Source organism: Methylobacillus glycogenes JCM 2850, assembly GCF_000617925.1.
Lineage (GTDB): Bacteria > Pseudomonadota > Gammaproteobacteria > Burkholderiales > Methylophilaceae > Methylobacillus > Methylobacillus glycogenes.
In genome coordinates this window covers 1-56,785 of sequence record NZ_BAMT01000014.1, presented here as the reverse complement: position 1 = coordinate 56,785, position 56,785 = coordinate 1, and the positions used below count along the sequence as shown (strand labels likewise).

Genomic DNA, 56,785 nt, shown 5'->3' with positions numbered 1-56,785 from the left:
GCCTGGCTGGAACGCGGCTTTGTGACTTATAGCAATGCCGCCAAGCAGGAAATGCTGGGCGTGGGTGCCGATACCCTGCAGGCCTTTGGTGCAGTGAGCGAGGCCACCGCCAAGGAAATGGCGCTGGGTGCCCTGGCCTACAGCCATGCTGACCTCAGTGCTGCCATCACTGGCATTGCCGGGCCAGAGGGTGGCTCGGCAGAAAAACCCGTGGGTACGGTGTGCTTTGGCTGGGCGCATAGGGATGGCCGACTATGGACACGCAGGCTGCAGTTTGCCGGAGACCGGGAGGCCGTACGCAGGCAGGCGGTAAAAACCGCATTGCAAGGTCTGCTGCACCTTACCCTAGGCACTGAATTTATGAAATAATTGCAGGCTTTAGCAGGCAACTCAAAAAGGTACTCACAGATGGATGAAAATAGAAGCAAAGCGCTGGCCGCAGCCCTCTCGCAAATCGAGAAACAGTTTGGCAAAGGCTCCATCATGCGCATGGGTGACACCGATGTTGCCTCTGACATCCAGGCTGTTTCCACAGGCTCGCTGGGGCTGGATATCGCGCTGGGCATAGGCGGTTTGCCACGCGGCCGTATTGTTGAGATTTATGGCCCGGAATCTTCCGGTAAAACCACGCTGACGCTATCTGTCATCGCGCAAATGCAAAAGCTGGGTGGCACGGCAGCCTTTATCGATGCTGAGCACGCGCTGGACCCACAATACGCCCAGAAGCTGGGTGTGAATGTTTCCGAATTGCTGATTTCCCAGCCTGACACTGGCGAACAGGCGCTGGAAATTGCCGATATGCTGGTACGTTCTGGCTCGGTGGATATTGTGGTGGTTGACTCGGTAGCCGCGCTGACCCCCAAGGCTGAAATTGAAGGCGAAATGGGTGACTCGCACATGGGTCTGCAAGCCCGCTTGATGTCACAAGCACTGCGCAAGCTCACCGCCAACATCAAGCGCACCAACACCCTAGTGATTTTCATCAACCAGATTCGTATGAAGATAGGCGTGATGTTCGGCAACCCTGAAACCACCACTGGTGGTAATGCGCTGAAGTTCTACGCTTCTGTGCGTCTGGATATCCGCCGCACTGGCGCGATCAAGAAGGGTGATGAAATCACTGGCTCCGAAACCCGCGTCAAGGTAGTCAAGAACAAGGTTTCGCCGCCGTTCAAGCAAGCCGAGTTCGATATTCTTTACGGCGAAGGTATTTCGCGTGAAGGCGAAATTGTCGAAATGGGTGTCAACCTCAAGTTTGTTGAGAAGGCGGGTGCCTGGTATAGCTACAACGGCGAGAAGATAGGCCAGGGCAAGGATAACGCCCGCGAGTTTCTCAAGGCCAACCCTGCGATTGCCAATGAAATCGACGCCAAGATACGCGCCAACTCTAACCTGGCCAACGCCGCGATGACCACGGCGCCGGATGAAGAAGACGACGAATAAACCTGCCATCAGCCTGCGCGAGCGGGCTTTGGCTTTTCTGACACGGCGTGAATACGCCTATCAGGAATTGCAGCAAAAACTGCGCGCCTATGCCACTGAAGAGGATGACATCCCTGCGCTGCTGGAAGATTTCAAGCAGCGCGGCTGGTTATCTGATGCCAGGTTTGCCGAGCAGATAGTGCATGCACGCCGCAGCCGCTACGGCAGCCTGCGCGTGGCACATGAGCTACGCGAACATGGCGTGGCCGATGAATTAATCGGCAAGGCCGTGGCTGAAGTTGAGGCCAATGAGCTTGAAACCGCGCGCCAGGTGCATGGCAAGAAATTTGCAGGCGCGCCGCAAACCCGTGAGGAATGGGCCAAACAGGCCAGGTTTTTGCAGGGGCGTGGCTTTGGCTTTGATATTATCCGCCAGGTGCTGCGTGACAGCCCGGATGAGCATGATTAGGCAAGAGATATATTCGACTGCAGCCCAGGCTGCAGTGATTTAACAACATTATGAGCAAGAAAACAGCTAAATGAAGAGCAATCAGATTCGCCAGGCTTTCCTGGATTACTTCGCTTCCAAGGGGCACCAGATCGTTAGCTCCAGCTCGCTGGTGCCAGCGGGCGACCCCACCCTGCTCTTCACCAATGCCGGGATGAACCAGTTCAAGGACGTGTTTCTGGGCTTTGACAAGCGCCCTTACAACCGCGCCACCTCCTCGCAAAAGTGTGTACGCGCAGGCGGCAAGCACAACGATCTGGAAAACGTAGCTACACCGCGCGCCACCATACCTTCTTTGAAATGCTGGGTAATTTCAGCTTTGGCGATTACTTCAAGCGCGATGCCATTAACTTCGCCTGGGAGTTACTCACTGGCGTATTCAAGCTACCCAAGGACAAGCTCACCGTCACCGTCTATGCCGAGGATGACGAGGCCTATGACATCTGGACCAAGGAAATCGGCGTGCCCGCCGAGCGTGTAATCCGCATTGGTGACAACAAGGGTGCGCGCTATGCCTCGGATAACTTCTGGATGATGGGCGACACTGGCCCCTGCGGCCCTTGCACCGAGATTTTCTACGATCACGGCGAGCACATCTGGGGCGGGCCTCCAGGCAGCGCAGAAGAAGATGGCGACCGTTACATCGAAATCTGGAACAACGTCTTTATGCAGTTCAACCGCGATGAAGCCGGGGTAATGCATCCGCTACCCAAGCCCAGCGTGGATACTGGCATGGGTCTGGAGCGTATTGCCGCCGTGCTGCAAGGCGTGCACAGCAATTACGAGATTGATCTATTCCAAAGCCTGATCAAGGCGGCTGCGCGCGTGACCAGCACTACTGATCTCGACAGCCCATCTCTGAAAGTACTGGCTGACCATATCCGCGCCTGTTCCTTCCTGATTGCCGATGGTGTCATCCCCGGCAATGAAGGCCGTGGCTATGTGCTGCGCCGCATTATCCGCCGCGCTATCCGTCATGGTTACAAGCTGGGCGCTCGGGCGGCTTTCTTCCACAAAATGGTGGCGGATTTGGTGGCGGAAATGGGCGATGCCTACCCCGAACTCAAGCAGGGTGAGCAGCGCATCACCGACATTTTGCGTCTGGAAGAAGAACGCTTCTTTGAGACCATAGAAAACGGCATGACCATCCTTGAAACCGAGCTGGCGGAAATGGCCAAGCACGGCAACAAGGTGTTCAATGGCGAAACCGCCTTCAAGCTGCATGACACCTTTGGCTTCCCGCTGGATTTGACCGCTGACGTCTGTAGAGAGCGTGAAGTCAGCGTGGACGCGGCGGCTTTTGATGCCGCCATGGCACGCCAGAAGGAACAAGCGCGTGCGGCTGGCAAGTTCAAGATGTCTATCAATCTGGAATACGATGGCGCTGCCACCAGCTTCCAGGGTTATGAAACGCTGGAAACCAGCGCCAAGGTACTGGCCTTGTACAAGGATGGTGCCGCAGTTGAGAAACTGAATGAAGGCGAACTGGGCGTAGTGGTGCTGGACAACACCCCCTTCTATGCCGAATCTGGCGGCCAGGTGGGCGATCAAGGTTTGCTCAAGGGGCTGGACGGCATCTTCCAGGTGGAAGATACCCTGAAGATACAGGCTAGCGTCTTTGGCCATCACGGGGTGTTGAGTACAGGCAGCCTGAACGTGGGTGAAGCTGTGCAAGCCCGCGTTGATCTGGTGGCGCGTCACCGCACCATGCGCCACCACTCGGCCACCCATTTGATGCACAAGGCCCTGCGTGAAGTGCTGGGCAGCCATGTGCAGCAAAAAGGCTCACTGGTAGACCCAGATAAAACCCGTTTCGACTTCTCACATAATGCGCCAGTCAGCGCCGATGAAATCCGCCGCATTGAACAGATTGTGAATGCTGAAATTCTGGAAAACCACCCTACCCAGGCACGTGTGATGGATATTGAATCCGCGCAGAAGACGGGTGCCATGATGCTGTTTGGCGAGAAGTATGGTGATGAAGTGCGCGTGCTGGATATAGGCAGCAGCCGTGAACTGTGTGGCGGCACCCATGTGAGCCGCACTGGCGATATTGGCCTGTTCAAAGTGGTGGCAGAATCCGGCGTTGCCGCTGGTGTGCGCCGCATAGAGGCGGCCACTGGCGATGTGGCGCTGCAACTGGTACAACAGCAACAAGCCCTGCTGGCAGATGCAGCTTCTGCCTTCAAGGCACCCGCCAGCGAGCTGGCAGGCAAAATCACTCAGACGCTGGATCAGGTCAAAACCCTGGAAAAAGAACTGGCCAGGCTTAAATCCAAGCTGGCTTCCTCACAAGGTGATGAACTGGCTGAGCAGGCCGTGGAAATCAAGGGCGTCAAGGTGCTGGCTACCGTGCTGGAAAGCGCAGACGCCAACACCCTGCGCGAGACCATGGACAAGCTCAAGGACAAGCTCAAAACCGCCGCCATCGTGCTGGCCAGCGTCAATGCTGGCAAGGTCAGCGTGGCAGCAGGCGTTACCGCAGATACCCTGGGCAAGGTCAAGGCAGGCGAGCTGGTGAACTTTGTTGCAGGCCAGGTGGGCGGCAAGGGCGGCGGCAAGCCAGATATGGCCATGGCAGGTGGCACCGATGCCAGCAAGCTGCCAGAAGCACTGGCCAGCGTGGCAGGCTGGGTGCAGGACAAACTGCAATAGCCGGGCAAAATCAGGTTAACCACATTGAATTAAGTCGCTGGCGTCTACACACAAACGCCAGTGTTTTATTGATGCAGCACATTTGATTAGATAGAAATATGGCACTCATCGTACAGAAATACGGCGGCACCTCGGTCGCCAACCCCGAACGCATAGGCAATGTGGCGCGCCGTGTTGCCCGCCACAAGGCACTGGGGCAACAGGTCGTCGTCGTGGTCTCCGCCATGTCGGGCGAAACCAACCGCCTGATAGGCCTGGCCAAGGAAGTCATGCCCAACCCCAGCCCGCGTGAACTTGACGTGCTGGTTTCCACAGGCGAGCAAGTTACCATTGCCCTCTTGGCCATGGCCCTGCAAGAACTTGGCGTTAAAGCCAAGAGCTACACCGGCAGCCAGGTACGCATACTCACCGACAACGCCCACACCAAGGCGCGCATCCTCAAGATAGATGAGGAGCGCATGCGTGCTGACCTGGATCAAGGCTACGTTGTAGTAGTGGCTGGCTTCCAGGGCGTGGACGAGGCAGGCAACATCACCACCCTGGGCCGTGGCGGCTCAGATACCACAGGCGTGGCGCTGGCAGCAGCCCTCAAGGCCGATGAATGCCAGATTTACACCGATGTTGATGGTGTATACACCACAGACCCACGCGTCGTGCCCGAGGCACGCCGCCTGAAATCCGTCACCTTTGAAGAAATGCTGGAAATGGCCAGCCTGGGCTCCAAGGTGCTGCAAATCCGCTCGGTCGAGTTTGCAGGCAAATACAAGGTCAAACTGCGCGTGCTTTCCAGCTTTGAAGAAGAAGGCGAAGGCACGCTGATTACTTTTGAGGACGACAAGCAAATGGAACAACCCATCATCTCCGGCATCGCATTCAACCGCGACGAAGCCAAAATCACCGTACTGGGCGTGCCTGACCGTCCTGGTATCGCCTACCAGATTCTGGGCCCGGTGGCCGATGCCAATATCGATGTGGACATCATCATCCAAAACGTAGGCGCAGACGGCACCACCGACTTCACCTTCACCGTGCACAAGAACGATCTCAGCCGTGCGCTGGACATCCTGCGTGACAAGGTACAAGGCCATATCGGCGCACGTGAAATCATAGGCGACGACAAAACTGCCAAGGTTTCCGTGTAGGCGTAGGCATGCGCTCGCATGTAGGCATCGCCAGCCAGATGTTCCGCACCCTGGTTGAAGAAGGCATCAACATCCAGATGATCTCCACTTCCGAGATCAAAATCTCCGTGGTCATAGACGAAAAGTACATGGAACTCGCGGTAAGGGTTCTGCACAAGGCTTTCGGCCTGGAAGAAGTTTAAATATAAGCTGAGTCAGCGTTGATTTTTGCGGCGTATTCAAGTATTGTTACGCCCTCGTGCGGAGAGCTGGCCGAGTGGTCGAAGGCACTTCCCTGCTAAGGAAGCATACGGGCTTAAACCTGTATCGAGGGTTCGAATCCCTCGCTCTCCGCCAAAAATGATGAAAGCCCCGATATATTGAATATATCGGGGCTTTTTCATTTTCTGGGGTATGAATGCTAGTGCGCAGCACAATATTCCCGCTTCTTACAGCAATTGCATCTAATCTATGCGCGCCAAGTGAGTCATATTCACCTTGGAAGCTGTACGCACCAAAGCCTGACCACATGCACTTCAATATGCCCGAGTATTTTTGTCTACCCCCGTAAGATGCTAGCCTTAAGGCATACTGTGCTACGTAAAATCGTTATACAACTCGCGAAATTGGCAGGTTACATTGATGTATATAAACGATAGCTCTCCTCACATCATATTGATAGGCGGCGGCAACGGAAGTGGCAAAACCACTATTGCCATGCAGTTGCAGGAAGACACTGGAGTGAATTACTTGGGGGCTGATGCTATTGCAGCGCAACAAGACCCTGCTGAATATGACAATATAGAGACTGAGGCTGCCAGAGTTTTCAGTACTGAGTTCAAGGCTATCATCCAGACTCAAGCCTCTGTCATCGTTGAATCCACCTTGTCCGGGCTGACTCTAAAGAATCACCTGATTTATGCTAAAAAGCATGGTTATAGAATCACTATCATCTATGTCTTCATATCATCGGTAGAACTATCCCTGCTCCGTATTGCCACTAGAGTCCACGCTGGAGGCCATGATGTTCCTGAAGCATACGTACGCCGCAGATTTCCACGGTCAAGAAAGAATTTTTGGGAAATCTACCGACCGTTAGCAGATCATTGGGAGTTAATCTACAATTCTCCCAATGAAGATAGGTTTATGGCTGGAGTACAGAACGTGGCCATTGCAGAGCTAGTGGTAAACAAAGATGGCCCTGCTGAGCATATGTCTATCGTTGATCCAGCATTATTAGAGAGCTTCCTTGAATCATTTGGAGGTGAATTATGAGAAAAGTTATTAAAGTAGCCCCTGATCAAGTGGCATCCCGTTTTGAAACTGCTGCAAATTTGGCGGTAGCTAAAGCCATCCATGAACACAATAAAGCTGGCCGTGAGACCTATACAATGCGTGACGGTAAGATTGTGACTCGGCAACCAACTCGGAATACTCTCACTGATCAAACCGTAGTCGTAGATCGCAAAAACCAAGATAAGGGTTAGAAAAGGCGTATCTTTACCTTCAAACCTCGGTCAAAAATAGCTCACCATCTTTCCGCAATTCCCTCTATTCCACCCGCGTCATTCAAATAGTCTATTTAGACTATTTTTCTTAAATATCAGCAAGCACATAATGCTCAAGATGGCTGTGATTGCGTCGCGCCATCAGGTGTAAATAATACAAAACCTCATCCAAAGGACACCCCATGAAATCCCCCGTCATTGTTGCTCAGTTGTTGCTGAGCGCAGCACTGGCAATGTCTGCTGCGACAAGCCAGGCAGAAACCTATGGCTTTACCCAAGACGATTTTGTCCTGCCCGACTGGAAGTTTTATACAGAACAATCCGGCCCGGAATATGTCATCAACTTTCAGCGTAGCGCTTTCAACTCTGAGGGGGATTTTGACCCTTGGTATCGCATTATCTATAACCATAGTGCCAGCAGTGCCCCCTATACAGACAATGCCGTCAAATCTGCGGTGTTAATCACGCACTTTTATGACCCTGCGTTTTATGGTGCGGTAGACAAGCTGAGCATCAGTTTTTCTGCCAGGGGCGTGAGCAGCACAATTCCTGATTCGGTCACCGCTTTCATGCGTCCGGTCATTGTGCAAGATGGCATTATTTATTCGGTAGCGGACAGCCAATTTGCAACTGTCACTCTGGGCGACTGGACACACTACTCATTCGACTTCAGCGCCTCTGACAACTGGATCAGCACCATCTCGGCTGACAAGCCCGACTTCAGCATTGCGGGCTCCAAGATCACATTTGGTGTGCGCGTTGGCCTCAGGTTGAATTGCCCCACCGCATGTAGAGCGGCTACCCTGGTCTCGGGTCTGGATAACTTCGGCTTTAGTGTCACGGCTGTGCCTGAGCCTTCAAGCTATGCGCTGCTTGGGATTGGTTTGGGTGTATTGGGAGCTGCAGCCAGACGCAAGGCTGTTGCATCACTTTAAGTGGAGCGTGTAAAAGCAATTGTTGTGTATCGAATCAGCGATTGCAACGTAAGTGATTGTTCTAAACCTAACACGATTCAAATCCCACATAAATGAACAAGCCCTGACCTGTCAGGGCTTGTTCATTTATACCTACCTTTGATTGAGCATTCCCCCGATAAATTAATCACTTAGCCAACCTTTTCAATTTATCGCAAAATGCTATAAATTGAATCATGAGGGTAATTTCTAAGAAAGCACTGGAAAGCTTTTGGCAAAAGCATCCTACTGCAAAAGCGCCGTTATAGACCTGGCATCATGTCATCAGCAAAACCTCTTATGCCACCTTCAGTGAGATCAAAAAAAGCTTCAACTCTGCTGATTATGTAGCGCCATTTACGATATTTGATGTTGGTGGAAATAATGTAAGAGTCAAAACAGCGATTCATTACAACACGCAAATTATTTACATCAGGGCAGTCATGACTCACCCTGAATATGATCAGTGGACTGAGGAACATAGAAAGCAGAGGAAAAAATAATGAGCGCGCTAGCCTTTAACATTGAGCAAATTGCACCAGCTTGGAATTCTTTTCATCAGGCCATGCCAGCCTTGGGCCGCATCCGCAATGAAGAACACTACGACAAGCTTGTTGAGCAATTAAATGCCCTGATTGATATTGTGGGAGACAACGAAACTCATCCATTGGCATCCCTGCTTGAAGTCGCTGGGAAGTTAATCGAAGACTACGATGCTGAACATCACAATATTCCAGAAGGAGAGCCTAAGGATGTTTTACAGTTTCTGATGGAATCAAACGCGCTCACACAATCGGACTTATCCAAAGAGTTGGGTGGCCAGTCTGTTGTGAGCGATATATTGCATGGTCGTCGCCAACTCAACATTCGCCAAGCCAAGGCCCTCGCCAGCAGATTCAATGTTGCAGTTAATGTATTTATTTAGCCTGCTTATGCGCTTGGTTATTCGCAGCTAAACACGCTACACAGAGTGGAAAACTGGCCCATTCCACCCATTTTTTGTTACCATACGGCCCACGCTAGGGGTCCTGAAGAGCCAATCTTCCGGTGAGATATACCCTTGAACCTGACCTGGATAATGCCAGCGTAGGAAAGCGCAAAGCCCATCAAGGTTAGATTCCTTCTTACCGAAATTCGTCCTTTGTCCGTTCCTCGCATGCATGTCCTTAACGCGAGTGAACACCACAATGCCTGCTTTTTCCTTTAGCCCCAAACTTACTGCACTGGCCATCAGTTGCGCATTTGCACCTATGGCCCTGGCAGACACTGCCGCACCTGCCGATAACGCCTTGCCAGAAATCACGGTTTCATCGTCCTCTCAATCCAAAGCTGCGCGCACTGCCGCCGTGGGTGGTTTTAGTGAAACCTCGCTGCAGCAAACCCCGGCCTCTATCACCGTGATCACGCAAGAGCAAATGCAGGATCGCAGTGTGCGTTCTGCCACGGATGCAGTGAAGTGGGATGCCAGTGTGCAGAACTCCTATAACGCAGTGGGTCTGGCAGACTGGTTTGCCATCCGTGGCTTTGTGCTGGATCAAGGGGCCAACTACCGCAAGGATGGCCTGGTGATTCTGGCTCAGGCCATGGTGCCCATGGAGAACAAGGAGCGCCTCGAAATCCTCAAGGGTCTGGCGGGCTTGCAGTCCGGCATTGCCGCTTCTGGTGGTGTGCTCAACTATGTAACCAAGCGCCCTACCGATACTCCGCTGCGCACTGCCACGTTTGAAGTGCGTGAGCGCGGCACCAAGTATGCTGCGGTGGATCTGGGTGGACGTTCAGATGATGGCGTGTTTGGTTACCGCATCAACGTGGCGGCAGAAGATATCAAGTCCTATATCGATGGCTCGACTGGCAACCGCAATTTTATTTCTGGTGCGTTTGATTTCCATTTCAGCCCACGTGCGCTGTTGCAGTTTGATCTCGACTATCAGCACAAATCGCAATTGACAGTGCCTGGCTTCCAGTTGCTGGGGCCTGAGCAGCGCATTCCCACTGGCATACGCGCCAAGCAGATGCTGAATGATCAACCTGGAGCCGCCCAGTGGTGGATGACAGCTACAACCTGGGCGTGAAGTTCAACTACACCCTGAATGATCAATGGCGCACCGTGTTGCAGGCCAACCAGTCCACCTTAACCGGGATGATGCCGTGGCCTTGCCTTCTGGCTGTCAGGGCCAGGGGCTGATCACGGGTTATTGCAGCAATGGTGATTACTCGCTGTACGATCTGCGCCGCAAAAACGACAAGCGCAGCATCACCACCAAACAGGCCTTGCTGCAAGGCAGCTTTGCCACTGGCAATGTGCAGCATGAGCTGAGCACTGGCGTTTCTACCCTGAATCGCCAGGACAAATTTGCCGATTACGTCTTCAATTATGTAGGCGAGGGCAATATCTACAACCCGGTGTATTACGATTTTGCGCTGCCCGGCGTTAACCCGGTGAGCCTGCGCCGCAAGGATGAAGAACGCGCGGTGTTTGTGCAGGACATCATGGCCTTGACCGAGCAGCTGAAACTTCACGCAGGTGTACGCTACGTGCAGCTCAAGCGTGATCAGTACAATTCCTCTGGTGCGCTCACGCGCCAAACCGATGACAATTTTGTGCTGCCAAATGTGGCGCTGGTATATAGCCCGCAGCCCACGCTTTCTGTGTATGGCTCTTACGCGCAAGGCCTGGAGCCAGGCGGCGAAGCCCCCACTGGCACCACCAATGCAGAAGTCATCATGGACCTAACAAGTCCAGACAGCTGGAGCTGGGCGTCAAAACCGATGTCACCCCGGATCTCAGCCTGTCGGCGGCGATTTTCCAGATCAAGCGTCAGAATGAATATGTGGATGCCAGTTCAACTTATGTCATGGCAGGCAAGCAGATCAACCGTGGTATTGAGTTTGCAGCACAGGGCCGTGTGACACGTGACTGGATGCTGGGCGGCAGTTTCACCGCGCTGCAAGCCAAGGCACAAGACACGGACGATGCGCGCATTGAAGGCAAGCAGGTGGGCAACGTGCCCAGGTATAAATCTGCTGTTTACAGTGAATACAGCTGGCCTGGCCTGCCCGCACTCAAGCTCAATGCCACCTGGCTTTATTCCAGCAGCAAGGCTTTTGCGCCCAATAATGAAATTGCTGGTTTAAACAGAAAAGTGGATGGCTACCACGTGCTGAATCTGGGCGGACGTTATATCGCCAAGATTGGCGACACTGCAACGACTTTCCGTTTTGGCGTGGATAATGTGTTCAACAAGTTCTATTGGGGCGATGCTTCCAGTGCCTTTGGTGGCTATTTGATTCCAGGTGCGCCGCGCGTATTCAGGGTATCGGCGCAGATCGATTTTTGATAGATTTTAGTTAGCAACACGCACATCCCAGGGGGCTAGTCCTAATTAGAGGCTAGTCCTAATTAGAGGCTAGTCCTAATGAAGGACAAGTCCTCATGAGGGGCAAGACTTAACCGCATTTTTTTGTGGTGGAGTCTTGCCCCTCACTATTTGTACTAGTCGGTTTGAGCCAGCAATGCGCCGAGATATTCCACACTTTGCAGCACACGCTGTTGCAGGCTGCCATCTACCAATTGATATTGAATACCCGCCTGTTGCAGCTTATGCAGCAGGGTTTGGTGCACTTTCTGCCGCACCGCGTCAGAGTCGCGCTGCATGCCATCGGCCACCCAGGGCATGCTGGGGGCGGTAACTATGGTGGCGGCATAGTCATGTTCTGCTGCCAACCTCGCCAGCGCAGAATCTGCCTCAACAAAATAATGCTCGCTGTAAATCGCCGTCATCAGCGGCGTGGTGTCGCAGAACAATAAGCTACTGGTTTGTACCATTCCTTGCTCCATTCCTTGCTCCATTCCTTGCGCCGCGTTCTCCAGCACGCGCTTTGCGCTTTCGGCCTCACGCTGAAGCTGGGTCGTTGCAATCAGCAGTTGTTCTGCAGCCACGGGCGGACGCTGGGTGATCTCTACAAATTCACGCAGATATTCCGGCACCCATAGCGTGTGGTAATGCGCGGCCAACGCGGCGGCCAGGGTGGATTTGCCTGTGGCCTCCGCACCCAAGATGGCTATGCGCAGAATGCTTGCAGTGCTGACCGGCTTGCTCATGCCTTTGCCGCTCATGCCATTGCCGTATTTTTAGCCAGGGAGTTTTTCCAGACGCGTAAACCCAGCACGGCCAACACGGTAAACAAGGCATACAGCCCGGCCGTCAGGTACAAGTGCTTATAGAGATACAAGCCCACATACAGACTATCGATCAGTATCCACAAATGCCAGCTTTCCAGCGTCTTGCGTGTCAGCAGAAACTGCGCCACCAGGCTGCCAGCAGTCAAAAACGCATCAATATGCACCACATCACTATCGGTAAAAGCATGCAGCAGCAGGGCAATGCTGGCGTAGGCTGCTAGCCAGGTCACTGCCACTAGGCCCCACCCTCGGCGTGATAAGCGTGACACCGCCACCCCTTGATGATCCGGCCCGCCAAACAGCCACTGATACAGCCCCCACACAGACACCGCAATAAAGACAAACTGCAAAGCCATATCACCATAAATGCGCGCATCGTAAAACACCATGGCATACAGCGCGGATGAGGCAATGGCAAACAGCCAGGCCCAGGCAGACTGGCGGATATTGAGCAGCACCATGGCATGGCCAGCAGGAAGGAAATGATTTCCAGCCAGGTGGTTTGCAGCAACCGAATAACAACAGGGTCTCGTTCATGCAGGGTTAGTCTGGATTGAAGGTATGGTTTAAATGAGTGAATTAGAAGTTGTATTAGCGAGTTAATTTGCAGCACATGCTAACAGCCATGTGCGCGCTAGTTTATCAGCATGACTAGCTTGGCAGCTGGTTCAATCCAGCATTCTGCAAGCTAGCAACGCTGCTTCTGCTCAGCTGGGTGGTGCATTCAGCCAGTGAATGATATCATTTTGCATTTACGTGCAACCGTGTTGCATATCCATCTGGAGTAATCCTTGCTTACTCCTTCAGCCTGAATACAGATTTGGATTTTCGAGCTTCAACATCATGGTCAACAATCAAGCGCTTTCACCCGCGGCCACCAGCGTCGAATATGTACTGGATGCCGTCAATGCCGTTGCCGCTTATGGCAGCAAAACCATCTTGCACCAACTTAATCTGCATATACGCCCCGGCGAGATTTATGCCTTGCTCGGTGCCAATGGTGCAGGCAAAACCACCACTTTAAGCCTGTTTCTCGGCTTTCTTGCACCGCAATCAGGCAGCATACGTGTCAATGGCATAGACCCTGGCACCCACCCGGCAGAGGCACGCAAGCAGTTTGCCTATATTCCCGAGAATGTTGCCTTGTATGAGCACCTGACTGCGCGTGAAAATGTGGAATATCTGCTAGACCTTGCAGGCCAGCGTGAAACTGCCGACACCATCGCCAATTCACTCGCCGCAGCGGGCCTGGCCCCTGCCGCGTTTGATCGCCGTGTCAGCGGTTTTTCCAAGGGCATGCGGCAAAAAGTGGCCATAGGCTTGGCCCTGGCGCGTAAAGTCCCGGCTCTGTTGTTGGATGAGCCTACCTCTGGCCTGGACCCGCAGGCCACTACAGAATTCAACCGCCTGTTAAGCCTGCTCAGGCAGCAAAATGTTGCCATTCTCATGGTGACGCATGATCTACTCAGCGCGGCGGACGTGGCTGACCGCATAGGCTTCCTCGAGGCTGGCCGCCTGGTGGAAGAAGTGGCAGCAGAAGGTCAGGATAGGTTTGACGTGCGCTTGCTGCATCGTCGCTATGCAGGGCAGGCATGATGAAGATTGTGTTAAGAATTGCACGGGAAGAATGCCGCTCCCTGCTGAGAAACCATGTGGCTGTGCTAGGCACCCTTTTGCTCACGGTGCTGATGCTGATTGCTTCACTCAATGCCTGGGAACACCAGCGCAACAGCGCCGCAGAAATAGCGCGTTACCAAACGCAATCCAACCATGAGTTTGAATCCCAGCCAGATCGCCACCCGCATAGAATGGCGCATTATGGCCATTTTCTGTTTCGGCCCCTGAACGCACTGGCGGCCTTTGACCCCGGCATCAGTGCTTATACCGGCAACACCCTGTTTCTGGAGGCGCACCGCCAGAACAGCGCCAATTTTGGCGATGTCAGGCAATCCTCACTCTTGCTGCGCTTTGGGCAATTAACCCCGGCTTTTGTGTTGCAGGTGCTGGCACCGCTGCTGCTGGTTTTTGTCGGCTTTTCCGGCATTGCGCGTGAGCGCGAATCAGGCACGCTGCGCCTGCTGCTGACCCAGGGCGTGAGTAGCCAGCAACTGGTATTGGGCAAGCTGGCAGCACTTTCAGCGTTTACTGGCCTGATATTGCTGCCTGCCGTGCTCATGCTGGGGGTGTTAGCCCTCACACGTGAATCTGCCTGGGGCATGAGCTTGGTATTAATCGCGGGTTATGCGGTCTGGCTGTTGCTGTGGTCATTGATGGTGGTGTTTATTTCCAGCCTGTGCCAGCGTAGCCGTGATGCCTTGCTGGGCTTGCTGGCAATATGGGTGGTGGCGATTATTCTGCTGCCGCGCTGGGTGCCGGATTTGGCCAATGCGGCCATCAGCCTGCCCACGCGTTTTGAAAACGAAATCACCATCCAAAAAGAATATCTGGCACTAGGTGATTCGCATAACCCCAACGACCCCAAGTTTGCTGAATTCCGCGATCAAGTGCTCAAGCAATATGGCGTGAGCCGGATTGAAGATTTGCCCGTCAACTTCAAAGGCCTGGTGGGCATGGAAGGTGAGCGCAAGGCCAGCGCCCTGTTCAACCGCTATGCCAAAAAAGCCTTTGATCTGCAGACCGCCCAAAATGGCTTTGTGGATGACTTTGCCTGGCTCAGCCCTTTGTTTGCACTCAAGCGGCTTTCTATGAGCGCCGCGGGTACTGATTTGCAGAATTTCAGAAGTTTTCTGGAGCAGGGTGAGCAATATCGCTACAACCTGGTGCAAGGCCTGAACAAGCTACAAACCGAGAAATTGAGCTATGTGGACGACACCACCAAAGGCAAGGAAAACCGCATAGATCGTTCCAACTGGCAGACCTTCCCAGAGTTCAGCTTCAAACCCAGCTCAAGCTGGAGCACCCTGAAAACCGCCCTGCCCGCCTTGGGCACACTGGTGCTTTGGGTCATGCTGCTAGGTGCGTTAACGCTATTACAGAGTCTACGCCTAGCAAGGGCCATTAAATGAGCACGGGCAATCAAATGAGCAAAAGCCATCATATGAGCTGGATCACGCATGAATTAAAACTGCTGCAACGCGCTTACCTTTCCATCCTGGCCTTGCTGCTGCTGTTGGCCTTGAGTGGCCTGGCCGTATGGTCAGGCTTGCAGGAAATCCGCCACCAGCAAACCACCATAGCAAGGCTGGCTCCGCTGCAAGCTGAGGATTTAGCCGCAGTGGCCCACACCTATGCCGACGCGCCTGACGCGGGTTACCCCGCCTACTACACCTTTTACAGCACCTGGGATGCCCCTTCGGACGCGGCATTTCTGGCCATAGGCACCCGTGACTCAGCGCCTTATGTGCTGCGCGTGCGTGCGCTGGGCTTGCAGGCGCAACTGTATGAAGGTGAAATTTTCAACCCCGAGCTGGCGCTGCCTGGCCGCTTTGATTTTGCCTTTGTCTTAATTTATCTAACGCCGCTATTCATCATTGCCCTGATGCACGATTTGATTTCAGGCGAGCAACAAACAGGCAGATTGCGCCTGCTGGCTTCCTTGCCGCAGGGTAGGCAGGTCTGGTTCAGAAGAACCAGCTTGCGCTTCATGCTGGTGTTGTTAAGTTTGATTATTCCGGTGTTGCTGGGAGCAGTCTATGCGGACACCTCACCAGGCGCATTGGCCGTCATTCTGGCGGTAATCGCCAGCTATGTGGCGTTCTGGTTTGGTTTATCCCTGCTGCTTATCGTGCGCGGCTGGCGCTCAGTCACCAATGCCACGGCCTTGATGAGCGTATGGGTGTTGCTCACCTTGGTGCTGCCCACGCTGGCCAATGTGGCCATACTGCGCGCCGTGCCTGTGCATCAGGGGGTAGACCTGATGCTGGCGCAAAGGCAGGCTGTGCATGGTGCCTGGGAAGTGCCGAGGGAAGACACCATGCAGCGTTTTTATGCGCACTACCCTGAGTGGAGCAACTCCGCCCCGCTACCCCAGGTGTTCCACTGGAAATGGTATTTTGCCTTCCATCAACTGGGTGATGAAAGCGTGGCCCCTCAAGCTCAGGCCTATAGAGCAGGCTTGCTGCAAAGGCAGGAGTGGAGCAACCGCCTGGGCTGGCTGCTGCCTGGGGTGGCGGCGCAAGCCATATTGCACCGTATTGCGGATACCGACCTGCTGGCGCAACTGGCCTATCAGGATCAAATAGCGACTTCCACCGCCAGATAAGGGAGTTTTACTACCCTTACCTGTTCCAGGATCAGGCGTTTGGCACGGCAGATTTCGCCAAACAGCCCACATTCACCGCGCGTGAACATAGCGCATCAGCGCCCGCGCATGCCTGGGCCATGTTGGCCATCGCCTGGATAGTATTGTTGCTCGGGCTGTGGCGTTTAAGAACGTTCCGCATCCAACACTGACTCTAGTGAATTTAGAGCGCAGACAACAAAGCCCCATGCATGGGGCTTTGTTTTGTTGGTCAGACCTTAAAATCCCCGCTCTTGAATAATGACTGGGCAAACTGGCTATAAACAGCCAATGGTGGCTGATATCAACCACCAGCCTGCACAGCCATTCCGTGAAATGACTATCAATTCATGCACTTAAGTGCCATACCACGCCGTGGCACTATTTTTGCAGCTTTGAGCCACAACTTGATGATATGGCTGCGAATAATGACCAAGCTTGATGCTGCAGTGCTTGACTCTGTAATGCCGGATTACGCAAAGCTTCACGCGCAAAAGCCTGATTCAGGAAAGCTGCATTCTCAGACGCTACATTCTCAAAGATTAGTGCAGACTATGTACGAGGCCCATCATGGCTGGCTGCAATCCTGGCTCAACAAGCGCCTGTCTTCCAGAGATACCGCCGCTGATCTGGCGCAGGATACTTTTGTCTCCGTGCTTAAGCACCCCACGGATACCATCAGCGCCATCCATGAGCCGCGCGCCTATCTCACCACCATCGCCAAGCGCATTCTCTGCAATTATTATCAGCGCCAATCACTGGAAAGTGCCTATCTGCAAGCGCTGGGCGACTTGGGCACTGCCCATGCCCTTTCCGCAGAAGACCAAGTGATATTGCTGCAAACCCTGCATGACATAGACCAGATGCTGGGCAGCCTGCCGCATAAAACCCGCCTGGCTTTTTTGCTGCTGCATCTTGAGCATATGAAATATGCCGAGATTGCCAGTGAGCTTCAAGTCTCTGAGCGCACGGTCAAACGCTATATCGCCAGCGCCTACGAACACTGCCTGCACTTCATGCTATGAGCCAGCCACTGCACGCAACAGCCCAGGCAACTGAAAACGAGCGCAAAGCCATCATCAGCCAGGCCGCCGCCTGGCTGGCCAAACTGCACCAGGGCACGCTGAGCGCCAGTGACCAAGCAGCCTTGCAACATTGGCAGGCGCAAAGCCCGCAGCACGCGCATATCTGGTCACAAGCCGCCAGCCTGGCGGGCAAGTTTGAGCACATCCCCGCCCCGCTGGCAGGCAGGTGCTGGACAGGCCCGCCCTGTTTGACCGCCGCGCCTTTATCAAGCCCCTGCTTGGGCTGGCCGTGGTGTTGCCCGCTGGTGGCCTGGCTTACCGCCTGCTGCCCTGGCAGGCCTGGGTGGCGGATTACAGCACCGCCGTGGGGGGGCGTGAGCGCTATGTGCTGGCAGATGGCACCAGCCTGCTGCTTAACTCTCGCAGCGCGGTAGATGTGGCCTACTCACCCAGCAGCCGCACCCTGCATTTGCGTCAGGGCGATATTTATATAGAAACCGCGCACGATGCCCAGCAACGGCCCTTGATTGTACAAACCCCGCACGGCAGATTACGTGCGCTGGGCACCAAGTTTGTTGCCAGCCTGGCTGATAACAGCAGTTACCTGGCCGTGCTTGAAGGCGCGGTGGAGATCACCCCGGCCGATATCACTCAATCCGATATCACACACATACCCACTGTGGTACAGCATAACCAGCAGTCCTTCTTCACTGCGAGCGGCATTAGCTCGCTAGGCGTGCTGGATAACAACGAAATTGCCTGGGTGGATGGCGTGCTGTATGCCGAGAACATGCCGCTGGAAGACTTTATCAAACTATTGAGCCGTTACCGCTCCGGCATTTTGCGCTGTGATGCAGCCGCGCGGGATATTCGCATTTCCGGTGCCTTTCAGCTGAAAGACCCAGAGCAAATACTCGCCACCCTGCAGCGCACCCGCCCGCTAAGCATAGAGTGGAAAACGCGTTACTGGGGCACTTTCTACAAAATTTAATTATTTCTGTCCCTTTTTGACTCCTCGCCTGACATAGAGCGCAAACAGTCAGATTGTGTAATAAGGGGAGAATAATGAGATTAAACAATAGGCGAGCCATCGCCAATATCGGCCTGCTGTGCCTGATCACCAGCCTGGCCTTGCCCGCCGCGCTCAGCCTGCCTGCACTGGCAGATGAAAGCAGCTTCACAGGCAAACCTTACACCATTCCGGCTGGCCCTTTAGGCCCGGCCCTTTCCAGCTTTGCAGGCAAATCCGGGGTTTCGGTTTCTTTTGACCCCAGCCTGACCCAGGGCAAAACCTCCCCCGGCCTGCAAGGCCATTTCAACCTGAATGAAGCTTCAAAGCCATACTCAAAGGCAGCGGCCTGACTGCGGTCAGCGATGGTCAGGGCGGCTATACGCTAGAGAAACTCATACTCAAGGATGACCACTCGGCGCTGCCGCTGGATTTGAAAGTGGATGCGATTGAAGTGCGCTCTAAACGGTTTTATGAGATTGGGCCGCTACCTGGGCTGGGCCTGACCAAGGAACAGATACCCGGTAATGTACAAAGCCTGAGCGCCAAGGACATCAAGGAAGCGCACTCCTTAAGCATCACCGACCTCATGAACTCCAAGCTGCAATCGGTCAATGTCAACGATTACCAGGGCAACCCTTTCCAGATGGATGTGCAGTACCGTGGCTTTACCGCTGGGCCTCAGATAGGCACGCCACAAGGCTTGTCCGTGTTTTTTGACGGTATACGTGTTAATGAACCGTTTGGTGATGTGGTGAACTGGGACATGTTGCCACTTAATGCGCTGGCCAGTTTTGATGTGTTCCCAGGCTCCAATCCTATTTTTGGTTTGGGTACCTTGGGTGGCGCACTATCCATGAAAACCAAGGATGGGTTCAACAACACCGCTGTGAATGCAGAAATTCTTACCGGCTCATTTGGTCGCAGGCAATTACAGGCAGAAGGTGGGTGGAACAATGGCACGGTCGCGGGTTTTGCCGCGGCTAATATCTTTCTTGAAGACGGCTGGCGTGACAACTCGCCCAGCCGCGTTAATCAGGTATTCGGCAAGGGCAGTTATCGCGGTGACAAGCTGGATTTAAACCTGAGTACGCTAGTAGTTTGGAATGACCTGGTGGGCAATGGCATGTTGCCGAGCGAAATGTACAAGCAGGACAGGAACGGTGTGTTCACCTCTCCAGACACCACGGATAACCGCCTCTTGCAATTCCAGCTTTCAGGTAGTTATTTTGTCAATGACAATTTCACGATTACCAGCCAGGTGTACAGACGTAACAGCAAGCGTACTACCAGAGGCGCAGATGTCTACACTGAGCACAACGGTTATGTCAGAAGAGCGCTCAACACCGGGGAACAATACACCTGCCTGTTTAACAGCACCAATGGCCTGGGGTTGCCTGATTATTACGTGTTTGACGTCCCCAACAATGACTGGTCACAAAGTGCCTTTTTCAATGAGTACTTTACAAACGGCATGGATGCTCAGGCAGCCCTCAATACGATAGGTGCAGGCTTGAACCCATCGCTAACTGGTAGTCCTGAAGGACAAGCATATTTGGCACATGCCAAGAGCGTATTTGATACATGGAAAAACTATAGGCAGGCAATGAATTATCAATCTCAGGGTAATTATATGCCCCCTGAAATCGAACAAGGCCCCGCTAACTCGATAACTGGTGAAGCCAATTGGCTTGCCAATGTATATAACTCCATGAACGCCGATAGCACATTTGGTCTTACAGGTGTCAGTGATCCATTCAATGCGGTCATTTCCAACTACTACTACACCGATGATGGCACCAAGCACGTCATTTTGTTGGCTCCTCCCACCAATCTGGCTAACTGTGTGGCTACCCAAGCCACAAACGTCGGTAATGATCCAGGTGCCTTAGGGGTTTTAGATCCTGTTACGAATGCCCCACTTGCAGTAGATGGGGCCAATACCTTCACTGGGCAACGACCTGGGGTGGTAGATGGCACTCCCACTGCAATCTTTACCGATACTCAGATAGATCAGGAAACCGATGGCGCGTCTATCCAGTTCAACTGGAACTTTGACAAGCATAAATTCATGGTGGGTGCCTCGGTGGATATGCCATCTGCCAACTACACCAGCGGCCAAATGTTGGGTCTTCTGGATGCACAACGCAGAGGCTATCTGGCACCTGATCAAATACGCGAGCAATATGCGGCCGCCAGCCTAGAAGTCAATAACAACGATTTCAAAGGCCATCAAATCACCAAGAGCATCTATGCCAGTGAAACCTGGAGCCCGATAGAAACACTGAATTTCACCGGTGCCTTGCGCTATAACGAAACTCGCGGCAAAAACAAAATCGCTTCACGCACCTGGGGCAGCCGTGTATTTGACCTATCCGATTTTGAGGCAGTGCCCGATGAGTATGATCTCTGCGTCAACGGCGTTTGCCCCACCACCGGCTATCAAGTCCCAGACCTCAGCAGGCTGATGAACCCTGCAGAGACGGAAAAATTCAGTTATTACTCGCTGAATCCCTCCTTGGGTGCTACGTGGCAGGCTACGCCTAAACTCAACGTCTATGGCAACTGGGCACAGGGAACCAGAACTCCTTCTGTCATTGAGTTGGGTTGCGCATTTGATGACACGCCTGTCTTCATAGGCGGGGGCATCGGCAATGTGCCGCGCAGTCTGGCAGAAAATCGTTCTTGCTCCTTGCCGACCACACTCTCAGGTGATCCCTACCTGCCCCAGATCAAGGCCCAGACTTGGGACTTTGGTATGCGCGGACGCTTCAATGACAATATCGAATGGAATTTGGGGGTATACCGCACCGACCTCAAGGACGATATCTACATGATTGGGTATCCGGGCAACCGCAACTTCTTTGACACCATAGGCGAGACACGCCGCCAGGGTCTGGAAGCTGGTATCAATGCCGCTTTTGATAAATGGCGCTTGCGACTTAACTATGCGCTGACCGAAGCCACCTTCCAGAACAGTTTCTGGATGCCTGCCAATGACAACAGCAGCGCGGTGGAAGAGTTTATCGGCAACCTCAACTACAGCCGACGCATACAGGTGAACCCCGGCAATCGCATGCCTGGTGTGCCTTTGCACAACCTTAATGCCACCCTCAGCTATCAGGTCACTCCCAAGTGGCAAATCGGCATGACCGCAGTTGCACATTCATTTGCTTATGTGCGCGGCAATGAAAACAACAAGCATGAAGAAGGGGTAACCATTTATGAAACCTTCTCACCCAGTGGAGAGTTAAGGCCTCGCCGCCCAACCAGCAATCCTGGCACTGTGGATGGCTATATGGTGCTCAATCTGCAGACCAGCTACAAGCTCAACTCCGAGTGGACGCTGGGACTACGCGTCAACAATATCCTCGATAAGGAATATTTCAATGCGGGCAGGCTGGGGCGCAATCCATTCTCGCCTTCCGTCTATGGCGCAATTGGCCCTGATGGCTACAACCATAATTCCAATGATTGGCTGACGACTAATTTCCTGGCGCCTGGTGCACCAAGAGCTGCCTGGGTCAGCCTGAGTTATGAATTTGACCCTGCGAAATAAACCCATCATGCCAGCCCCCCAGACCCTGCAAAAACTCAAGCGCTGGTTCGCCCAGTGGCTTGAGCATGAAAGTCTGTTCTGGATTTTGCCTTTGACCTTTTTTCTACTGCTGGCGCTGGAGCTGGTGGTGATGTTGAACCGTTTGTATTGAAGCCGCTTTGTACTGCAACCACATGCATGTGGCGGCAATGTTGCGCCGTGGTGAACAGCCATGCCCTGCCTAGATATAACTGTTTAGCAGGCAAAACCCTGATAGTACGTTTGGACTATTGGCGCTGCATGGGTTTAGCGCTTGAATTCAACGATTAAATCTGTAACTCAACAATAAATAACCCAGGGGAAAACATGCTGAAAACACTGATGGGGACTGCGCTTTTGCTGATGGCAAGCATGAGCGCCCATGCCAATACTTATGAGCGCGATGCTTACTCGCTTTACCTTGCACCTGGCACTGGCAGCTTTGCCAATGACAAGATAGAGCTACAGCTTGGCGGCCAATACACCCGCACGGCTTATGCCTTTGATGTGCAGGAATTCAATGACAGCCTGGGAAATTTCACCCTGATTTTAAAGCCTGGCTATGTGCTGAAAAACATAACAGCAGGCATCACGGGCAGTTATGAAATTAATGGGATTGAAACCGATGGCCTCTACCTTGCCAATGTGGTGTTCAGCTCTGCCCTGGTGGCTTATCGCACCAGCAACCCTGGGCTGGAAGTGCCTAACTATTTTTATGCGGTGGGCACGAGCTTTGATACCACGGTACTGGGCGAGCAGGGTTATCCGCAGGTGATCAGTGATAGCTTCAATCGTGAACAGGCATTGGGCGCTTGGGGTGAATTAGCGTTGTTCCGGGCGTTTAGCGGCGAGTTGCAGCTTAGCGGCGTGGCAGCCACTTTCCCTTATCTCGATGTCACGTCTTACACCAGGCTTTCTGTAGATAGTGTTTATCTGCAATTTGAGGTGGCAGCGGTGCCAGAGCCAGAAATGCTGGGCATGTTGCTGGCGGGGCTGGGTTTGCTGGGGCTGCATGGCCGTCGCCGCCGCGCCTGAATCCCAGTAAATCTTCATTTTTGGTTCAATATAGCCACCAACAAATCACCAATTGGCTATATTGAACCAATCACTCAACATCACATTTGCACAAAACTCAATGCATTCATTAGCTTAATGCCTGGCGGTTGCCGGGCATCTTTATTGCATGTTTTTAGCATTTTCGTCAGAAACAGGCAGGGGCGCTGGGGATGAGTCATTACAATAGGTTTGAGCTGTTTTACTCATCGCATCAAAGCTGGCTTTACGCTTATTTGATCCGCAAGCTGCGCTGCCAGCATCAGGCGGCAGATATCACGCAAGATACTTTTGTTAAGCTGATTGATCACCAACATCTGGATGAGCTGACCCAGCCTCGCGCGTTTCTCACCACCACGGCCAAGCGCATTCTGATTGACCTTATACGCCGCCGTCACCTTGAGCAGACTTATCTGCAGTTTCTCCAGCTTTCCCAGTCTGAGCAGTTTGTTGATTCCCCCGAGCAATTGGCCATGGCAGTAGAGTCACTGCTGCACATTGCCAATGTGCTGGATGGCGTTACACCCAAGGCCAGGGAGATTTTTCTCATGAACCGCCTGGATGGCTTGAAGCATGCAGAAATTGCCGCGCACTTTGGCATTTCGGTGGCGCGTGTGCGGCAATATCTGGCGCAGGTGATTGCGGCTTGTTGCGTCGCCAGGACTTAGGCTAAGCAGTTACGCATGAACAAGGCCATGCATATAGAGGCGGCAGCCACTGGAAAGCCATCATGACTTCAGACGCCATCAGCGCCGAGGAACAAGCGGCTTTCAGCGCCTGGCTGCATGCCAGCCCGGATCACAGAAGCGCCTATGCCACGGTGGAGGAGTTCTGGGGTTCTCTTGATGGGCTACAGGCGCAGGGGGCCAGATCGGCGTTGCAAAGCCTGCCATCCGGCAGGGCCATCATGCGCAACACCAAGGCTTATCTTGCCATTGCGGCGCTCAGCATAGGCAGTTTTGCGCTGCTGCAAAGCCCGTGGGGTGATCATTACCTGGCAGATTACAGCACGGCAGCGGGCGAAATCCGCGAAATTGCGCTGGAAGATGGCAGCGTGATCAAGCTCAACACTGGCTCAGCCATTGATGTGACTTACAGCGACAGCCAACGCCTGATCAAGCTGCGCCAGGGCGAAATCATCATCAATGTGGCCAAAAACCCGCAACGCCCCATGATCGTTGCCACCAGCAACGGCACGGCAGAAGCACTGGGCACGCAGTATCAAGTGCAGCACCTGGGTGGCAACACTGCGGTGGCGGTGATTGAATCCAGCGTCAAGGTCTGCCCTGCCAGCGGCATATTCCGCAGCGCGCAGCCTGAATGCCTGACCCTGCAAGCGGGCAGCGGCGTTACCGCGCTGAAACCCGGCATGGTGGCTCAGCCTGTGAACATTGATGAACTCACCGCCTGGACAGGCGGCTATCTCAGCTTTGAAGCCACCCCTTTATCCGAAGTGCTCAAGGCACTGGAGCGCTACACCCCAGGCAAAATTTATTTTGATGCCAAGGAGATGAATACCTTGCAGGTCTCCGGCGTGATTCCGGTGACCGATATGGATAAAGCCTATGCCATGCTGAGCAAACTGCTGCCTATACGCGTTGAGCAATACCCTTACCTGGCTGTGGTAAAGCTGAGCAATACATCACAGGATACGCAGACAAAATAATAAGCAGGTTTACCTAGCACTTTTACATTCTGGTTCGTCATTGCCCAAAGCATCCAATTTCCGGGGAGAGATTCATGGGCAATCAACACAAGCGGAGCGCACATCCGCAATCAATCACACACATCAGCCTGAGCAATAATCTGCTGCGCACTACTAACATGCTGCGCATTAATAGCCTGCTGCTGGCTAGTAGCCTGCTGTTGGCTAATGGCATAGCCACTGCCGCTGACCTTAACACCACCCTGCCCAGCAACCGCAAGGAGTACGATATCCCTGCGGGCAGCCTGGGCGCAGCACTCAACAAACTCTCGCAAAAAACTGGCAAACCCCTGGTGTATGACCCCAACATCACCAAAGGCAAAAACTCAGCCGCATTAAAAGGCGTTTACAGCCCAGACGAGGCGTTTGACAAACTGCTGCAAGGCACAGGGCTGGAGCTGGTCTCAGACCGCCAGGGCAATTACGAATTACGCCCCGCCCCCATTGAAGACAAAACCCTGCCTGCCCTGGGGCCGAAATCAGAACAATTACGTGTGGATGAAGTGCTGGTACGCGGCAAACGTTTTTATGAAGTTGGGCCTTTGCCTGGGCTGGGGCTGACCAAGGATCAGATACCGGGCAATGTGCAAAGCATTACAGCCAAGGAAATCAAGGAAACCAACGCACTCAGCATCGCCGACCTGCTCAACCGCAAACTGCAATCGGTCACCGTCAACGACTACCAAGGCAACCCTTTCCAGATGGATGTGCAGTACCGCGGCTTTACTGCAGGCCCACAGATAGGCACACCACAAGGCTTGTCTGTGTTCTTTGACGGCATACGCGTCAATGAACCGTTTGGTGACGTGGTGAACTGGGACATGATTCCCATGAATGCCATTGCTAACTTCGATGTGTTCCCAGGCTCCAACCCCTTGTTTGGACTCAACACCCTGGGTGGCGCATTCACTATCAAAACCAAGGATGGTTTCAGCAATGTGGGCGTGGATGCCAATATCCTGACAGGGGCGTTTGGCAGAAAACAGTTGCAAGCCGAAGGTGGCTGGAACAACGGAACAGTGGCAGCTTTTGCCGCTGCCAATATCTTTCTTGAAGATGGCTGGCGTGACAACTCCCCCAGCAAAGTCAATCAAGTATTCGGTAAAGGCAGTTATCGCGGCGACAAGCTCGATCTCAACCTCACCGGATTGGTGGCATGGAATGATCTGGTAGGGAATGGCTTGGTCCCCACTCAGATGTACCAGCAGAATAATAGTGGCGTTTTTACGTCTCCCGACGAAACTGACAATCGGTTATGGCAGGCTCAACTATCTGGTAGTTACTTTGTGAATGACAATTTTACGATCACGGCTCAGGTGTATCGTAGAAATAGTAAAAGAAAATCTGTCAATTCAGATGTGTACACTGAGTATGGTAACTCTCCAGGCACCATGAATCTGGATGAAGGCGATCAGTATACTTGCTATATGACAGCAATAACGAGTATGGGCTGCCGGATTATTATCTGGTGAAGGAACCCAGCAATATGCCCGGAATTATTGATGCCGTGTTCGCGGTACTGGGCAATGGCGAGGATCCTGCTAATCATCCTCTGTATCAGGAATACCTGAATAATCCTGAAGTAACGTTTCTGGTGAATGGCATGGTCGGCTTCGGTGCAGACCCTGGCATTCTGGCACCCACTGCATTCAATCAGGAACTGCCTGACTACTTCCTTGATTACGCTAAATACCAGTTCGACTTATACAAGAATTATCGGCAGAAAAATGTCTATGTGCCGCAGGCGGGTGGCCCGCCTCTTGCACCACCAGTGCCTCCCACGATTAATGGGAAGCAAGCCTATAGTGCCTTCGGCATGGGCATGGTGACCGGTGCTATGTCTGACCCTATTGATTTTGGATCAGGAGAGAACACCTATTACATGCAGGATGAAGGCAATGGTAATTACAGTACTTACCGGCTGATTTTCAAGACTCCTCAGAATGCCGCTGCCTGCGCTGCTGCCCGTGCCAAATACCAAGGTAACCCTATGGGCGGAATCCTGGCAAAAGACCCCATCACGGGGGCCCCGCTATATTACGATGGTGCTATCAATGGTAGTGGCGGCATGGTGGAGGGCGTTCCAACTGCGGTTATCACAAACACCGAAATCGACCAGATTGTTGATGGTGCGTCAGTACAGTTTAACTGGAATCTCGAGCATCATAAATTCATGGTGGGTGCTTCCATAGATTCTGCAAGTGCGGCATATGGCAGCGGACAGCGTATGGGATTTTTTGATGCCAAGCGGCATGCTTATCTTGACCCCGCGCGCGCACTGGATGCCATTACGGCTGCGGATGTTGAAGTACGTAGTAATGATTTTGACGGTACATCGGTCACCAAAAGCGTATATCTGAGCGAAACCTGGAGTCCGGTTGACACCTTACATCTCACTGGTGCCATGCGGTACAACGCGACCAGCGTCAAGAATAAGCTGGCTGCCAGGGAACACGGGGGGGTCGTCATCAACCTTCACCAGTTTGTCTCCCAGCCGGATGAATACAATATTTGCAGGCCAGGTGACCCTTGCGAAACCGGCTATAAAATACCCGACTTTTCTCGTGTGCTTAACCCTTCGGAGACCGAGAAGTTTTCCTATTACTCCCTTAATCCTTCCTTGGGTGCAAGCTGGCAAGTCACTAACGAAGTGAACGTATTCGGTAATCTTTCACGCGGCACTCGAACTCCCAGCGTTATTGAACTGGGCTGTGCTCTTGATAAAACCATGGTTTACGACAGTAATCCAGATGGTTCTCCTGATCTTTCGCGTCCTGCGGGTTATAAAAGTGTGGTTGAGAATCGCTCATGTTCCATGCCGACTACGCTCTCAGGAGACCCTTATCTACCTCAGATCAAGGCAACCTCTTATGACTTGGGATTACGCGGTAGCTGGGGTCCAGACTTGATCTGGAACCTGGGCGTGTATCGTACCGATCTGAAGGACGATATCTACATGGTAACTTTGCCAGGCAACCGTAGCTTTTTTGACACCATAGGCGATACACGCAGGCAGGGTATTGAAGCGGGCATATCCGGACGAATTGGCAAGGCTACCTTCCACCTGAATTACTCCCTGACGGATGCAACCTTCCAGGATACATTCACCATGGCGAGCGACCATAACAGCAGCTCGGTAGAAAATGTTTTCCGCGGGAGAATCGAGGCCGGGGAGCGGCCTCCACGCTCCATCACCGTCAAGCCCGGCAATCGAATGCCTGGGGTGCCACTACATAATCTCAACGCCAGTGTGCAGTATCAGGTCAGTGACAAGTGGTCGGTGGGCTTGAGTGCTGTAGTGCATTCAGAAAGTTATCTGCGAGGTAACGAAAATAACGAACACAGGCCGGGCGTACCTAAATATATCACCTTCGACGACCCCACTACCCAGAGTCAACGCACTGAAGCAAGGCCTGCGTCCAACAACCCCGGCAAAGTCCCTGGCTATGCAACGCTAAACTTCAATACCAAGTATCAATTCACATCTGAATGGTCTGCAAGCCTGATGGTGATGAATCTACTTGGAAAGGAATATTTCACAGCAGGACGCTTGGGTGTCAATCCGTTCTCGCCCTCGACTTATGGGACGCGTGGTCCTGACGGGTATAACCACAACTCTCTTGATTGGCTTGATTCCACATTTGTTGCACCAGGGCTCCTAGAGCAGCATGGTTTACCTTGCGTTATGAGTTCAGGCCACAGTGAGGCCATGTCATGCCGCGTGCACGCATGAGCAAATTAAAACAGTCCATTACCAGATGGCTTGAACATGAACACGCCCTATGGCTGATCCCCTTGATGTTCTTCGTCTTGCTATCCATGTATTTGCTGATACTCTTGAATCACCTGCTTTGAGCCCGTAAACCCCTTGCAGAATTCAGCCAAAAAAGCCTGCAGATGCAGGCTTTTTTATTCTCTGGCGCGCTGAATGCGGCCCTATATTGGGGAGGCTGCGGCCATCACCGTCGCAGGCACCGCTTCGGCATTGGCATAAATAACGACCTTGGCATCGAGCAAATGCGAGAGTTCGGTTTCCATGGCCACCAGGTCTTTCCAGCCTGCTGCAGGCAGTGGCTCTACAAACAGGTTTACGGTGTTGCGCGCATCACGGCCACCCGTGTAATTACCCAAATCCAGAGGGTTGCGACCCTTGTGACTGGCAATGATTTTCTTGATGGCTTCTTGGTGAGCTTGAACCAGATTGGAAAGCGGCATAGACACCCTCAGGCTGAAGCACAAGCCACGCTTGTGCAAATTGATCGATGACAATTACCCAGCTGCGTGAACCCCAGCTGCGTGAACTCTAGCTGCGTGAATATAGCTTAGCAGTGGTTTTATACAGATGACAACCGCAAAAAAACCCTGTTTTTTTTCAGGGAAACTCTCCCTACCCCTTGCCCACTCAGTCATTAAAAAATATGGGCCTTGCCAGATTAAAACCATGCCCTGCCACCAATATCTCCCCCGCCTTGGCGCACTGTCGCGCCCGCCTCTGTTTTAAAATGTCTGCCTTTGCCATGCCTTTTGCCCCAGCCCTGATATGAAAACCCGCACACAATCCACCCTCATCGGCCTGCTGGCCATAGTGCTGTGGAGTGCCATTGTGGGCTTGATACGCGGGGTTGCTGAGCACTTTGGTGCCACAGGCGGCGCCGCTTTGATTTACACCCTGGCCTCCATCTTGCTGTGGCTGAGCGTGGGCTTGGGCAATCTCCGCACGTTTCCCCGGCCTTATCTGCTGTGGGGTAGCGTGTTGTTTGTGTGTTACGAGCTGTGCCTGGCGCTTTCCATAGGCTGGGCTCATAGCCACCAGCAAGCCATAGAAGTTGGCATGGTCAATTACCTGTGGCCAGCGTTCACCATGCTCTGCGCTATTGTGTTCAATGGCCAGCGCGCCAATTGGCTGATCGTGCCTGGTTTGATGGTTTCCCTCACGGGCATAGGCTATGTACTGGCAGGTGATGCAGGCTTGCAGCTGGCAGGCATGGTAGAGAATATTGCAGATAACCCTTATAGCTACGGGCTGGCCTTGCTCGGCGCTGTGCTTTGGGCCGCTTATTGCACCCTCACCGCCAGAATCGCCAAGGGCAGCAATGGCATTACCTTGTTTTTCATGCTCAGCGCGGCGGTGTTCTGGCTGCAATATTTTGCCTGGGGTGCCAGCCCGCTGGTGTTTGATGCACCCGCTCTGCTCAAGCTGGGCCTGGCCGCTGCGGCCATGGGTCTGGGATATGCCGCCTGGAATGTGGGCATACTGCACGGCAATATGACCATACTGGCGGGGGCTTCTTATTTCACCCCTGTGCTCTCAGCCGCGCTGGCCGCGTGGATGCTGCACACCAGCCTGACGCTGACTTTCTGGCAGGGTGTTGCCATGGTCAGCGCAGGCTCTATTTTGTGCTGGCTATCCATGCGTAAAAGCTAAGGCTTAACTCAGAGGCTTAGCCCTGGGGTTTAACTTAGAGGCTTAACTCTGGGCGTTATCTGCCACGCGGTATTGCGGGTCTTCCAGCAAATCTATCTCAATAATGCCCTGGGCATTGTGCAGCAACTCCCGGCAATCCTGCTTAAATGCCTGAGGCGCAGGGTTTTGCCAGCTGCCTGGTATTTCATTGCCAGCGTGTCTATCGCCGCCAGCGCCGAGTGATCGACCACCCTGGCGGCTTTGAAATCAATCACCACCTGCTGCGGATCATCCGCGGGAGAGAACAGGGATTGAAAAGCTGACGTTGAGGCAAAAAACAGTGTGCCCTCCAGCGCATAGATTTTTTTGCCATCTACATCCAGCGTGGTCTTGGCCTGGATTTTCTTGGCATGCTCCCAGGCAAACACCAGCGCGGAAATGATCACGCCTGTGATCACCGCAATGGCGAGGTCAGAAATCACGGTAATGCCTGCCACCAACAAACCCACAAAAATGTCAGCCTTGGGCACTTGGCCGAATAACCTGAAGCTGCCCCAGGCAAAGGTTTTTTGCGAAACCACAAACATCACGCCTATCAGCGCCGCCAGGGGAATCATCTCTATCCAGCGCGAAGCAAACAGAATAAAACCCAGCAAGAACACGGCAGTGGCAATGCCGGACAAACGCAGCCTGGCCTGGTTGCCAATGTTAATCATGCTCTGCCCTATCATGCGCAACCGCCCATGCCGCCAAAAAACCCCGTCACCACATTAGCCGCGCCCTGTGCCAAGGCTTCACGGTTGGGGCGGCCACGGGTATTGGTCATTTCATCAATCAGGTTCAGCGTCAGCAGCGTTTCTATCAGGCCTATGGCCGCCAGAATCAAGGCATAGGGCACAATAATGCGCAGGGTTTCCCAGTTCAGTGGCAACTGCGGAATATGCAGGCTGGGCAAGCCGCCGGCGATAGAGCCCAAATCACCCACGGTTTTGGTATCGATATTGAAACCCGCCACCAGCGCAGATACCAGCAAAATGGCAATCAGTGTGGCAGGGATGGCTTTGGTCAGGCGTGGCAACAGATAAATGATGGCCATGGTCAACACTATCAGCCCGCCCATCACATAGAGTGCATTGCTAGGCATCCAGACTCTGGCGCCTGTTTCATCCAGCACTTTGAAATGATTGAATTGCGCCAGAAAAATGACAATGGCCAGGCCGTTAACAAAGCCCAGCATCACCGGATGCGGCACCATGCGTATGAATTTACCTAGCTTGGCCACCGCAAACAGCATTTGCAGCAGCCCCATCAGCACCACGGTGGCAAATAGATATTCCACACCATGCTGCACCACCAGCGCCACCATGACCACCGCCAGCGCTCCCGCCGCACCAGAGATCATGCCGGGTCGGCCACCAAAGGCAGCGGTGATAAAACAAACCAGCACCGCAGCATATAAGCCCGTCAGCGGTGAAACATGCGCGATCAAGGCAAAGGCAATGGCCTCGGGCACCATGGCCAAGGCGACCGTCAAGCCACTTAAAAGATTGGTTTTGATTTCGTGGAAGTTAAAACGGTTTAAACGGCTAAAAGCTGAAAACAAAATGGGGCGCTCCAAAACTCAGGCTTAATGCGGCATCACACATGACATGGCATCAGGCGTAAAACCAGGGTGATATCAATAAAACCACCACCAAAAAAGTGAATGGTGTACATGGGTGTCAACTGCTGGGACGGGATAGGCAAGGCCTGAAATTGCCTGGATTTTATCATCTATAAACCTGTAGCCTGCATGCAAAAGAGCTATCGTTTTGGCGAGTCTGGCACTTTCTCCCTGTCAGACCTGCGCTGAAATGCCTGTCAGTGAAAGATACCTAGGAAAAACCTCAAGAATAGAACATGGAAAATTCCCAGCTGGATTTTCCTTTTTTATTACAGCCACTTGCATAACCTCATCATAAGCGCAAAAAATCTTAACATTTCCTTACATTGAAATATCAATAAAAATATTTCTGCAACTTAAGCCTGTATCTCGCCACCAACCCTCATTCAAAATACTTGCCGGCAGTAGCTTGCCAGCACGCGATGCATTCTGTCGCAGCTTATTCAGCCAAGGGGGGCTATGCCGGTGTGGGATATTGACTGTTGCATCAATCATTTTCGTGTTGGCATCAGCGGGGCCATGCTACTGCTGATGGTGTCAGCCTGCTCGGGGCCGGACAGCGAAAACCCCAGGCAGGAGCTGTTGCAACATGACAGCCGGGTACAAGCTAGCACCAGCCCACAAGCTAGTGAGCAAAAACGCATAGATGGCAAAGCCACCCTGCCCGAATGGCTGCCGCAAGGCGATGATGACACCTGGACCATGCCCGCCAAAAACTACGCAAGCACGCGTTACAGCAGCCTGCAGCAGATCAACAAAGACAATGTGCAGCAACTGCAACTGGCCTGGAGCTACGCCACTGGCCTGACGCCAGGCCACGAAGGTGCACCGCTGTTTGTCGACGAGACGGTGTATATCATTACCCCCTACCCCAATACCGTGGTGGCACTGGCGCTGGATGGCAGCAAGAAGTGGGAATATAAACCCACCACGCACCAGGAATCACAAGGCATGGCCTGTTGCGATGTGGTCAACCGTGGGCTGGTGTATCAGGATGGCAGGCTGTTTTTCAACACGCTGGATAACCACGCCATTGCCCTCAATGCCAAGACAGGCGAGGAAATCTGGAAAACCCGCGTGGGTGACCTCAAGCGCGGCGAAACCATGACCATGGCACCGCTGGTGGTCAAGGGCAAAATGCTGGTGGGTAATAGCGGTGGTGAAATGGGCGTGCGCGGCTGGCTCAAGGCACTGGATATTCGGGATGGCACCCTGCTCTGGACCGCCTACAGCACCGGGCCAGATAAGGAAGTGCTGATAGGTGAGGAATTCAAGCCTTTTTACAAGCAGGATCAAGGCAAGGACTTAGGCGTGAGCAGTTGGCCGCCCGACCTGTGGAAAATAGGCGGCGGCACGGTGTGGGGCTGGCTTTCCTATGACCCGGAACTGGATTTGATTTATTACGGCACAGGCAACCCCGGCCCCTGGAACCCGGATATACGCCCCGGCGACAACAAGTGGACGCTGACGGTATTTGCGCGCCGCCCGGCTGATGGCCGCGCCATGTGGGCCTATCAGGTAGAGCCGCATGATCTCTATGATTACGATGGCGTCAACGAAAGCCTGCTGCTGGACCTGCCCGTCAACGGCAAGCAGCGCAAGACGCTGGTACGGCCAGAAAGAAACGGCCATGTATATGTCATGGACAGGGGCACGGGCGAAGTACTGTCTGCCAATACTTATGTTCCGGTCAATGTTACCGATGGCGTAGACCTCAACACCGGGCAACTGCGCAAGATCAAGGAAAAACGCCCGGGCACCAATAAAACCGTACACAACATCTGCCCCGCTGCCCCCGGCGGCAAGGATTGGCAGCCTTCGGCCTTCTCGCCCAGAACCGGGCTGATCTACATGCCGCATAACAACCTGTGCATGGACATGCTGGGCACCCAGGCCAATTACATTGCTGGCACGCCTTATGTGGGCTCGGACGTGAAAATGTTTGCCGGGCCGGGCGGCCATCGTGGGGTTTACAGCGCCTGGGATCCGGTGGCAGGCAAAAAAGCCTGGAGCATCAATGAACGCTTCCCGGTGTGGAGCGGCACTTTGGCCACCGCGGGCGATGTGGTGTTCTACGGCACCATGGATAGATGGTTCAAGGCGCTGGATGCCAATGACGGCAAGCTGCTGTGGCAGTTTCGCCTGGGCTCGGGCATTGTCGGCCAGCCTGTGACCTTCCGCGATAAACAGGGCCAGCAATATGTGGCGATTTTTGCCGGAGTGGGCGGCTGGTCAGGGGCCATCGTCTCTGGCGGGCTGGATGCGCGTGATGGCACAGCCGCGCTGGGCTTTGCCAACGCCATGAAAGATTTGCCCGCGCATACCGACAAGGGAGGACAGTTGTATGTATTCAAGCTTCCTTAAGGCCTTACCAGCAGGCGTTCAATTATCCACCCCAGCATGCACCCAAGCATGCACCTGGCAGCGCAGGCTGGCAGAGCTTGGTACGCTAGGTCTGGCCCTCATGTTGCTCGCGGGCTGCGAGGATCAAGCTGCCCTGCGCGATCAGCCGCCCGCATCCGCACAAGCAGTGACGCGGATGACGGAGTTTGGCCCCGGCACCGAGGACGCCCGCACGGGCGACCACCCTTATATCAATAGCCGCCATGCCATCAACGAGGGCAAGCGCTTGTATGCCTGGTTTAATTGCGCGGGTTGCCACGCCAATGGCGGTGGTGGCATGGGCCCACCACTGATAGATGCCGCCTGGATTTATGGCAGCGCACCCGAGAATATCTTCACCACCATTATGGAAGGCAGGCCCAATGGCATGCCCGCCTTCCACGGCAAAATACCTGAGCAAGAAGTCTGGAAGATTGTGGCCTATGTCCGTTCACTAGGCGGGCTGGATGATGCCCTGCCGCAAGGTGCCACCAGCAAGCCCTTGCAGGATGAAGCCAGCCATACAGAACATATTGAGCATGATGCCGCTAGGCATGATGACCAGAATGCGGATACGCATGAAGAAAACCATGCTGATGAGCCAGCGGCGGCCAGGCAATGAGCTTGCGCACTAGCCTCAGGCCATTACAGGCGCATGCCAGCCAGCCATGGGCTGCCATACGCCATGGCATCAACAAAACCCTGTTGGCAGGCTGGGCGCTGCTGGCCTCAACTGCGGTGCACGCCAATGCCAGCAGCCAGTCCAGCCTGGACCCGCAAGGCCCTTTGGCAGGCAGCATTGCCAAATTATTCTGGGGCATGCTGATAGGCGGCGGGCTGATTCTGGCAGCGGTGGCAGTGCTGATTTTCATAGCGCTGTACAAAGGCAAAATAGCCGCTGAACCCCAGCCGTTGACCTTCAGGCAGAGCCGCAATCTGGTGCTGGTTTCCGGCGTGGTGATTCCGGCGCTGATACTCACGGTGTTTGTTATCTCCAGTGCTGGTATCAACCGCGAATTGGTAGCGCCCATGCCTGAGGACGCCATGACCATACGCGTGACCGGGCATCAATGGTGGTGGGAAATTGATTACCTCGACCAGGCTGGCAATATCATCGCCAAAACCGCCAATGAAGTCCGTATTCCTGTAGATACCCCGGTGAAGTTTGCGCTGGAAGCCAGCGATGTCATCCATAGCTTCTGGATACCGCAGTTGAACGGCAAGACCGACATGATTCCCGGCAAAACCAATATCACCTGGGTACAAGCCAGCAAGCCCGGGCGTTACCGTGGGCAATGCACCGAGTTCTGCGGCAAGCAGCACGCCAAGATGGCGTTTCATGTTGAGGCCATGACCCAGGATGATTACGCGGGCTGGCTGCAGCAACAAGCCAGCCCGGCGCGTGAGCCCAGCACTGAGGCCCAGCAACGTGGCCGTGCAGTGTTTCTCAAGTCTAGCTGCGTCATGTGCCACAGCATACGTGGCACCACCGCCATGGCGAGCGTAGCCCCCGACCTTACACATATCGGTTCGCGCAAATCCCTGGCTGCGGGCTCCATAGAAAACAATGCAGCTATCTCGCCTCGTGGATTTTAAGTCCGCAGAGTATCAAGCCTGGCAGCCATATGCCCGCCACCATGATGGCCGGGGAAGATCTGGCTGACCTGGTGGAATATCTGCTCAGTCTGGAATAAGCCCATGTCCATGCACCCACCTCATTCTTCCGCCATACCAGACCCGGCTTATGACGCCGAAACCCGGCAACTGGAGCAGACCTGGGCCTCGCCCCCCGGTTTTTTTGCCTGGTTTACCCATGTCAATCAAACCAATATCGGCATGCGCTTTATTGTCACGGGCTTTGTGTTCTTTTTGCTGGGCGTCATCCTCGCGCTGCTGATGCGCTGGCAACTGGCGGTGCCGGAAAACACCGTGATGGGCCCGGAGTTATACAACCAGATTTTCTCCATGCACGGCATCACCATGATGTTTTTATTTGCCATCCCGGTGATGGAAGGGGTGGCGGTCTACATCATTCCCTTGATGCTGGGCACGCGCGATATGACTTTCCCCAGGCTCAATGCCTTTGGTTACTGGATCTACCTGATCGCCGGCATCATGATGTATATCGCGTTGTTTTTGAATATCGCGCCTGATGCTGGCTGGTTCAGCTATCCGCCGCTGGCCGGGGCGGCCTTCTCGCCGGGGCTGGGGCTGGATTTCTACACCACGGTGATCACCTTTATGGAAATCTCCGCCCTGGTGGCCGCCATAGAACTCATCGCCACCATCTTCAAGTGCAAGGTGCCTGGCATGTCGCTCAACCGCATGCCTATCTTCGTCTGGTCGATCCTAGTGATGTCGTTCATGATTGTGTTTGCGCTACCGCCGCTGGTGATCGCCAGCCTGATGCTGGCGCTGGACCGCATGGCAGGCATGCAGTTTTTCACGGCCGCCTCGGGTGACCCGGTGCTGTGGCAGCATTTGTTCTGGTTTTTCGGCCACCCCGAGGTCTACATCATCTTCATCCCGGCGCTGGGCATGATTTCCAGCATCATCATCACCTTCACCCAACGGCCCATCTTCGGCTATATCCCTATCGTCCTCTCCATTGTCTCCATAGGGTTTATCGGCTTCGGCCTCTGGGTGCACCATATGTTTACCGCCGGGCTGCCGCAGCTGGGGGCCAACTTCTTCACCGCCTCCAGCGCCATGATTGCCATCCCCAGCGGCGTGCAGATTTTTTGCTGGATTGCCACGCTATGGGGCAGCAAGCCACGCATGGATACCCCCATGCTCTACGTCATGGGCTTTTTCCTGATCTTCATCATAGGCGGGCTTAGCGGGGTGATGGTGGCGTCGGTGCCATTTGATATGCAGGCGCACGACACTTACTTTGTGGTGGCGCATTTTCACTATGTGCTGGTGGGCGGTGCGCTGTTCCCGCTCATAGGCGGCGTGCATTACTGGTACCCCAAATTCACGGGCCGCATGATGAGTGAGCGTCTGGGCAAGTGGACGTTCTGGGTCACCTTCATCGGTTTCAACCTGACCTTCTTCCCCATGCACCAGCTTGGCCTGCAGGGCATGCCGCGCCGGGTCTATACCTATATCGACGGCCTGGGCTGGAACCAGCTCAACCTGTTTGTCAGCCTTAGTGCCGTGATCTTGGCCTTGGGCTTTGTTATGACATTATTGAATGCCCTGATCAGCCTCAAGCGTGGCAAAAGCGCAGGTGACAACCCCTGGAATGCAGACACCCTGGAGTGGGCCACCAGCTCGCCACCTCCCTCTTATAATTTCCGCCATATCCGCATTGTCGATAGCCGCTACCCGCTGTGGTCTGGCACTGGCGGGCTGGAACAGAACGCCGTGGTGCACGGCATACGTTCAGACCGCAGAGAGATATTGCTCACCTCCATACTCGAATCTCACCCCGAAGCACGCCAGCCCCTGCCCGGGCCTTCACCCTGGCCGTTCTGGCTGGCAGTGGCCGTGGCGCTGACCTTTGCTGGCATGATGCTGCATCTGGCCATTCCCCTGATCGGCTTTCTGCTGTGCTTTGCTGCCATCACAGGCTGGATATGGCCCAGATCAGGGAGGGCGGCAGCATGAGTGTGGCTCACAAGACAACACCGCGTACCCCGCACGATATTGATGTCAGCCAGTTGCCGGATTACAGCTTTGAGTCACGCTCGCCATTATGGTGGGGCATAGTCGGCTTGATGACGGTGGAAGGTACGGTAGTGGCCACCCTGATCGCCAGCTTTTTCTACCTGCAAGGCAACCATGCAGTGTGGCCACCTTCTGGCACCACGCCACCCGATTTAATGCTGCCCATACTCTCTACCTTTGTGCTGATGCTGAGCATGGTGCCGGTCTACCTCACTGACCGCGCGTTCAAGCGTGGCAATGCCAAACCGCTGGCCACCCTGCCCATCCTCAGCATTGCGCTGGCGCTGGTGTTCTTGGGCATCAAGGCTTATGAGTACGCCCTGCATGTGGATTTCCGCTGGGATAGCCATGCCTACGGCTCCATGGTCTGGCTCATGATTGGTTTTCATAGCACGCATGTCATCGCCGTTATTCTCAAAACCTTGGTGGTGATTATCCTGGCACGCCAAGGCTATTTCACCCCGGACAAACGCATTGCGGTCACGGTCAACGGTTTGTACTGGTATTTTGTCGCCGCTGCGTGGATTCCGCTGTTCATGACCATCTACCTGGGTTCAAGGATATGGAATGAATAAACCCGCAAAGGAAGCCCTATGCGCGACCCGATAAAAATGGCCGAGCATGACCCGGCTTTTGCGCTGGCGCTGCTGTGGCTATGCATACTGGCTGGCCCCTTAAGCTGGAGCATGCAATTGGCGGTGGCTTACCCGCTGCTGGACTGGTCTTGCCGCGCTGAGCACTTGCTGCCCGTGCACCTTGCCACCGCCATTGCATTTGTTTTCAGTGCGGTCAGTGCTTATCTGAGCTGGCACAACCTAAAGTTGCACCGCACGCTGGAGCGCATTAACGAAAACCCCAATAGCCAGAAACGCGGCAGCGAGGGCGAAAGCGAAATGCCGCCACGGCAATTCATGGCGCTGGCAGGGCTGATGCTGAGCCTATTTTTTCTGCTGGTAATTGTGATTCAGTGGTTGCCCGTGCTGTTGCTGGATGCCTGCATATGAAGCGCTGGCCTAGTCTGGCTATTGGCGTGCGTCTCAGCTTGCTCTTTGCGCTGGCGTGGCTACCGGGCTTGGCTTGGGCGCATGCCGCTGTCAGGCATGAGCATGGCAACCCCTGGCTGCAATTTGCCTTGGATTACTGGGTAGGGCTGCCACTGTTGATCAGCCTGCTGGCTTACCTCTTGGGCATACAGCGCATGCGGCAGAAACGCCCGCAACTCAGCGGCAATACGCGCAAGCGCCTACAGCTGTTTCTCGCGGGCTGGGCCAGTCTGGTGCTTGCCCTGCTTACGCCAGTGGATAGCCTGGGCAATGAGTATTTCTCCATGCACATGGTGCAGCACGAATTGCTGATGATAGTGGCAGCCCCCTTGCTGGTGCTGGCGCGGCCACTGGCGGTGTGGGCCTGGGCCATGCCTGGAAGGCGCGTGACCCGCTTGCATAAACTAACGCGCTATCCGCTGTTTGCCCGTATCTGGCAAGGCATTACTCACCCATTCAGTGCCTGGGCCATCCATGCGCTGGTGTTGTGGGGCTGGCATGTACCCACCATGTTTGAAAATGCCTTGCATCGTAGCTGGCTGCATGACTTGCAGCATTTGAGCTTTTTCTTTTCTGCCCTGCTGTTCTGGTGGTCGCTGCTGCGCATGAATAGCCAGCGCAGCCCGGCAATCCTCGGCCTGATATCGCTGTTTACCACCGCGGTACACACTGCTTTGCTCGGGGCATTGCTGACGTTTTCCAGCCAGGTCTGGTATCACAGCTACATCATCACCAGCGGTGGCCTGCAAGCCGCTTTGCAGGATCAGCAACTGGGGGGGCTCATCATGTGGATACCCGGTGGTTTGTCTTACCTGATCGTGACCCTGCTGCTGTGCTACAAGCTGCTGCACAAGACCCATGGTCACTATGCGCATGACGACAGCATTAATAGCGCCTCGGCCTTACTGGCGCGTAAGCGCCTGCAATGATGCTGTTTTGTTTTTCAGTGTGCTTTTCAGGGTGTATTTCAGTGATCAAGTTGTTCAAACCCTGTTGTTTCCACCATGTTGTTTAAACCCTAAGGAGATTTGCCATGCACGTCAGTCATCAACAAGCCATCAATATTATTGAAAAAGCCATCCTCAAGGCCGAGGCGCTAGGTGTAAAAAGCTGTATCGCCGTGCTGGATTCCGGTGCCAATATCAAGGCCTTCTCGCGCATGGATGATGCCTGGGTAGGCAGCATTGATGTGGCCATCAAGAAAGCCAAGACCGCCTGTTTCTTTGCCATGCCCTCGGGCGAGATAGGCAAACTTTCTCAACCCGGCCAGCCGCTTTATGGCATTGAGCACTCCAATGATGGCCTGATTACCTTCCCTGGTGGTTTACCGATTGTGGATGAGGCAGGCATGCTGGTAGGTGCCATAGGCGTTAGCGGCGATACGGTGGATAACGACCATCTGGTGGCACTGGCGGGTGCGGAAGCCTGCGATAGTCGCGATTTACCCAAGCACCCCTGGAGAACTTAGTCTCTGGCTATATAGCAGGCACTTGCACGCCTGGCACTGGCTTCAGTCTGAAACTGCCTGGGCCAGTGCAGTATTGAGCAGGTCGAAAGAGATGGGTTTGGTCAGATGGGCGTCAAAGCCATACTGCCTGGACTTGAGTTTGTCACTTTCCTGGCCGTAGCCTGTGAGCGCAATCAGATAGGGTTTGACCCGTGTGCGTAGCTGGATTTCCTGCGCCAGTTCATAGCCTGACATGCCGGGCAGGCCAATATCCAGTATCACTACTTCTGGCTGGCTTTTCGCCACATGCTGCAAGGCCGCTTCTGGCGTTGTGGCGGTGAGGATGTGGTAGCCAATCAGGCCCAGATATGCTGCCAGGGCCAGCAAGGCATCTTCATTATCATCCACAATCAGCAGGGTGCGCTCACTGCGTTGCAGCGGGGTAACTCTGGCGGCTGAGGGTGTGGGTATGCGCTGCGCTGGTAATGGCAGTATTACGGAGAATGTGGCGCCCTGCCCCTCCACACTTTCTACCTGCACCCTGCCCTGATGCAATTCCACCAGGCTTTTGACCACGGCCAGGCCTATGCCCAGGCCACCCTTGGAGCGTTCCAGCGTTTGCCTGCCCTGCTCAAACATATTGAATACGGTAGGCAGCAGTGCCGCAGCAATGCCCGGCCCTTGATCGTGAATATCAATCTCGATGAAATTGCCACTGCGTCTTGAGGTGATGACGATGGCACCGCCTGCGCCCATGAATTTGGCAGCATTGTTGAGCAGGTTGGTGAAAATCTGGATCAAGCGATATTCATCGCCTTGCACATAGCTTTGATCATCAGCGAGCAAAGACTTGGAGAGATGGTGGCGTTTTTCATTGAGCAGGGGCGTGCAGTTTTCTATGGCCCTGGCCAGCACATCATTGAGGCTGACCAGTTCAGATTTAAGATGCACCTTGCCACTGGTGATGCGTGAGATATCCAGCAGGTCATCCACCAGCCGGGACAAATGCTTGGACTGCCTGTCGATAACGTTCAATTCCTTGGGCAGTTCACCATTGTTTTTAAAGCGCATGATATCCAGCGACATCATGATGGGCGCCAGCGGGTTGCGCAGCTCATGGCCGAGGATGGCCATAAACTCATCCTTGGCGCGATTGGCACGCTCTGCCTCCTGATGGGCCTTGGCAGTGAGTATGCCTGTGCCTGCCAGGGTGATGGCGGCACGGATAAACGCCAGGTTGGCAATAGTAGGAAAACCAGGCTGGTCTGAGCCAAACCAGATTTTACCCGCGCTTGCTCCATAGCCCAGGCTAAGCCTGATGATATTGAGCTTTTCACCCCGGACTATTTGCTCATAAGGCTTGCCCTCAAATACTTGGGTGTCTACTACGGCCTGTAGCCCCTGGGCCCAGGCTTGTTCGCCTGACTCCCAACGTCTATCCCACATCAATAAGTTGACGGGGCTGGGGGCTTCCAGCAGCACCTGGGAATAGATAAAACGTAAAGGCAGGGTGCGCTCTATGGCCTCAAAGGTGAGTTGCAAAATGCCCTGACCATCGCGGCCTATCCATAAGCCAGGCAAGGCCATCAGGCCCATCAGGTCACGCAGGCTCTTGGCAAAATCGCTGTTGAGGTCAGCCTCCGGCTTAGGCACGGAGGCTGTGACCAGCTTGAGTGGTGGGAATATCCCGTCCATGCCTATACGTATTCTGGTGAGCGGGTACGCAGTTCCTCAAGCATTTCCAAGGCTGGCGTGTAGAAGGGGTTTTCCTGCACCACACCGTTGACCAGAGTCAGGGGATGGGTGCGCAACAGGTCCATCATCATAGAGCCTGAGAGCTTGGCGATATCGTAAACGCAGACTGCAGGCTGCTTGTTGACCATGAGAAACTCGTTCACCTCGGCCTCGTAAGACAATATGCCGCGTAAATCCATATCCTGCAAAAACACCCAATCCATATCGCCCACCACGCGCAAACGTGGAAAGCCGTTCTCAATAGCGGCATTGCGCGAATCTATCAGATTGGTCAGCATGCTATTGCGCTCAAACTTGCCCTCGGCCGCTAGGTAGGAGTGTTCCCAGGTCTGGATTTCCAGCTGCCCGGCTTGTTCCAGCGCATCCACTGGCATGCCAAAATCCGCTAGTTTTTGCTTGTGGGCGTTGAAGTTTTCCGGGTTCACCAGATGCAGGGTTTTCTCACCCTGGCCGTGCGCTTCGGCGTAAAACGGCAGCAAAACATCATATTCATCGGCCTTGCTGTTGAAAAAGGCGCAGACATGAAAATGTTCCGTCAGCGGCGTGCCTGCGAGTGTAAAGCCTGTCATGATGAATTCCCCCCTTAAGGGCTGTGAATTTAGGCGTTTAGCCCGCCAAAGGCAAGTGAAATAAGTGATTGTTTGTAATTAACTAAACTGCTTTGCCAGTAAACAATGAAATAATGACTTTGATTGATTCTCATACGCCTATTGCGGCAAACTGCGGCAAAGTGTTGTAGGTACTGCGGCAGGTATAAGTGCTGCCCACGTAGCAAAATGAATAACATACTGATGGCTCATCAACACAGGTAGTGATGGCTCAACAACACCGAGGTTTAGTTCAATACGGGCATTAGTCTATCCGGGCTATTGTGGTTATCTGACCCATCTCTTATTCTCCACCTGCAAGTTCATCTAGGCTCATGCAGCAAGCAACATTAAGAGACAAGCTGAAGCTTGACCAACTAAACTAACTTTCCCCGGGGTAATGAATATGAACGCAATGAATTTGAAGGCCATTCTGCTGGCAGTTTCCTTGATCGGTGCTGCAGCAACTGCACAAGCTAACCCAGTAATCTCTGGCGACACCAATCCTGCTGCCAACAACGAAAACTACACTTTCGAACATCAGTCCCCAGCACCTGGCGACTTCAGCCACTGGATCTCTTTCACCATCGACGGTTACCGTGACCTGGTTGCCAGCATCAGCGCAACTAGCACCACTGGTATTTCCTTCTCTGCTTTCGACCTGTACGCAGCTGACCAAACTACATTGGTAGCTGCTGGCGAAGTGAATAACTTCTTGCCTAAGCTGGCTTTCGGTGGTCTGACAGCTCAAGCTATTGCTCCTACTACTTACTGGATCAACATTGTTGGCACCAACACTGCTTCCAGCAACTACAACGGCAGCATCGCACTGACCGCTGCAGTCCCTGAGCCAAGCACATACGGCATGCTGGCACTGGGCCTTGGCCTGGTTGGCTTCGCTGCACGTAGCCGCTCCAAGTTTTCTGCTTAATATTTAAGCAAAGACTATGATTTGAGCCTGTGTCAGGTTCATGTCAATAAAAAACCCGCTTCGGCGGGTTTTTTATTGTCTACAGCTTGCTGCGTATACAGCATTTGTGACTTTTTGATGTCAGATTTTGTCTGTATAGCAACACTAGGTGACTGATTTTAAAAATAGTTCAACTGTACACTTAGTCCAATTGGCCTAGTGCTAACATTCCTTAACATATACATAATAGCTAACACCTAGACCTATAAGCTAGGCGTATGAGCATGTCCTTACCAACCCAATATCAAGGAAATATTATGTTCAAGCGTACCCCCCTGTTTTCTGCTATTACCGCCACCCTGGCACTAGGCCTGGTGAGCATTTCCGCTAACGCTGCCAGCCTAGTTGCTCTTAACAGCAATAACCAGATCGGCATTTTTGATAGCTCAAGCACTCTGATAGACACCACCTCCTTCAAGACCATTACTGGTGCTGCGGCAGGTGAGTCCTTCATTGGCATAGATCTGCGTCCATCCAACAACCAGATCTACGGCATCAGCACCAGCAACAAGATTTACACCATAGACGCCAGCACTGGCGCCAGCACCTTTGTTGCAGCCTTATCCAGCGACATCATCTCCTCCAGCAAGGGTTATGGCCTGGATTTCAACCCAGTGGCAGATCGCACTCCTAACGCTTCGCTGCGTCTGGTGAGCAACACGGGTGACAATTACGCTATCAACGTGTTGACTGGCGCGGTAACCGTGGCTACTTCCATCTCTGCTGGTTTCTCTGGCGTGGCTTACACCAATTCAGACCCTAGCTCTGCCTCTGCCCCAGGTAGCACTGGCTTGTATTACGTCAACAGCACTGACAACTCTTTGTCCTTCACTGGCACTGGTTTCAACAACCCAACATTGAGCAATGTTGGCCCATTGGGCGTGGATGTGTTGAGTGGCAATGGCTTTGAGATTCTGGCTGATGGCAGCGCTTATGCTGCTTTCAACTGGGATGATGGCTTGCTGAAGACTGGCCTGTTCTCAATAGACCTGGCCACTGGTGCAGCCACACAAACCAGCTTGTTCATAGGCACTATCAACGGCCTGACCGTTGCGGCTGTTCCAGAGCCAGGCACTTATGCCATGTTGCTGGCTGGCTTGGGCATGCTGGGCTTTGCCGCACGTCGTCGTGGCAATGCCAAGTTCAAGTAAGCAGAACTGCAACAAAAACACTGCAATAAAAAACCCGCTGCGGCGGGTTTTTTATTGCACGCGGGGCGCTTAGCCCGGGCTTGAAAATACAAGCCCGTCAGCATGCAACTCTAGCCAGCTAGCTAATGTCCACTATGCTGATTGTCATAGACTATGACAACTCGCTAAAATGCCTGAGCTCTCAAGTGCTTGTGGCTATTGCATCTCTGGCAAGGTCATACCAAGAGGTAATACCAAGCGGTAACAGTAATTAATCATATGGATTGCTGGCACATTCACCAGCGGTCTCAACCTCAACCCCAGGCCTGGTGTAAAACATGAATACATTGTTATGCCGCATTGGGCAGGCTAGACGTAGGCAACCAGTTCGAGGTCTTACGCATTGACATCCACCCCCAACTCCCCCCCGACACAGCTGTCACAAGTGGTCGCAGATTCTGAGCGGCGCACCCGGCTCTATGAGTCTTTTCTCAATAACACGCCAGATCTGGCCTATGTTTTTGACTTGCAATACCGCTTTATTTACGCCAACAACGTGCTGCTCAAGATGTGGGGTAAAACCTGGGATGAAGCCATAGGCAAAACCTGCCTGGAATTGGGTTATGAACCTGGCATGCCGATATGCATAGCCGCGAAATTGATCAGGTGGTGGCCACCAAGCAGCCTATCCGTGGTGAGGTGCCATTTGCTGGCACCTTTGGCCGCCGTATCTACGATTATATTTTTGTCCCGGTGCTGGGCCCGGACGGCGAGGTTGAAGCCGTGGCAGGCACTACGCGCGATACCACAGAGCGGCAACAGGCCGAGCAGGCCTTGCAGATGGCCAATCAGCGCAAGGATGAATTTCTCGCCATGCTGGCGCATGAGCTGCGCAATCCTCTGGCACCCATTAGCGCGGCGGCGCAACTGGTGGCCATGCATGAGCTTTCGCCTGAACGCTTGCAGCATTCCATCGATATCATCAATCGCCAGGTGAAGCATATGGTGGGCCTGGTCGATGATTTGCTGGATGTTTCTCGCGTGACACGCGGGCTGGTCAGCATAGATCAGCTGCCGCAGGATTTGAAAGCCGTGATTGCCGACTCGATTGAACAAGTGAAACCCTTGCTGGAGTCCAGACAGCACCACTTCAGCCTGAATATGTGCGAAGAGCCTGTCAGCATCCGTGGCGATCAGAAACGGCTGGTGCAGATTGTCACCAACCTGCTTAACAATGCCGCCAAGTACACCCCGCAAAAGGCCATATAGAACTGCAATTGAGTGTGCAAGATGGCCAGGCGCACATCAGCGTCAGCGATAACGGTATAGGCATTGCGGCAGAAGAACAGCAGCATATCTTTGAACTGTTTGCCCAGGCCAAGCGTGATCTGGACCGCTCCGAGGGTGGGCTGGGCATAGGCCTGGCCGTGGCAAGAAAAATGGTAGAACTGCATGGTGGCAGCATTCATTGTCATAGCGCAGGCATAGGCCAAGGCACACGCTTCAGCGTCAGCCTGCCCTCGGTGCTACCACAGGAAAAGCGCGCAGAACCCAATATCATTGCGCCTGCCATGCCAAAATCTGGTTTGCCCACGATAATGGTGGTGGACGACAATGCCGATGGCGCAGAAATGCTGGCCAGCCTGATGAATATGATGGGTTATGTCACCCTGGTGGAAAATGGCTCTCACAGCGCGCTCAATACCGCACGTGAGGCCCAGCCGCAAATCTGCATTCTGGATATCGGCCTGCCGGATATGGACGGCAACGAACTGGCAAGACGCCTGCGCGCCCAGCCCGAGACAGCCAATGCGCTGCTGATTGCCGTGACAGGCTACGGCCAGCCTGGGGATAAGGAAACCTCGCTACAGGCCGGGTTTGACCATTACTTGATCAAACCCGTGGATATCAGCAGCCTGTTTACCCTGCTGGCAGCAGAAACTGCCCGCCGCACGCCCGCACCAGAGGCAGCACACCAATAGCGCATGCCTGGAACGATGGCAGGGCCTCCCCTAACTAAAACACTTGAAGCAGTTTAAGCACCATGAAGGCTTTATCTTTTTACCAACCTATTGCCTGGATGTTGGCACACGGCCACTTTGTGGTGGATGACCGCACCTGGATACCCTATTACCGTGGGCCTATTGCCATCCACGCCAGCAAAACCGGGCTGGAAGACTATATTCTCTATTGTCGCCATGTGGCCGGGGTGGAAGTGCCAGATATGGCCGACCTTGCGCGCGGAGGCATAGTGGGCATTGGTGAATTGGTGGATGTGTTGCAACCGGGAGAATCTGGCGGCTTCCCCATAGAGCAGCGCGCTTATAGCGGCCCCGGCCATTATGGTTTGGTGTTTGCCAATGTCAGGCCGATTGAATTTATCCCCTGCCGTGGCAAACCCGGCCTGTTTGATCTGGTTTTCGACCCGCTCAACTACACCGCGCCTGTTATTGTGGAAAAGCAGGGCAGCTTGTTCTAACAATGGCAGGCAGGGTCATATCCTCTCAGTGCCACGTCCATATCACCAGCTTCATACCAAGGAGACCGCAATGGCAAACACTGGCCATGACAGACAGATAGACAACATCGAATTCAATGTCAGCGACATCGCCCGCAGCAAGGCGTTTTACGGGCAGGTATTTGACTGGAATTTCACGGATTACGGCCCGACCTACACCGAATTCAGCGATGGCAGACTGAAAGGCGGCTTTACCGTGGGCGAAGAAGTGCGCCCCGGCGGCCCACTCATCATTCTGTATGCCGATGACCTGGCGCAGACCCAGGCACGTATTGAAGCCGCCGGGGCACGCATCAGCCGCGCGGTGTTTGCCTTTCCCGGCGGCAGGCGTTTTCACTTTATAGACCCTGATGGTTATGAGCTGGCGGTGTGGTCGGCGGCATAAGTCCAGGCTAGATTATTAGCTCAGACAAGACCATAAATTCATCAGCAGAACATCACTAGCGTAGGAGCCGCCGTGTCGTGGTCAGCACAGCAATACACCCAGTTTGAACAAGAGCGCACCCGTCCGGTACGCGATCTGGTCGCGGCCATCCCCACCCAAACCGTGACCCATGCCGTAGACCTGGGCTGCGGCCCCGGAAATTCCACAGAAGTGTTGTTGCAGCGCTACCCCAGCGTCCAAATCACCGGGCTTGATAGCGCAGCAGACATGCTAAAAGCCGCACGCCAGCGCCTGCCTGCAGTCAACTTCAGCCTGACCGATATCGCCAGCTGGAACCCAACACAGCACTATGACGTAATACTCGCCAATGCCTCTTTGCAATGGCTAACTGACCATCAGACGCTTTACCCGCATCTGGCAAGCAAACTGACAGCAGGCGGCAGCCTGGCCGTACAAACCCCGGACAACCTGCAAGAACCCTCGCATGTATTAATGCATGAAATCGCCCAAGACCCGCGCTGGCGCAGCAAAATCGGCACCGTGCAGCATCCGGCACGGCATGATGCGCAGTACTACCATCAACTGCTCAAGCCGCTAAGCCAACAACTCAACATCTGGCGCACCACCTACTTTCACGCCTTGCCCGCTGGTGCCACCGCGATTGTAGATATGTTCAAGAGCACGGCGCTGAGGCCTTATCTAGCCAACCTAACGCCAGATGAGCAGCAGCAGTTTTTGCAGGCCTACACCCAAGCCATCGCCAGCGCCTACCCCGTTGACCAAACTGGCAGCGTCCTGCTGCCCTTCCCCAGACTGTTTGTACTGGCGACGCGCTAGCGCCCTCGCTGCAAAGCCTTGCCTGGCATCAAGGGTATGACAGATGAAAATAAGCTAAGCCCATGATCCCCCACGCCTTTAGCTGCGCCAATATCCAACCTTCCTCAGCCTGAGGCAAAAAATTGCCCGGCCAATCACAAAAGAAGCAAACCAATGGTTGTAACTAGCAACACGCATGGCTATAATAGCGCCCTTGGTAACGAGGCAGTTACCAGCAAGCCTAGGCTAGACAGCATAGATATTCCGCAGTCTTACCCGCTTGCAGAAAGCTAGGCGGCCACAACGCCCCGAATTTTCCACCAGTTTCATCGGTGTGCAATGAAATGAATTTCTGCTGGTATAAATTTCATCTTCACGTATAATGCACGCCTCAAACGCGCCCGTAGCTCAGCTGGATAGAGTACTTGGCTACGAACCAAGGGGTCAGGAGTTCGAATCTCTTCGGGCGCACCAATCAGATAAAGAAGTGGGCACTTGTAATAAGTGACCCACTTTTTTATTGTCTATCGAAGCCGCGTAGGCTAAGGCACTGTAGCTGCCTTTGATCGTGGCTTCTTTTCCCTTAATAGTAATTTCATTGACCAGTAAATTAAGGTAGCTTTTGGCAAAGCCTTTGTCATTGGACATGAGACGCTGGCGCAATGATTGACCGAACAGCTCAACTTGACTGGTCTTTATTTGGTCTACAGGAAGAGATACCTCTCTCCGCGCAACTGCCATTTCAACTAACAGAGCCTCTCTGGACGCTTTTAAGTGTTGCGCTCTCCGTTGCACGGTTTCATCCAGATCGAGAATACCGCTTTCTATAGCATCCATGAGGCGATTACGGCGCTCTTCCACCTGCTTTAGCTGCTTGCTCAGTTCATTAACACGAGTTTGTTGTGTAGTTGCAGATTCTTTGATGCGTTTACGAAGTGCCACCATCATTGCGTTGAGCCGATCTTTCGCAAACACCCGATCTGCTAATTGCGAAAGTACAAGCTGATCCAACTTTTCCATTGGAATATTGCCGCTAGTGCATGCATGGTTGCCTTTGTTCTGGCGGCTAGTACATTTGTAGTATTTGTATTTGCCACTTTTGCCTGTCACCAAAGTTAAGGCGCCCCCGCACTCCCCGCATTTGAGCAGGCCGGTCAGCAGAGTCGGTGATGAGGTGATCCTCGGCGGTGTTTGAGCAGGTGCCCGCAGCTCGCGCTTGCGGCGCACCTGCTCAAACACCGCTGGATCAACTATGACCGGGATGCTGGTTTTAACCCACTCACTAGGAGAGCGCCTTTCTCCAGTCTGTGAATTGATGACGTTGAAATAGTAATCTCCCATATACAAGCTGTCCGAAAGGAGTTTATGCACTTTCTGGATACCCCATGCACCACCACGCATGAGCAAACCCCGATCTGTCAGGAGCTTGGCGATTTCTTTACAACCAAGTGAGCGGCCTTTGTCGCCATGCAGGTATAAGTCATAGATCATTTTGACGATTCCTGCCTCAGCCTCATTGATAGCTAGCTTCTTTTTCTTGCGACCATGACTACCAGTCGTTTCAGTCGCCACTGCTATATAACCAAATGGCGGACGAGAGCCATTGAAGTAGCCCTGCCGTGCGTTCTCTTTCATGGCGCGGGAGGTATGCTTGGAATTTTCTTTGGATTGGTGCTCGTCAAATAGGTTAATAATGCGGCGCATCATCTCTCCACCTGCATCGTCACTTGTAGGCTGAGTGATGGAAATGACTTTGACTTTGTTCTTAAGCAATTTGCGCTCATACACGCCAAACTGAATCCCATCTCGGAAGAAGCGGGACAGGCTGTGAATGATGATGGCTTCAACCATTTGAGGCTTTTGCAGCGCATCATGGATCATTTGTTGAAATACAGGACGCTTGTCATCAGTAGCAGATGCGCCAGGTTCAATATACTCATGCACGACTAAATGCCCATTGGCTGTTGCCCACTCTTTTAGCTGCCGAAGTTGATCGGGTATTGATAGATCATTGTCAGCCTGGCGCGTGGTGGAAACACGGGCGTAAATAGCAACGTGCATGAGGTTTACTCCTAAGGATTAGTCTTTCTCGGTTTCACTGGATTGCAATATGCTCATTAGCAATTCAGGCATAACGGTTTCAATCAGGGCTAGCTCGTCCGGCGAAATAGCTAAGTCCAGTGGCATTGCAAAGCGAAGTTCGAAGTCGGTTTGTGTTTCCACTCATGATGGCACCTCCTTTCCTGCATAATCTATTCCCGCCCCTTCCCTTGCTGCTTATGAGCATCGGTGTAAATCTTTTGCAACTCCCCTTCCAAGCCCTTCTCACCGTACTCATTAAAAAATAGCTTTCTGAATGCCTTGAATTGGCTTGGGTGCATACTCGCCTCAGCGATAGTCAGCACTTTTCGATTTCTGGCATTGATCATTTGAATCAGGATGTTGAGTGCAATCACCATTCGCCCAGCCTCATCTGTGTGATTTTCTTATTGACATCGTTTTGCCAAGTCAGCGGATCATGAACTTCTGAAATCACATTCCACAGATGTTGCAAGGACTCATCCATATACACTTTATCTGCTCCGGTATAGAGAGCATCAATCGCAGCTACTCGTTTGACGTAGCCATAAACACTAATAGCTATGCGATAAAGTCGCTCTTCCAATAACGTCTTGTGGTCTAGCTCTTGAACTAAACCTAATCCCTGCATTTGATTCACTTTTGTGATGAGGTCTTGCCAGAGCGGATGCAATGGCCACCTAGAGCGGTTGCTGTCCTGATTAGGAATGCGCAACGTGGTGTGGGCCGTAACTAGAGGTCGCAATAAATCAGCTTGCCGCTCTAGCAAGCTGTCAAAGGTGGTAATGCCAATTTTGCGTAACGGCTCTTTTCTGATTTGCCACTCAATGCGCCATACATCTTTGTCTTGACCCCATAGTGGATAGAACCATGTTTTATTGCTGGCTTCGGTGATCTCAGCTGATTTGTCATAAACCCGCAGCACCACCTCACCAGCTCCAAAGGTGAATGTCTGCACCTTGCGGTTTTTGCGATGCTGGTTATCACTGGTAGTCACTGAAACAAAGTGATCCTCATCGAAATCAATCTGAGGAAGCTGATAATCAAATGCAAAGTCCACGCGTGATAACCGTTCAGGTTGAGACTGCATCATGCCAACAGAGTCAGCCCAAGCCAGAAACCGCTGATGAAGTTGCACAGCACCATGGTGCCATAGCGCAATACTGCGAAATTTGACAAAGAAGTTAGGACGGTTGAATTCGCCGAACTGAATAATGAAGGCTTCATTCTCGATTAAGAACGGATAGCCACTGCCTGTGCCATGCGGGGCAAGAAGGAAGGATTCAGAGCCTAGTTGAATCTCACGACCTGCTTTGATTTTTGCCTGCTTCATCGAATCTCGTTCGACAGCCAGACCGATAAAATCTAAATGACTACTCGACTTAGGAATCAAGTAGTAGGCGCACTCGACAGTGTCTAATCCGGAGAGCAAAAGACTAAAAGCAAAAGAGGGTGGATTCATACCCTCTACCTTAGCATTACAACTAAAAGATACGCAACACCCCTTAGTTAGGGTTATCTTGATCGGACTCCGTAATCAAGCGACGATTTTCAATTTTGATGTCACCGCTAACTGCCTTCCAGAAGTTACTCAGGGTGCTGGCTATCTTGTAACCCCATGATCTATGGGACTGCGATCCTTCGGCGGGGAAGAACTCTTTGATCTTGATATTGAGAATATCTTCATACTTACGAATAGTGCGCTTGTTATGTATCAGCACTAATACACGCCAGCCAAAATGGTCACCCATACGCAGCATACCAAGAGCAGCCAGAAGGTCATCCAACTGGCCACTAAAATTGGCAACCGCCTCACGCTCAATCTGTAGCATTTCAGATTCGCGCTCTAGTGTCCGCTGGGGCATTTTGATGAGATTTGCAGCCTTATGGGGATTCACGCCCATGTTGATTCCTTAGCACTAAAAGAACAATCACATTAGCAAATACAGGGGTATTCTGCAACCGTCCCTCATTAGCAGCAACTCAATCACAGCAATTCATTGCCACTTTTTTCAGATTCAGGTTTATTATCTGGTTTTATGTATTTATACCCCCCCGTGTTACATACACGGGAAAAACAGAAAAGTTAATTCATGGAAATAATCCGTCCACGCATAACTGACTATCATGGCATCAACAAAAGCCAAGCAGATCTAGATTTCGCAATACAGTTTTTTGATGAAGACATCCCTCTTTATGTCGACCCATTTTTATTATTTAAATCACCATCTCAGCAGGACAATGCTTTGCATGGCTCGATTACAAATAGTTTTAACCATCTGAACTACTTAATTAAGAAAAATAAAAAAGATGAAGCTGCAAACATCTTAATTTCGATATCAGAGTGCGGTGAAGTAGGGTTAGGATTATCGAAAAAAAGGGTTGGCAGTAGAATTGGAAAAGTACAAGCCAATGATATTTTGAGCCTGTTTGAAAACATCAGTGAATTTAGTCAATTTGGCTTTCACCACTTTGAAATAATTCAATTATTTATCTCCGGAATTTCAAAAGATAGAATTAGTGACATTTCTTGTAACTATCTCAAATCCTTCCTGATTGACTATACAATTGATCAATGCCAAACATTAGGCATTCCGCTCTCAAAAGTCTTTCTAGAAAACTATTACGACCCTAAAACATACAGCATCAAGAAAATAGAGGTTAATTTACCCATCAATCCCATAACTAAGTTACCTTTAATTTTCACACCTAAACGATGGTTACGTTATACGCCATGGTTGAATTATGATGATTATTTCAAATCATATTGCCCTAAAGATGAAATCTTTAATAAAGATGATCCTGAAGATAGAAGTAAAGTTTTAATGTTTAATAGGGAAAATTATGGGGTTGTGGAAAATTATGTTAGAGAAAAATTAAGACATTCAGAGGATTGTGCGAATGATCCATTATTCACGCAAATTCCTGTTATATCAGCCAAGAGAAAGTTTAATGAAATACTTAAACTACCAACCGGAAAAGAAGATGGCGCTGACTGGAAATATGAGGATTTGGCAACTGAATTACTATCTTCGATGTTCTATCCCAGTTTAGATTTTGCTGCTGCTCAAAGTCGCACAGAGTCAAACAGACATATTCGAGATTTAATTTTTTACAACAATCGAGATATTGATTTTCTGCAAGACATACATCAGGAATTTGGAAATAGTCAGTTAGTAGTAGAAATGAAAAATGTTAAAGAAATCGATCGAGATCACATCAATCAATTAAATAGGTATTTGCAAGGTGGAATAGGAAATTTTGGTGTTTTCTTAACAAGAAACCCGCTAAAAAGAGCCATGTATCAAAATACAATTGACCTCTGGAGCTCACAAAGAAAGTGCATCATCGCTTTAACTGATGATGATCTTAGATTGATGGTTGACATTTTTGAAAGTAAACAACGATCACCTATTGATGTATTGAAGAAAAAATTTATTGAATTCCGTAGACATTGCCCTTCATGAGGATTTTTTATGAATAGAAATGACGTTAACAACTTCGAAAAAATATCTGGACAGCTGCTAAGTATTTACGAAGAAATATCTTTGCTTTCCAAAAAAAACCCTAACGACGCAATCAATAAATTCAAATTAAAATTTATTAACACAATCATTGCCGAATCAAATTTATTTATATCTTCAAATGGTAACTATTTACCTTATGATGACTTCACTTCATTTGATGAAGACGATATACCCCAAAATAGTGATGTTGTTTTTATTTTGGCTCAATACTTACAATGCCTTGAAAAATTAAGAGCAGACAATGTCACTAAAAGAAATGGGATTTGGTTTTGGAAATTAACCCCTGATGAGAACGACACCCCTGATGACAAAGGATTTATATATTTACAAACCATAAAACCAAAAGGACTGAGAGAGTAGCATGGAAATAACAGACAAAGATAAAGTTAAAACATATGAAACAACAATGCCCTTGCTTCTAGCAATGTTCGGTGAATTCAAAGAATTATCTAAAAAAACACCTACATCTGCCATAAGTAAACAAAAAATTACCATTGTTAACCGATTACTCAATAAAATCCTTGAAGCCTTGGAGAATGAGGATACAAAAAATTATTTAGATTTACTAGATGAAGATGACATACCTCAATTAAGTGATGTTGCGTTAATACTCTCTCAGTATGTTGCTGCGATGCAAGCATTCAAACAAAAATACCACGGCTGGGATGGCAATAACCATAGATGGTTTACTAAGTAATTTCGATTAACAACAATTTGAATATTTATAAAGTTATATCACTGAGAATTTTTCTTTCCAGTGCCCAGATTCATCTTCTTGGGCGCGCCAAATAATCAAGGACATAGGCCACCAATTAGGTGGCCTTTTCCTTTTCCGTAGTAAAAACGTCAGGGGTTTCCGCAGAGCGTAGACCTACACGACGATTCACCCACTGTGCCAGATGCTCGGTTGAGAGGTGTGCGTAACGCTGAACCATCTCTGCCGTTGCCCATCCTCCAAGCTCCTGCAGCACGTTCAATGGCGTTCCATCTTGGGCATGCCAACTTGCCCATGTGTGCCTTAAATCGTGCCAGCGGAAACCTGGGGCGATTCCAGCTGCTGCAACTGCTTTCCGCCACGCCTTGGTAGACGTTTGTTTGACGGGTTTACCTTTGTATGGAAAGACCCACACAGGGTGCTTTCCAATCTGCCCTTTCAGAATATTGATAGCCTCATCCGACAGTGGTACCCCAATCGCCTTTCCAGCTTTGGCTTGATCTGGGTAAACCCACGCCATACGTCGCTCAAGATCAACCTGGTTCCAATCCATGTGCGTGACATTATTTCGGCGCAATCCCACTTCAAGATCGAAGCACATCATCGGTCGTTGATGCTCCGGCAAAAATTCCAGCAACCTCAAAGCCGGTTTCATGTTGCAGTTTGTGTTGTTGCAATTGCTGACCGAAGGTATACCGCTCCCTGCCCTGATGTTTTCCAGTCTTCATCATCTGGGATGCCTGGTTCTGACCTGGGCGATATCACTGCATGTGCTGATGGTGCTTAAGGATGTCCGGATGTTCTGGAGGATTAGCCAGCGACTGAAAGGCCTGCTGGAGGAAATTCCGGTAAAGTTGAGCATGCCACCTCAGACATCCTTGAGTACAACCCACCATCTTCCATTGATTTCAGGCAAGAAAGGATAAGCCATGATCGGATTCATTGTTGGGGCAGTCTTGGGTTACGGCGCAGGCCGTGGCCACGGATTCTCGATTGAGGCGGCTCAATTCCTGTTGTGTTTGCTGGCCGTTCCCATGGCAGGGGCCATTCTTTTCTATTGGCGCTTGAGAAGGGAGAACCGCAAGCGCAAGGATGGAACGCAGGCTCAGGAAGTCTTGATCAACAGCAGAAAGACAACCAAAGGAAATGAATGATGGGCATGCTGCGATCGGGTAATCAGCTTCGCCTGACCGGCGACTGTGCAAGCGCGTTCAAAAGCATGACGGGGCGCTGCTCTCTGCCACGAACAGTCACAGAACATAACCGTGCAATACAGGAAGCAATTAGCTATTGGGAATCGGTGGACTGTGCGGAGAGCAGGCTGCTGGCTTACATGTTGGAGCAGCAGCTACTATGACCCTTGCAGGGAAAGAGCAAGGATTCCAAATATTAGATACTAAAAACTACCACCTTGCCCTTCAATCTTAACCGCAAAATGCAGTTCCCCATACAGGAGCTCGGACACATTTATTAAGAACCCATCACAGGTCAAGCTTTCCCCTGTCTCTCTTAGCACGCTTAACCTTTAATTCAATTCTCGCCGGCTAGATGAAATCCGGCAGTGCCTTTCGTTTAGTCCTCCCGTTATCATCTACTTACCCCATAAGCTTCTCTCGTATTCACTTTGCTCTTCACGGTTCAAAGGTATGGACGAGCAACCACTCCGGACAAAAAGAAATTCCCTGCCTTCATCTTGGATAAACACCAATTTGCTGCTCTTGGAAATTTTTAAG

General features: G+C 52.4%; 54 protein-coding genes, 2 tRNA genes, 7 pseudogenes and 1 riboswitch (1 of these 64 cut by a window edge). Of the genes and pseudogenes, 50 read left to right on the top strand and 13 right to left on the bottom strand.

Annotated features, from left to right (window positions below; genetic code table 11):
• The 14 genes and pseudogenes from pncC to JCM2850_RS23560 form a co-directional block, all read left to right on the top strand.
• Window positions 1–369 carry the 3' portion of a nicotinamide-nucleotide amidase gene (pncC, locus tag JCM2850_RS14505; protein WP_199898360.1) on the top strand. Its footprint begins 141 nt before the window's first position, so 369 of the gene's 510 nt are visible here — the last part of the coding sequence; the start codon falls outside the window, past its left edge; the stop codon is at window positions 367–369.
• Between the two features lie 39 nt (window positions 370–408).
• Window positions 409–1,443 carry a recombinase RecA gene (gene recA / locus JCM2850_RS14500; RefSeq protein ID WP_025872774.1) on the top strand — a complete coding sequence of 345 codons (1,035 nt, stop codon included), beginning with the start codon at window positions 409–411 and terminating at the stop codon, window positions 1,441–1,443.
• Window positions 1,424–1,891 carry a recombination regulator RecX gene (recX, locus tag JCM2850_RS14495; RefSeq protein WP_025872772.1) on the top strand — a complete coding sequence of 156 codons (468 nt, stop codon included), beginning with the start codon at window positions 1,424–1,426 and terminating at the stop codon, window positions 1,889–1,891. The genes recA and recX overlap by 20 nt, the downstream gene beginning before the upstream one ends.
• Window positions 1,892–1,961: 70 nt before the next feature.
• A pseudogene (locus tag JCM2850_RS23655) lies at window positions 1,962–2,138 on the top strand (alanine--tRNA ligase-related protein); the annotation flags it as partial.
• 17 nt (window positions 2,139–2,155) lie between these two features.
• Window positions 2,156–4,585, top strand: coding sequence for an alanine--tRNA ligase (alaS, locus tag JCM2850_RS19720; protein ID WP_305079994.1), 2,430 nt, complete (start codon window positions 2,156–2,158; stop codon window positions 4,583–4,585).
• Window positions 4,586–4,683: 98 nt separating this feature from the next.
• Window positions 4,684–5,909 (top strand): annotated as a pseudogene (locus tag JCM2850_RS19715) (aspartate kinase).
• A 60-nt stretch (window positions 5,910–5,969) separates the two neighbouring features.
• Window positions 5,970–6,063, top strand: a tRNA-Ser gene (locus JCM2850_RS14480).
• A 285-nt stretch (window positions 6,064–6,348) separates the two neighbouring features.
• Window positions 6,349–6,981, top strand: coding sequence for an ATPase (locus JCM2850_RS14475; RefSeq protein ID WP_025872770.1), 633 nt, complete (start codon window positions 6,349–6,351; stop codon window positions 6,979–6,981).
• A gap of 415 nt (window positions 6,982–7,396) precedes the next feature.
• Complete coding sequence (locus JCM2850_RS23095) at window positions 7,397–8,149, top strand: PEP-CTERM sorting domain-containing protein (protein WP_025872766.1); 753 nt, start codon at window positions 7,397–7,399, stop codon at window positions 8,147–8,149.
• 299 nt (window positions 8,150–8,448) lie between these two features.
• Window positions 8,449–8,670 (top strand): annotated as a pseudogene (locus JCM2850_RS24160) (type II toxin-antitoxin system HigB family toxin); the annotation flags it as partial.
• On the top strand, window positions 8,670–9,092 hold the full coding sequence (locus JCM2850_RS14455) for a helix-turn-helix domain-containing protein (RefSeq protein WP_025872762.1): 423 nt from the start codon (window positions 8,670–8,672) through the stop codon (window positions 9,090–9,092). The pseudogene JCM2850_RS24160 and the gene JCM2850_RS14455, both read left to right, overlap by 1 nt.
• A gap of 86 nt (window positions 9,093–9,178) precedes the next feature.
• Window positions 9,179–9,277: riboswitch (TPP riboswitch) on the top strand.
• Between the two features lie 140 nt (window positions 9,278–9,417).
• Window positions 9,418–10,239, top strand: coding sequence for a TonB-dependent siderophore receptor (locus JCM2850_RS22045; protein WP_199898359.1), 822 nt, complete (start codon window positions 9,418–9,420; stop codon window positions 10,237–10,239).
• A gap of 25 nt (window positions 10,240–10,264) precedes the next feature.
• Window positions 10,265–10,804 (top strand): annotated as a pseudogene (locus tag JCM2850_RS23565) (TonB-dependent receptor domain-containing protein); the annotation flags it as partial.
• A 110-nt stretch (window positions 10,805–10,914) separates the two neighbouring features.
• Complete coding sequence (locus JCM2850_RS23560) at window positions 10,915–11,505, top strand: TonB-dependent receptor domain-containing protein (protein WP_369384927.1); 591 nt, start codon at window positions 10,915–10,917, stop codon at window positions 11,503–11,505.
• Between the two features lie 155 nt (window positions 11,506–11,660).
• Here the strand turns inward: JCM2850_RS23560 and JCM2850_RS14445 are convergent, their stop codons facing one another.
• Together JCM2850_RS14445 and pnuC are read right to left on the bottom strand one after the other, a co-directional pair.
• The gene (locus tag JCM2850_RS14445; protein ID WP_199898356.1) at window positions 11,661–12,284 is read right to left on the bottom strand and encodes an AAA family ATPase; all 624 of its coding nucleotides are present in this window, start codon (window positions 12,282–12,284) and stop codon (window positions 11,661–11,663) included.
• Window positions 12,281–12,811: a nicotinamide riboside transporter PnuC gene (gene pnuC / locus JCM2850_RS19700; RefSeq protein WP_148301291.1), complete on the bottom strand. Its 531-nt coding sequence runs from the start codon at window positions 12,809–12,811 to the stop codon at window positions 12,281–12,283. The genes JCM2850_RS14445 and pnuC overlap by 4 nt, the downstream gene beginning before the upstream one ends.
• A gap of 382 nt (window positions 12,812–13,193) precedes the next feature.
• Here pnuC and JCM2850_RS14435 point away from each other — a divergent pair, with 382 nt between their 5' ends.
• The 13 genes and pseudogenes from JCM2850_RS14435 to JCM2850_RS23085 all read left to right on the top strand — a co-directional run bounded on the left by JCM2850_RS14435 (window position 13,194) and on the right by JCM2850_RS23085 (window position 28,692).
• Window positions 13,194–13,946 (top strand): ABC transporter ATP-binding protein, encoded by a 753-nt coding sequence (locus JCM2850_RS14435; protein WP_025872758.1) that lies wholly within the window; start codon window positions 13,194–13,196, stop codon window positions 13,944–13,946.
• Window positions 13,943–15,376: an ABC transporter permease gene (locus JCM2850_RS14430; RefSeq protein WP_199898355.1), complete on the top strand. Its 1,434-nt coding sequence runs from the start codon at window positions 13,943–13,945 to the stop codon at window positions 15,374–15,376. The genes JCM2850_RS14435 and JCM2850_RS14430 overlap by 4 nt, the downstream gene beginning before the upstream one ends.
• A 14-nt stretch (window positions 15,377–15,390) precedes the next feature.
• Window positions 15,391–16,572, top strand: coding sequence for an ABC transporter permease (locus tag JCM2850_RS19695; protein WP_199898354.1), 1,182 nt, complete (start codon window positions 15,391–15,393; stop codon window positions 16,570–16,572).
• Between the two features lie 572 nt (window positions 16,573–17,144).
• Window positions 17,145–17,615, top strand: a complete 471-nt coding sequence (locus tag JCM2850_RS19690; RefSeq protein ID WP_051525442.1) for a sigma-70 family RNA polymerase sigma factor — start codon at window positions 17,145–17,147, stop codon at window positions 17,613–17,615.
• A pseudogene (locus tag JCM2850_RS24155) lies at window positions 17,612–17,788 on the top strand (FecR/PupR family sigma factor regulator); the annotation flags it as partial. The gene JCM2850_RS19690 and the pseudogene JCM2850_RS24155, both read left to right, overlap by 4 nt.
• Before the next feature lie 53 nt (window positions 17,789–17,841).
• Entirely contained in the window at window positions 17,842–18,606 is a 765-nt protein-coding gene (locus JCM2850_RS19685) for a FecR domain-containing protein (protein ID WP_051525438.1), read from the top strand.
• 74 nt (window positions 18,607–18,680) lie between these two features.
• Window positions 18,681–22,183: pseudogene (locus tag JCM2850_RS19680) on the top strand (TonB-dependent receptor).
• 7 nt (window positions 22,184–22,190) lie between these two features.
• Window positions 22,191–22,334, top strand: a complete 144-nt coding sequence (locus JCM2850_RS21680; protein WP_159105182.1) for a hypothetical protein — start codon at window positions 22,191–22,193, stop codon at window positions 22,332–22,334.
• A 194-nt stretch (window positions 22,335–22,528) separates the two neighbouring features.
• Window positions 22,529–23,236: a PEP-CTERM sorting domain-containing protein gene (locus JCM2850_RS14400; RefSeq protein ID WP_025872752.1), complete on the top strand. Its 708-nt coding sequence runs from the start codon at window positions 22,529–22,531 to the stop codon at window positions 23,234–23,236.
• A gap of 191 nt (window positions 23,237–23,427) precedes the next feature.
• Window positions 23,428–23,922: a sigma-70 family RNA polymerase sigma factor gene (locus JCM2850_RS14395; protein WP_025872750.1), complete on the top strand. Its 495-nt coding sequence runs from the start codon at window positions 23,428–23,430 to the stop codon at window positions 23,920–23,922.
• Between the two features lie 59 nt (window positions 23,923–23,981).
• Window positions 23,982–24,920, top strand: a complete 939-nt coding sequence (locus JCM2850_RS19675; RefSeq protein WP_267879299.1) for a FecR family protein — start codon at window positions 23,982–23,984, stop codon at window positions 24,918–24,920.
• 74 nt (window positions 24,921–24,994) lie between these two features.
• Window positions 24,995–26,431 (top strand): TonB-dependent receptor plug domain-containing protein, encoded by a 1,437-nt coding sequence (locus tag JCM2850_RS23090; protein WP_234406288.1) that lies wholly within the window; start codon window positions 24,995–24,997, stop codon window positions 26,429–26,431.
• A complete protein-coding gene (locus tag JCM2850_RS23085; protein ID WP_234406287.1) occupies window positions 26,380–28,692 on the top strand; it encodes a TonB-dependent receptor domain-containing protein in 2,313 nt (770 codons plus the stop codon). Before JCM2850_RS23090 ends, JCM2850_RS23085 begins: the two co-directional genes overlap by 52 nt.
• A gap of 203 nt (window positions 28,693–28,895) precedes the next feature.
• Here the strand turns inward: JCM2850_RS23085 and JCM2850_RS14380 are convergent, their stop codons facing one another.
• Entirely contained in the window at window positions 28,896–29,228 is a 333-nt protein-coding gene (locus tag JCM2850_RS14380; protein ID WP_159105181.1) for a hypothetical protein, read from the bottom strand.
• Window positions 29,229–29,499: 271 nt separating this feature from the next.
• Here JCM2850_RS14380 and yddG point away from each other — a divergent pair, with 271 nt between their 5' ends.
• On the top strand, window positions 29,500–30,384 hold the full coding sequence (gene yddG, locus JCM2850_RS14375) for an aromatic amino acid DMT transporter YddG (RefSeq protein ID WP_025872744.1): 885 nt from the start codon (window positions 29,500–29,502) through the stop codon (window positions 30,382–30,384).
• 92 nt (window positions 30,385–30,476) lie between these two features.
• On the opposite strand, the gene JCM2850_RS24145 is transcribed toward yddG, so the two are convergent.
• Together JCM2850_RS24145 and JCM2850_RS24140 are read right to left on the bottom strand one after the other, a co-directional pair.
• Window positions 30,477–31,079 carry an STAS domain-containing protein gene (locus tag JCM2850_RS24145; protein ID WP_369384924.1) on the bottom strand — a complete coding sequence of 201 codons (603 nt, stop codon included), beginning with the start codon at window positions 31,077–31,079 and terminating at the stop codon, window positions 30,477–30,479.
• A gap of 11 nt (window positions 31,080–31,090) precedes the next feature.
• A complete protein-coding gene (locus JCM2850_RS24140; protein WP_369384923.1) occupies window positions 31,091–31,966 on the bottom strand; it encodes a SulP family inorganic anion transporter in 876 nt (291 codons plus the stop codon).
• Window positions 31,967–32,545: 579 nt separating this feature from the next.
• Between JCM2850_RS24140 and JCM2850_RS14360 the strand changes: the two genes are divergently transcribed.
• From JCM2850_RS14360 to JCM2850_RS14325, 8 genes are all read left to right on the top strand, one after another.
• Window positions 32,546–34,390 carry a methanol/ethanol family PQQ-dependent dehydrogenase gene (locus JCM2850_RS14360; protein WP_234406286.1) on the top strand — a complete coding sequence of 615 codons (1,845 nt, stop codon included), beginning with the start codon at window positions 32,546–32,548 and terminating at the stop codon, window positions 34,388–34,390.
• The gene (locus JCM2850_RS19660; protein ID WP_199898353.1) at window positions 34,371–35,030 is read left to right on the top strand and encodes a c-type cytochrome; all 660 of its coding nucleotides are present in this window, start codon (window positions 34,371–34,373) and stop codon (window positions 35,028–35,030) included. Before JCM2850_RS14360 ends, JCM2850_RS19660 begins: the two co-directional genes overlap by 20 nt.
• Window positions 35,027–36,004, top strand: a complete 978-nt coding sequence (coxB, locus tag JCM2850_RS19655; RefSeq protein WP_051525437.1) for a cytochrome c oxidase subunit II — start codon at window positions 35,027–35,029, stop codon at window positions 36,002–36,004. Before JCM2850_RS19660 ends, coxB begins: the two co-directional genes overlap by 4 nt.
• A gap of 108 nt (window positions 36,005–36,112) precedes the next feature.
• The gene (ctaD, locus tag JCM2850_RS14345; protein ID WP_088177766.1) at window positions 36,113–38,020 is read left to right on the top strand and encodes a cytochrome c oxidase subunit I; all 1,908 of its coding nucleotides are present in this window, start codon (window positions 36,113–36,115) and stop codon (window positions 38,018–38,020) included.
• A complete protein-coding gene (locus JCM2850_RS14340) occupies window positions 38,017–38,655 on the top strand; it encodes a cytochrome c oxidase subunit 3 (RefSeq protein ID WP_036266359.1) in 639 nt (212 codons plus the stop codon). Before ctaD ends, JCM2850_RS14340 begins: the two co-directional genes overlap by 4 nt.
• Before the next feature lie 18 nt (window positions 38,656–38,673).
• Complete coding sequence (locus JCM2850_RS14335; RefSeq protein ID WP_148301290.1) at window positions 38,674–39,084, top strand: hypothetical protein; 411 nt, start codon at window positions 38,674–38,676, stop codon at window positions 39,082–39,084.
• On the top strand, window positions 39,081–40,052 hold the full coding sequence (locus JCM2850_RS14330) for a cytochrome c oxidase assembly protein (RefSeq protein ID WP_025872733.1): 972 nt from the start codon (window positions 39,081–39,083) through the stop codon (window positions 40,050–40,052). Before JCM2850_RS14335 ends, JCM2850_RS14330 begins: the two co-directional genes overlap by 4 nt.
• A gap of 104 nt (window positions 40,053–40,156) precedes the next feature.
• A complete protein-coding gene (locus tag JCM2850_RS14325) occupies window positions 40,157–40,591 on the top strand; it encodes a GlcG/HbpS family heme-binding protein (protein WP_025872731.1) in 435 nt (144 codons plus the stop codon).
• Between the two features lie 42 nt (window positions 40,592–40,633).
• Here the strand turns inward: JCM2850_RS14325 and JCM2850_RS19650 are convergent, their stop codons facing one another.
• Window positions 40,634–42,265 carry a hybrid sensor histidine kinase/response regulator gene (locus JCM2850_RS19650; protein ID WP_025872730.1) on the bottom strand — a complete coding sequence of 544 codons (1,632 nt, stop codon included), beginning with the start codon at window positions 42,263–42,265 and terminating at the stop codon, window positions 40,634–40,636.
• A gap of 2 nt (window positions 42,266–42,267) precedes the next feature.
• The gene (locus JCM2850_RS14315; RefSeq protein ID WP_025872728.1) at window positions 42,268–42,894 is read right to left on the bottom strand and encodes an MEDS domain-containing protein; all 627 of its coding nucleotides are present in this window, start codon (window positions 42,892–42,894) and stop codon (window positions 42,268–42,270) included.
• Window positions 42,895–43,318: 424 nt separating this feature from the next.
• Between JCM2850_RS14315 and JCM2850_RS20680 the strand changes: the two genes are divergently transcribed.
• The 9 genes and pseudogenes from JCM2850_RS20680 (at window position 43,319) to JCM2850_RS14275 (ending at window position 49,205) form a co-directional block, all read left to right on the top strand.
• Complete coding sequence (locus JCM2850_RS20680; RefSeq protein ID WP_159105180.1) at window positions 43,319–43,843, top strand: FxDxF family PEP-CTERM protein; 525 nt, start codon at window positions 43,319–43,321, stop codon at window positions 43,841–43,843.
• A gap of 296 nt (window positions 43,844–44,139) precedes the next feature.
• Window positions 44,140–45,033, top strand: a complete 894-nt coding sequence (locus tag JCM2850_RS14305) for a DUF4394 domain-containing protein (protein WP_025872723.1) — start codon at window positions 44,140–44,142, stop codon at window positions 45,031–45,033.
• 424 nt (window positions 45,034–45,457) lie between these two features.
• Window positions 45,458–45,619 (top strand): annotated as a pseudogene (locus JCM2850_RS24135) (PAS domain S-box protein); the annotation flags it as partial.
• Between the two features lie 35 nt (window positions 45,620–45,654).
• Window positions 45,655–46,281 (top strand): PAS domain-containing sensor histidine kinase, encoded by a 627-nt coding sequence (locus tag JCM2850_RS23555; RefSeq protein WP_025872722.1) that lies wholly within the window; start codon window positions 45,655–45,657, stop codon window positions 46,279–46,281.
• A 14-nt stretch (window positions 46,282–46,295) separates the two neighbouring features.
• The gene (locus tag JCM2850_RS20670; RefSeq protein ID WP_025872720.1) at window positions 46,296–46,994 is read left to right on the top strand and encodes a hybrid sensor histidine kinase/response regulator; all 699 of its coding nucleotides are present in this window, start codon (window positions 46,296–46,298) and stop codon (window positions 46,992–46,994) included.
• 62 nt (window positions 46,995–47,056) lie between these two features.
• Window positions 47,057–47,491 carry an ASCH domain-containing protein gene (locus JCM2850_RS14290; RefSeq protein WP_025872718.1) on the top strand — a complete coding sequence of 145 codons (435 nt, stop codon included), beginning with the start codon at window positions 47,057–47,059 and terminating at the stop codon, window positions 47,489–47,491.
• Between the two features lie 70 nt (window positions 47,492–47,561).
• The gene (locus JCM2850_RS14285; RefSeq protein ID WP_025872716.1) at window positions 47,562–47,915 is read left to right on the top strand and encodes a VOC family protein; all 354 of its coding nucleotides are present in this window, start codon (window positions 47,562–47,564) and stop codon (window positions 47,913–47,915) included.
• A gap of 72 nt (window positions 47,916–47,987) precedes the next feature.
• Window positions 47,988–48,752 carry a trans-aconitate 2-methyltransferase gene (tam, locus tag JCM2850_RS14280; protein WP_025872714.1) on the top strand — a complete coding sequence of 255 codons (765 nt, stop codon included), beginning with the start codon at window positions 47,988–47,990 and terminating at the stop codon, window positions 48,750–48,752.
• Between the two features lie 376 nt (window positions 48,753–49,128).
• A tRNA-Arg gene (locus tag JCM2850_RS14275) sits at window positions 49,129–49,205 on the top strand.
• Here the strand turns inward: JCM2850_RS14275 and JCM2850_RS21140 are convergent.
• From JCM2850_RS21140 to JCM2850_RS19635, 5 genes are read right to left on the bottom strand one after another with little or no spacing between them, the layout of a single operon-like run.
• Window positions 49,176–50,792: a recombinase family protein gene (locus JCM2850_RS21140; RefSeq protein WP_025872713.1), complete on the bottom strand. Its 1,617-nt coding sequence runs from the start codon at window positions 50,790–50,792 to the stop codon at window positions 49,176–49,178. The two genes, JCM2850_RS14275 and JCM2850_RS21140, sit on opposite strands and share 30 nt — an antisense overlap.
• Window positions 50,793–50,810: 18 nt before the next feature.
• Entirely contained in the window at window positions 50,811–50,954 is a 144-nt protein-coding gene (locus JCM2850_RS21675; protein ID WP_159105179.1) for a hypothetical protein, read from the bottom strand.
• A gap of 29 nt (window positions 50,955–50,983) precedes the next feature.
• Window positions 50,984–51,190 (bottom strand): hypothetical protein, encoded by a 207-nt coding sequence (locus JCM2850_RS14260; RefSeq protein ID WP_025872711.1) that lies wholly within the window; start codon window positions 51,188–51,190, stop codon window positions 50,984–50,986.
• Complete coding sequence (locus tag JCM2850_RS14255; protein ID WP_025872710.1) at window positions 51,184–52,272, bottom strand: hypothetical protein; 1,089 nt, start codon at window positions 52,270–52,272, stop codon at window positions 51,184–51,186. Before JCM2850_RS14255 ends, JCM2850_RS14260 begins: the two co-directional genes overlap by 7 nt.
• Window positions 52,273–52,315: 43 nt before the next feature.
• A complete protein-coding gene (locus JCM2850_RS19635) occupies window positions 52,316–52,714 on the bottom strand; it encodes a hypothetical protein (RefSeq protein WP_025872708.1) in 399 nt (132 codons plus the stop codon).
• A 189-nt stretch (window positions 52,715–52,903) separates the two neighbouring features.
• Between JCM2850_RS19635 and JCM2850_RS14245 the strand changes: the two genes are divergently transcribed.
• Genes JCM2850_RS14245 through JCM2850_RS20665 form a run of 3 tightly spaced genes read left to right on the top strand, consistent with a single transcriptional unit; the run spans window position 52,904 to window position 55,034 of the window.
• On the top strand, window positions 52,904–54,277 hold the full coding sequence (locus JCM2850_RS14245) for a DUF8370 family protein (RefSeq protein ID WP_025872706.1): 1,374 nt from the start codon (window positions 52,904–52,906) through the stop codon (window positions 54,275–54,277).
• A gap of 9 nt (window positions 54,278–54,286) precedes the next feature.
• Window positions 54,287–54,697 (top strand): hypothetical protein, encoded by a 411-nt coding sequence (locus JCM2850_RS14240; RefSeq protein WP_025872704.1) that lies wholly within the window; start codon window positions 54,287–54,289, stop codon window positions 54,695–54,697.
• A gap of 1 nt (window position 54,698) precedes the next feature.
• On the top strand, window positions 54,699–55,034 hold the full coding sequence (locus JCM2850_RS20665) for a hypothetical protein (RefSeq protein WP_025872703.1): 336 nt from the start codon (window positions 54,699–54,701) through the stop codon (window positions 55,032–55,034).
• A 115-nt stretch (window positions 55,035–55,149) separates the two neighbouring features.
• Here the strand turns inward: JCM2850_RS20665 and JCM2850_RS14230 are convergent, their stop codons facing one another.
• Window positions 55,150–55,707 carry a site-specific integrase gene (locus tag JCM2850_RS14230; protein ID WP_025872701.1) on the bottom strand — a complete coding sequence of 186 codons (558 nt, stop codon included), beginning with the start codon at window positions 55,705–55,707 and terminating at the stop codon, window positions 55,150–55,152.
• On the opposite strand from JCM2850_RS14230, the gene JCM2850_RS14225 reads away from it, so the two are divergent.
• Window positions 55,706–55,978, top strand: coding sequence for a hypothetical protein (locus JCM2850_RS14225; RefSeq protein WP_025872699.1), 273 nt, complete (start codon window positions 55,706–55,708; stop codon window positions 55,976–55,978). The genes JCM2850_RS14230 and JCM2850_RS14225 overlap by 2 nt on opposite strands.
• Before the next feature lie 3 nt (window positions 55,979–55,981).
• Complete coding sequence (locus JCM2850_RS14220; RefSeq protein ID WP_025872697.1) at window positions 55,982–56,206, top strand: hypothetical protein; 225 nt, start codon at window positions 55,982–55,984, stop codon at window positions 56,204–56,206.
• Window positions 56,207–56,785 lie beyond the last annotated feature (579 nt).

Bases quoted from the DNA above. Each gene is read 5' to 3' on its own strand.
- JCM2850_RS21680 (WP_159105182.1), top strand. From the start codon at position 22,191: ATGCCAGCCCCCCAGACCCTGCAAAAACTCAAGCGCTGGTTCGCCCAG.
- recA (WP_025872774.1), top strand. From the start codon at position 409: ATGGATGAAAATAGAAGCAAAGCGCTGGCCGCAGCCCTCTCGCAAATC.
- JCM2850_RS14455 (WP_025872762.1), top strand. From the start codon at position 8,670: ATGAGCGCGCTAGCCTTTAACATTGAGCAAATTGCACCAGCTTGGAAT.
- JCM2850_RS14360 (WP_234406286.1), top strand. From the start codon at position 32,546: ATGCTACTGCTGATGGTGTCAGCCTGCTCGGGGCCGGACAGCGAAAAC.
- JCM2850_RS14225 (WP_025872699.1), top strand. From the start codon at position 55,706: ATGTTGCAGTTTGTGTTGTTGCAATTGCTGACCGAAGGTATACCGCTC.
- JCM2850_RS14330 (WP_025872733.1), top strand. From the start codon at position 39,081: ATGAAGCGCTGGCCTAGTCTGGCTATTGGCGTGCGTCTCAGCTTGCTC.
- JCM2850_RS14325 (WP_025872731.1), top strand. From the start codon at position 40,157: ATGCACGTCAGTCATCAACAAGCCATCAATATTATTGAAAAAGCCATC.
- JCM2850_RS14255 (WP_025872710.1), bottom strand. From the start codon at position 52,272: ATGAATCCACCCTCTTTTGCTTTTAGTCTTTTGCTCTCCGGATTAGAC.
- JCM2850_RS19660 (WP_199898353.1), top strand. From the start codon at position 34,371: ATGTATTCAAGCTTCCTTAAGGCCTTACCAGCAGGCGTTCAATTATCC.
- JCM2850_RS14335 (WP_148301290.1), top strand. From the start codon at position 38,674: ATGCGCGACCCGATAAAAATGGCCGAGCATGACCCGGCTTTTGCGCTG.
- JCM2850_RS14400 (WP_025872752.1), top strand. From the start codon at position 22,529: ATGCTGAAAACACTGATGGGGACTGCGCTTTTGCTGATGGCAAGCATG.
- JCM2850_RS14445 (WP_199898356.1), bottom strand. From the start codon at position 12,284: ATGAGCGGCAAAGGCATGAGCAAGCCGGTCAGCACTGCAAGCATTCTG.
- JCM2850_RS23090 (WP_234406288.1), top strand. From the start codon at position 24,995: ATGGGCAATCAACACAAGCGGAGCGCACATCCGCAATCAATCACACAC.
- JCM2850_RS24145 (WP_369384924.1), bottom strand. From the start codon at position 31,079: ATGATTAACATTGGCAACCAGGCCAGGCTGCGTTTGTCCGGCATTGCC.
- JCM2850_RS20680 (WP_159105180.1), top strand. From the start codon at position 43,319: ATGAACGCAATGAATTTGAAGGCCATTCTGCTGGCAGTTTCCTTGATC.
- JCM2850_RS20665 (WP_025872703.1), top strand. From the start codon at position 54,699: ATGGAAATAACAGACAAAGATAAAGTTAAAACATATGAAACAACAATG.
- JCM2850_RS14290 (WP_025872718.1), top strand. From the start codon at position 47,057: ATGAAGGCTTTATCTTTTTACCAACCTATTGCCTGGATGTTGGCACAC.
- JCM2850_RS19650 (WP_025872730.1), bottom strand. From the start codon at position 42,265: ATGGACGGGATATTCCCACCACTCAAGCTGGTCACAGCCTCCGTGCCT.
- JCM2850_RS23095 (WP_025872766.1), top strand. From the start codon at position 7,397: ATGAAATCCCCCGTCATTGTTGCTCAGTTGTTGCTGAGCGCAGCACTG.
- JCM2850_RS14240 (WP_025872704.1), top strand. From the start codon at position 54,287: ATGAATAGAAATGACGTTAACAACTTCGAAAAAATATCTGGACAGCTG.
- JCM2850_RS14220 (WP_025872697.1), top strand. From the start codon at position 55,982: ATGATCGGATTCATTGTTGGGGCAGTCTTGGGTTACGGCGCAGGCCGT.
- JCM2850_RS19695 (WP_199898354.1), top strand. From the start codon at position 15,391: ATGAGCAAAAGCCATCATATGAGCTGGATCACGCATGAATTAAAACTG.
- JCM2850_RS14435 (WP_025872758.1), top strand. From the start codon at position 13,194: ATGGTCAACAATCAAGCGCTTTCACCCGCGGCCACCAGCGTCGAATAT.
- JCM2850_RS14245 (WP_025872706.1), top strand. From the start codon at position 52,904: ATGGAAATAATCCGTCCACGCATAACTGACTATCATGGCATCAACAAA.
- JCM2850_RS22045 (WP_199898359.1), top strand. From the start codon at position 9,418: ATGGCCCTGGCAGACACTGCCGCACCTGCCGATAACGCCTTGCCAGAA.
- JCM2850_RS14285 (WP_025872716.1), top strand. From the start codon at position 47,562: ATGGCAAACACTGGCCATGACAGACAGATAGACAACATCGAATTCAAT.
- JCM2850_RS14475 (WP_025872770.1), top strand. From the start codon at position 6,349: ATGTATATAAACGATAGCTCTCCTCACATCATATTGATAGGCGGCGGC.
- ctaD (WP_088177766.1), top strand. From the start codon at position 36,113: ATGCACCCACCTCATTCTTCCGCCATACCAGACCCGGCTTATGACGCC.
- JCM2850_RS19635 (WP_025872708.1), bottom strand. From the start codon at position 52,714: ATGGGCGTGAATCCCCATAAGGCTGCAAATCTCATCAAAATGCCCCAG.
- coxB (WP_051525437.1), top strand. From the start codon at position 35,027: ATGAGCTTGCGCACTAGCCTCAGGCCATTACAGGCGCATGCCAGCCAG.
- JCM2850_RS23555 (WP_025872722.1), top strand. From the start codon at position 45,655: ATGCATAGCCGCGAAATTGATCAGGTGGTGGCCACCAAGCAGCCTATC.
- JCM2850_RS14395 (WP_025872750.1), top strand. From the start codon at position 23,428: ATGAGTCATTACAATAGGTTTGAGCTGTTTTACTCATCGCATCAAAGC.
- pnuC (WP_148301291.1), bottom strand. From the start codon at position 12,811: ATGGTGCTGCTCAATATCCGCCAGTCTGCCTGGGCCTGGCTGTTTGCC.
- JCM2850_RS14315 (WP_025872728.1), bottom strand. From the start codon at position 42,894: ATGACAGGCTTTACACTCGCAGGCACGCCGCTGACGGAACATTTTCAT.
- yddG (WP_025872744.1), top strand. From the start codon at position 29,500: ATGAAAACCCGCACACAATCCACCCTCATCGGCCTGCTGGCCATAGTG.
- recX (WP_025872772.1), top strand. From the start codon at position 1,424: ATGAAGAAGACGACGAATAAACCTGCCATCAGCCTGCGCGAGCGGGCT.
- JCM2850_RS14305 (WP_025872723.1), top strand. From the start codon at position 44,140: ATGTTCAAGCGTACCCCCCTGTTTTCTGCTATTACCGCCACCCTGGCA.
- JCM2850_RS14430 (WP_199898355.1), top strand. From the start codon at position 13,943: ATGATGAAGATTGTGTTAAGAATTGCACGGGAAGAATGCCGCTCCCTG.
- JCM2850_RS14260 (WP_025872711.1), bottom strand. From the start codon at position 51,190: ATGGTGATTGCACTCAACATCCTGATTCAAATGATCAATGCCAGAAAT.
- JCM2850_RS21140 (WP_025872713.1), bottom strand. From the start codon at position 50,792: ATGCACGTTGCTATTTACGCCCGTGTTTCCACCACGCGCCAGGCTGAC.
- JCM2850_RS19690 (WP_051525442.1), top strand. From the start codon at position 17,145: ATGTACGAGGCCCATCATGGCTGGCTGCAATCCTGGCTCAACAAGCGC.
- JCM2850_RS14230 (WP_025872701.1), bottom strand. From the start codon at position 55,707: ATGAAACCGGCTTTGAGGTTGCTGGAATTTTTGCCGGAGCATCAACGA.
- JCM2850_RS14340 (WP_036266359.1), top strand. From the start codon at position 38,017: ATGAGTGTGGCTCACAAGACAACACCGCGTACCCCGCACGATATTGAT.